Here is a 56008-nt window from a genome sequence, read left to right as displayed (position 1 = left end):
GCATTTTTCGCACGAGGAGTGGAAGCGCCTGCTGGCGATGCTGCGCGAGGTGGCGCCGGGCAGGGGCATTCCGATCTACGTCAACACCGGGCGCGCCACTTTCAAGAGATTGCAGGACGAGGGCGAACTTGCCGGCATGGATGCGTTCGGCCTCATTCCGGTTACGGATACCTGCACCTATGTCACCTCGGTGCTCGAGCGTCTCGACGGCGTGGTGATGACCAATTCCGGCAAATGGGCGCATTATGCGCCCGGCAATATCGGCGTGTCGGTGGTCTTCGGCGACCTGGCAGACTGCGTTCGCTCGGCCGCTGCCGGCCGCGTCGTGCGAGGCGCGCGATGAGCCAACAGGACAGTCGAGCGCAGAACAGAGTTGGCACGTTCCAGCTTGCCGGCGAGGCGCAGGGATCGGCGCTGGTGCTGTCGCATGCGCTCAGCTTCTGGGGCGGCGTCGATGCCGAAACGGGCGACATCATCGACCGTTCGCACCCGGGCGGCAACGTCGCCGGCAAGATCCTGGTGATGGCATCCGGGCGGGGATCGTCGTCCTCGTCTTCGGTCCTGGCCGAGGCGATCCGCCGGGGCACGGCGCCGGCCGGCATCATCCTGCAGCGGCCCGATCCGATCCTGGCCGTCGGCGCCATCGTCGCCGAGTTCCTCTACGAAATCAGCATGCCGCTGGTCGTCTGCGACATATCGGGCATTGTCTCCGGCGACCGGATCGCGATCGGCCTCGGCGAGGATGACCGGGCGATCGTCAATATTGGGCAATGATCTAAAGTGAGTGATTGGGAATTGTCGCGTCGGGTCGCGGCTAGCCCCTTCTCCCCGTTTTCCACGGGGAGAAGATGCCGGCAGGCAGATGAGGGGCAGCACCAACGTCGGAATTTCTACTCAACGTTCGCGCTGCCCCTCACCCTTACCCTCTCCCCGTTAAGAACTGGGAGAGGGGGATCGCCTGCGTTGCATTCGCCATCAAAACAGTCTTTTTCAGCCGGCCATCAGTCCTGCCGTGCCACGTCGCCAGTAGGCCGCCGCCAGCGTCTCGTCGCGGCCAAGCCCGAGCGTGCCGCGCCAGTGTTCGAACGATCCTGGCGGCAGCTGCTTCCGCCGCGAACCAGCCGAACGCCGAGCCGGTCGGCCATGCGGAGGCGATCCCGGTCGTCGTCGTCCCGAAGACAACAGTCCGCACGCATTGAGCTCAAGATTACCTTGATCGCCGCAGCGCCACAGCCTGCACCTGCTGGCGCTGCCTCTCTTTCCCGGGTAATCCCGGGACCCTTCCGTTCAGATCTCCGGGATGCTTTCCCTGAAGATCACCTGCAGCCTCGGCTGGTGCAACTCGTAGGGCAAGCCCCTGATCGCGTGGGTCAAGGTGTTGAGCGCTTCGCGGGCCTCGACGCGCGGGTTCTGGTCGATCACTGCATCGAGCGTGCCGTCGAGCAAAAGCTCCTTGGTGCCTTCGGTCACTTCATGGCCGAGAAACACGGTCGACAGCGCCCGCCCTCGCTCCTTGAGCGCGCGGGCGATGCCGGTGTTGCCGGCGCCGACATTGTAGATCGCGGCCAGGTCCGGATGCCGGTCCAGTAGGGCGGAGGCCTCCGCATAGGCCTTTTCCCGGTCGTCGAGCATCTCGCGCATCTCGACGATCTGCAGATTGGGCGATTCTTCCGTCAATATGTGGCGGAACCCCATCTCGCGTTCCTCATGGCCGCGATAGGAGAGCGAGCCGGCGAACAGCGCGACCTTGCCCGGACGACCGGCGCCCATGAAGCGGTTGAGCAGATAGCCGGCGAGCCGGCCGGCGGCGCGGTTGTCGATGCCGATATAGGCGACCCTCGGCACGTGCAGGATGTCGGACGCTATCGTGACGACCTTGACGCCGCTGGCCGACAGCGAACGGATCGCCTCGCGGACCGTCGGGTGATCGAGCGCGATGACGCCGACGCCCTGCGTCTGGCCGCGCAATTCCTGCAGCACGCGGGCAAGCCGGTCGGGATTGAAGCCTTCGATCGTGGCGACGCGAACATCGAGGTCTGGCCGCGATTGCGCCTGCGCCTCGATGTGCCGGTGCAGCATCTTGATGAAGGAATTGGTGCCGGCGGGCAGGGCGAAGTCGAGCCGTATCACATCACCGGACAGCACGTGGCGCGTGGTCGGGCTGTTCGAATTCTCAGCGATGTAGCCCAGCCGCTGCGCCGTTTCCAGCACGACCTCGCGGGTGCGCGCCCTGACCCCGGCGCGGTTGTTGAGCACACGATCGACCGTCGCGGCTGAAACGCCGGCTTCCCGGGCTATGTCTGTCAGGGTGGACCGCACAGTCGATCACCTCACTGCTTGCGCGCTACGCGCATCAAAATCGCGCGCTCAATGGTTCGAATGCCGGACGACGGCTTCATGCCATCCGCGATTGTGATGGGAAATGATGTATCCGGCCTGAGCCGATGCGCAAGCCGGCGCGCTACACCAAATCGTCGAGCCGGGCCGAAAAGGATCGGCGCGGCGCTCGGTCCCTCAAATTCAAGCACTAGGTGCCGTTGGCTGACCTCGCTGGACTGCATCCTCTCCCCTCAATTGCGATGTTATGATGTGTTTTGATTATTTATGATGTTGACAGCCTTCCCGTACTGCCGTCAATATCCATCATGAGGGCCGTGGAGGAACAAGGCCCTCGAGGGAGGACTTCCAATGTCTGATATGATCCGCATGTCGCGGCGCCGTCTGCTGGCGTCCGGTGGAAAGGCGGCCGTGCTTGTTGCCGCCGCAGGTATCGCACCGAAATTCATCCGCCCCAGCCGCGCCTACGCGGCCGATGCGCTGGCGCCGGGCATGATCGGCGGCCCGACCGGCTTCGACGGCTCGGAGCGCTATCAATATGGGCCCGACACGCCGGAAGGCCGCGCCATCGAGGCGGCCAAGGCGATGAAGGGGGCCGGCAAGGCCCCGGCCAAGATCGTGCTTGGCCTGTCCGACGGCTCGATCGGCCAACTGACGCAGCAATTTCCCGCCGGCGCGCCCTCGATCAAGGATCTGTGGGAGAAGGAAACCGGCATTCCGATCGAGATCGTCGGCGTGCCGAACGGCCAGGAATTCACCAAGACGATGCAGGACATCTCCACCAAGGGTGGGGCCTATGACATCTACGCGGTGGAATGGAACCGTCTCGGCGACCTCGCCGAAACCGGCGGCATCCTGAAGCTCGACGACTTCGTCGCCCAGTACAAGCCGGAATGGGACGACCCCGAGCGCGGCTATGTCGACGGCGCCAAGGGCGTCTCGCTGCTCAACCAGTATCGCGGCTCGACCTATGGCGTGTCGCTGGACGGCGATTTCCAGACTTGGGTCTATCGCACCGATTTGTTCGGCGACGCGGCCGAGAAGAAAGCCTTCTCCGACAAGCATGGCTATGAACTGGGGTCGCCGAAGACCTGGAAGCAGCATGACGAGATCGCCGCCTTCTTCCATCGCCCGGACAAGGGCCTGTTCGGTTCGACCGATCTGCGCAACCAGGGCTGGGGCTACACCAACTGGTATCAGCGTTATGTTTCAATGGCTTCGCCAAATCAGTTCCTGTTCGACGATACCGGCAAGCCGCTGATCAATTCGCAGCAAGGCATTGCCGCTGTTAACGAGTACATCGCCTCGCTGGCCCACCATTCGCCGGATGCGATCTCTTGGGGCTGGCCGGAGCAGTACGGAAATTTTGCCAAGGGCGGCGCCGCGATGACCTGCGCCTTCTCCAACCTGCCGAAATTTTTGGACAATGCCGGCAACAAGGATTCAGCCGTCACCGGCAAGATCGGCTCGATGCTGCCGCCCGGCCGCGAGATCGACGGCAAGCTGATCAGCCGCTCGGTGCTGTGGCTCAATCTGTCGGCCTCGGTCTCGTCGCAGGCCAAGAATCCGGAGGCCTGCTACCTGTTCCTGCAATGGCTCGGTTCGAGCCGCATCTATGCCTGGATGACCGCCAATCCGGGCGGCTATTTCGATCCGTTCCGGTTGTCGGATTTCTCCGACCCGCTGGTCCGCCAGACCTATCACGCCTACCACATGGATGTGGTGCGCGAGACGGTCGCCCGCACCGTGCCGACCATCAACTATCCCGGCGCCACCGCCTTCCACAATGCGCTGGACGAGAACCTCGTTGCCGCGCTGACCAAGGCCAAGACCGCCGAGCAGGCGATGGTCGACACCGAGGCCGAATGGAAGAAGATCGCCCGCCGCACCGGCGAGGAGAAGCTTCTCGAAGCCATCAAGACCAACAAGGAGGCCTGGCCCACCGTTCTCGATCCGATCAGCTGATCCTCCTCCCAGCATACGAATGGAGGGGAGGAGTTTGCTCTTCCCCTCCGCAAACGATGGTACCAGCAAAGCTGCAAAATGAAGCGTTCCGTTCCTTTCGAAATATTCCGCTATGCAGCGATCCTTGCTGCTATGGCGGTGACGCTGGTGCCGATCCTGTGGATGGTCTCGATGGCCTTCAAGCCGATCGCCGAATGGTCGGCGACCGGCGCCGACCTAACCTGGTGGCCGAAGAACCCGACGCTCAGCAATTTCCGCTTCGTCTTCGGTGAATCGACCAACAACCTGATCGTCGCGCTCGACCGTACCGCCCTAAAACCGATCCTGTCATCGCTGCTGTCGGCAGTGTTCGGAACGGCGATCGCCATGTCGGCGGGCACCGCGGCGGCCTACGGGCTGTCGCGCTTCGGCTCGGGCCAGAACCTGCCGCTGGCGCTGATCCAGCTCCGCCTGTTTCCGCCGATGGCGGTGATGACCCCGGTGATGATCATGTGGGCCTTTCTCAACTTTACCGACAGCTGGTGGGGGCTGTCGCTGATCTACGGCATCGTCACGCTGCCCTTTGCATTCTGGCTGATGAAGACGTTCTTCGACGACATGCCGCGCGAGATCGAGGAAGCGGCGCTGGTCGAGGGCTGCTCGCGATTGCGCGTCTTCACCCGCATCACGCTGCCGATGATGCGCGCGCCGCTCGCCAGTGCCGCGCTGTTCGTCTTCATCCTCAACTGGTCGGACTATCTGATCGCGTTGCTTTTGACGACACGCGAATGGGTGACGGTGCCGGTCTACATGGCCTCGCTGTCGTCTTCGATGACCGGCCAGCTCTACGGTGCCAAGGCGGCACTCGGCCTGATCGCGGCGGTGCCGCCTGTCATCATGGGCATCGCGATCCAGCGCCATCTGGTGCGCGGGCTGACCTTCGGGGCGCTCAAGCAATGAGCGCGGTCACTGCCACGATTCCGGAGGACGTGATGAAAACCGTCCAGGCAAAGCCGACCCTTCGGGACGAAGGGGTAAAGCTCGGTTTCCGGCTGACACTGCCGGCGCAGATCCTGGTGCTGTTCATCGCGGTGTTTCCGCTGTTGATGCAGCTCTATATCAGCCTGACCGACTGGTCGCCGCTGTCCGGCCTCGGCTGGTGGAGCGCCTGGTCGCTGTGGAACAACTTCGCCAACTACACCGACCTTGCCGCCGACGCGCGCTTCTGGAGCGCGCTCAAGAGAACGGCCATCGTCATGATCGTCTGCGTGCCGGCGGAATTCCTGCTCGGCTTGGCACTCGCCACGCTGTTTGCCGACGAGTTCCCGGGCAAGCGGATCTTCTATTCGATCCTGCTGATGCCGATGATGGTGGTGCCGGCGGTGGCCGGCTACATGTTCTTCATGCTGTTCCAGTCAGGCGGACCGGTCAACGACATCCTGTCGGCGCTATCAGGCTTTCCCGTCACCATCGCCTGGCTGTCGGACCCGACGCTGGCGCTCATCGCCGTCATGCTCGCCGACATCTGGCAATGGACGCCGCTGATGTTCCTCATCCTGCTTGCCGGCCTGGTCGGCGTGCCCGAGGACCAGATCAAAGCGGCGACGCTGCTTGGCGCCAATCCCTGGCAGCGCTTCGTCACCATCGTGCTGCCGAAGATGAAGACGATCATCATCATCGCACTGGCAATCAGGGTCATCGAGAACTTCAAGATCTTCGACACGCTCTACATCATGACGGGCGGCGGTCCCGGCGTCGCCACCGAGACCATTTCCGTCTACATCTACAAGCTCACCACCCAGGACCTGATCTGGGGCTATGTCGCGGCGATCGCGCTGGCCATCCTGATCGTGCTGTCCATCGCCGCGGTGTTTGCCATGAAGCGCATGGCCCGGGCGCGGGAGGTGCCGGCATGAGCGCGATCCATCTGCAGAACCTGGTCAAGAAGTTCGGCGACTTTACCGCCTTGAAGACGATGGATCTTGCCATCGCCGACGGCGAGTTCATGGCGCTGCTTGGGCCGTCGGGCTGCGGCAAGTCGACGACGATGAACATGATCGCCGGCATGGAAGAGCCGACCAGCGGCAAGATCGTGTTCGGCGAGCGCGACATGGCCGGCGTGCCGATGGGGCGGCGCGGCGTCGGCTTCGTCTTCCAGAACTATGCGATCTTCACCCATATGAGCGTGCGGCAGAACCTCGCCTACGGCCCAAAAATGCGCGGCGCGCCGAGGGCAGAGATCGACCGCCGCGTGGGCGCGATCGCCGAGATGCTGCAACTGACTCCGCTGCTCGACCGCAAGGCCGACAGGCTGTCGGTCAACATATTGCAGCGCGTGGCGATCGGCCGTTCGGCGATCATGGAGCCGGCGATTTTCCTGCTGGACGAGCCGCTGTCCAATGTCGACGCCGCCTTCCGGGCTGTCATGCGGACCGAATTGAAACAGCTGCAGCGTCAGTTCCGGCAGACCATGGTCTATGTCACCCACGACCAGCTCGAAGCGATGACCATGGCTGATCGCATCGCGGTGATGGACCATGGCGTGCTGCAGCAGGTCGGCACGCCGCTCGAGGTCTACAACGATCCGGCCAATGTCTTTGTCGCCCGCTTCATCGGTGCGCCGGGCATGAACCTGCTCGAGGGCAGGCCGGCGGAAAGCGACCGTGGCCTGGTCATCGATCTCGGGCCGATCGGTGTCACGCCGCCGCTGCCGGACAATCTCGCCCCGGCGGTGAGGGCCGCGCGCGAAGATGTGCTCTACGGCTTTCGGCCTGAGCAGGTGATTCTCTCAGACCGCGGCCTGTCGATGCCGGTAACGTTCGTCGAGCGCATCGGCGCGCGCACCATCGTCCATTTCGGCCAGGGCGAGAGCACGGTGAAGGCGGTGTTCGACAATGACGTCGGGCTGGCGATCGGGCAGACAGCGGTTGTCGCGCCGGCCCAGGCGTCCGTGCGTGTGTTCGACGCCGCCACCGGCCTTGCCATGAAGGCGGGCTGAGACCATGGCCGATATCGTCTTCCGCAATGTGACGAAACGCTATGGCGACACGCTCGCCGTCGACGACGCCTCGTTCACTGTCAACGACAATGAGTTCTTCTGCTTCTTCGGCCCGCCGCTATCGGGCAAGTCGACGGTGCTGCGTCTGGTGCTCGGGCTGGAGACGCCGGACGCCGGCGAAATCCTGATCGGCGGCAGGCTGGTCAACACGGTGTCGCCGGCCGAACGCAATGTCGCCATGGTGTTCCAGAACCTGGCGCTGTTTCCGCATATGAGCGCGCGCGACAATGTCCGCTTTCCCCTGGTCGAACGCCGGCTCGCCGAGGCCGAAATCGAAAAGCGTGTCGCAGACGTCGCGGCCAAGCTGCATATCGGCCACATCCTGCATAAGCCGCCGGCGCAGCTTTCGGGCGGCGAGCGGCAGCGCGTGGCGATCGCTCGGGCGCTGGTGCGCGACCCCAATGCCTATCTGATGGACGATCCGATCTCGGCGCTCGACGCCAGGCTTCGCGAGGAGACTCGCGTCGAGCTGAAGCGCATCCAGCGCGAGCTCGGCAAGACGCTGATTTATGTCACGCACGACCAGGAAGAGGCGATGTCTGTCGCCGACCGTATCGCCATTCTGGAAAACGGCAGGATCAGGCAGACCGGCGCGCCGGCCGAGATCTATGATCGGCCGGCCAGCACCTATGTCGCGCGGCTGCTCGGTTCGCCGATGATGAACATCTTGAAGTCGGTGCGCGGCGCGGAAGGCATGGAGGCGGCCGAAGGCACGATCCGCATCGCGGACAAGGCGGCGCCGGCCGATGCCGTCGAGATTGGGCTCAGGCCGGAAGACATCAAGGTCAGGCCCTGGCAGGATGGGGAAATATCGGATGATGGAATGTCGGTTGGGCGCGCGGGCCGCCCGGCGCGAGTGTTCGAGGTCGAGCCGCTCGGCGGCTACACCGTGGTGACACTCGCCGCCGGGCAGGCGCGTCTGCGGGCACTGCTGCGCGGCCAGCCCGACATCAGGCCGGACGCGATGGTGGCGATATCCTGCGAGCCGGGCAGGGTGCATTATTTTGGGCAAAGCGGGGCAGCGCTGGCACGATGACAGCGGTTCTAAGAAACGAGCTTCGGGAGGATCAGATGGCTGGCGAAGGAATAGCGGGCAAGGACTTCGAGCCGGACGTTAAAGTCCGCACCAGGGAATACAGGATCGGCTGCGTCGGCGCCGGCATGATCATGGCCGAATGTCACCTTGCGGCCTACCAGGAAGCTGGTTTTCCCGTGGTGTCGATCGCCTCCAGGACCAAGGCCAGCGCCGAGAAGGTCGCCAGGCGCTGGGAGATACCGACCGTCCACGACACGCCGGAACAATTGATCGAGGACAAAAATGTCGAGATCATCGACCTTGCGTTTCCGCCGGACCAGCAGCCGGCACTGATCCGCCATGCGCTGAAGCAGCAGCATATCAAGGCGATCCTGGCGCAAAAGCCGCTGGCGCTGTCGCTCGATGAAGCGGTCAAACTGCGTGACGAGGCGGCCAGGGCCGGCAAGATCCTCTCGGTCAACCAGAACATGCGCTACGACCAGTCGATGCGGGTGCTGAAGCAGATCATCGACAGCGGCGCGCTCGGCGACATCGTCTTCGCGCAGATCGACATGCATGCGATCCCGCACTGGCAGACATTTCTCGAGGACTATGACCGGCTGACGCTCGCCAACATGAGCGTCCATCATCTCGACGTGCTGCGTTTCCTGTTCGGCGATCCCGACGAGATCACCACGCTGACCCGCAAGGATCCGCGCACGCGTTTCGACCATTCCGACGGCATCACCGTCTCGACGATGCGATTTCCGTCCGGCGTGCTCGCCGTATCGCTGGAGGATGTCTGGTCCGGCCCGCGCCAGGACGGCTACAGGGACGACCAGCACATCAACTGGCGCGTTGACGGCACCAAGGGCGTCGCCAAGGGCACGATCGGCTGGCCGACGGGTTCGGCCTCAACGCTGACCTATGCCTCGACCGAGACCACCGGCGGCGAATGGGTGACACCCAGCTGGGAGACGATGTGGTTCCCGCATGCCTTCATCGGCGTGATGGAGCAACTCCAGCATGCGGTCAAGACGGGTGAGCCGCCGGCACTTTCCGTCGCCGACAACGCCAAGACCATGGCGCTGATCGAAGCCGGCTATCGCTCGATCGACGAGCGCCGCACGGTCAAGCTGTCCGAAATCTCGATAAACCCAATCAACTGAATCGCTTACAGGGAGGATTTCATATCATGATGCAGGCAGGTATCTTCACGGGCTATTTCCCGTACGGCCTCAAGGAAACCGCGCAGAAGATCCGCGCGCTCGATTTCAACACGGTGCAGCTCGACCTGCATTTCAGGGATATCGACCTGTCGGTCGGGCAGATCACCAAGGAAAAGGCCAGGACAGTTCGCGACACGTTTCGCGACCATAACCTGCCGGTGTGCTGCGTGTCGGGCTACACCAACATCATTCATCCGGACATGGGCGAGCGCGAGAGGCGCGTCGGCTATCTCAAGGAGATCATCCGCAATGCGCGCGAATTCGGCACGCCTTACGTGATCTCGGAAACCGGCACCTACAACACCGAATCCGACTGGGTGCACCATCCCAAGAACAAGACCGAGGAAGGTTTTGAGGAATGCCGCAAGGTCATCGCCGACCTTGCCCAGACCGCCTACGACCACGGCGCGGTGTTCCTGCTCGAAACCTATGTCAACAATGTCGTCGGCTCGGTCGAGGAGACGGTGAAGATGTTCGCGCAGGTCGACCATCCCGGCCTCGGCCTGTTGATGGATCCGACCAACTATTTCGAGACCCATAACATCGACAGGATGGACCAGATCCTGAACCAGGTATTCGACACCCTGACCGACAAGATCAAAATAGCCCACGCCAAGGACGTCAAGCGCTCGGGCGGCGACAAGTCGGAGAAGCACGCCGATATCGGCGACGAGGACGCGCTGGAAAGCCACACTTTTCGCGGTGTCGGCGAGATCGAGCTGCCGGCGCCCGGCCTCGGTTCGCTGAACTACGACCTCTATCTCAAGCGTTTGGCCGAAAAGCACCCGAACATCCCGGTCATCATCGAGCACCTTTCGGAGGACGACGTGCCGCGCGCCAAGAAATTCCTCGACGAGAAATTCCGCGCCAACGGACTGTGACGGCCACAAAAAAGGGAGGAAGAGAATGTTGAGATTCGTATCGAAAATCGCGGCTGCGGCGACCGTGTTCGCCGGTGTTGCACTGGCTGCACCGGCGCTGGCGCAGGATGCTCAGAAGACGTTCTACCTGCTGTCGCATGGCGGCCCGTCGGACGCCTTCTGGATCGACTGGAATGCAGGCGCGACCAAGGCCTGCGACCAGCTCAAGGTGACCTGCAAGATCTCGTTCAGCGGCGGCGACATGGCCGCGCAGAAGGAGGCCTTCAACTCCGCACTTGCCGCCAAGCCGGACGGCATCGCCACCACCTCGGCGCAGCCCGGCCTGTGGAACGAGGAGGTCAAGGCAGCCAAGGCGGCCGGCGTCCCGATCGTGTTCTTCAACACCGACGATCCAGCGACTGGCCGGCAGGCCTATGTCGGCGCCGACCTCAGGCAAGCCGGCGTCATCTGGGCGAAATATCTGGTCGACCACAAGATGGTGAAGCAAGGCGACAAGGTGTTCCTGCCGGTGGAAGTGCCGGGCGCCAGCTATCAGCAGCTCGAGACCGAAGGCATCGCCAGCGTCTTCGATCCGCTCGGCATCAAATACGACGTGGTCGATTGCGGCACCGATCCGGCCGGCATCATCGCCAAGATGACCGACTACATGGTCGCCAACAATCCGCCGGCGATCATCGCGCTCGGCGATTCCGTGGCGGCCAGCAGGGTGTTCGACGGCGCCGGCGTGCCTGCCGGCACGATCCCGGTCGTAGGTTGGGGCAATTCCCGGGAGACCGCCGAAGCCGTCAAGGCCGGCTTCGTCAACGCGGCTGCCTGGCAGTTTCCGTCGGCGCAGGGCTTCATGCCGGTGGCGCTGCTCGGGCTTGCCGCCGCGGGCGAACCGATCGGCTACGATATCCACACTTTCAGCCTCTACGACGCATCGAGCGTCGAACCGATCCTGAAACGCTACGACAAGTGATTGAAACTGACGCCCGCTGCGCAGGCGGCGGGCGCCGCCCTGAGATATGGTCCAAGCAGTCATGACTATCGCCGCAGAACAGGAAATGCCGCGCTCCAAACGCAGGTCGAGCCTGATCCGCTCGCCGCAATTCTCTTCGCTCGTCATCCTGATTGTCCTGCTGGCGGTGTTCGCGATCGCCGACGGGAACTTCCTGTCGCCGCTCAACATCTCCAACATGATGGCGTTCCTGCCCGAACTCGGCATCATCGCGCTCGGCATGACGCTGCTTCTGACGGCGGGCGAGTTCGACCTTTCGGTCGGCGCCGTGTTCGGCCTGGCGCCGGTCGTCGTCATGCTTTTGGTGCAGAACGGCGGGTTCGATATCGGCATCGCGCTGCTTGCCGGGCTATTGCTGTGCGTGGCGATCGGCGCCATCAACGGGCTGATCGTCACCAAGATCGGTATCTCCTCCTTCCTGGTGACGCTGTCGATGCTGCTCGTCGTGCGAGGGGCGGCGCTCTACATCACGCAAGGCTTTCCGCTGAAATCCTGGGACCAGCCTGGCTTTTTCGTGACACTGCTGGCCGGCAGCTTCAATATCGGAACGTTCCGTTTCTATACCTCGCTGTGGTGGTTCATCGGCCTGTCGCTGCTGGCGATCTACGTGCTGCACTACGCCAAGCTCGGCAACTGGATCAGCGCCATCGGTTCGAACCGCAACGCTGCGGTTGCGCGCGGCGTGCCGGCCGATGCGGTCAAGGTCTGGCTGTTCATCCTGACCTCAGTGCTGGCGGGTCTGGCCGGCATGATCAGTGCGTTCCGCATCTCGGCCGCCTCGCCGGTAGCCGGCACCGGATACGAGCTCGAAGTGATCGCCATGGTGGTGGTTGGCGGCACGGCGCTGACCGGCGGGCGCGGCACCATCCTGGGCACCATCGTCGGCGCGCTGATGCTGCGCAGCATCCGCAACGGCATCGTACTGGTTGGTGTGCCGGGGCTTGCCTACAATATCTTCGTCGGCGTCATCATCCTTGCCATGCTCATCCTGCACGCTTTGCTGCAGAAGAACGCCGCTAGGAACTGACCATGGAAGTGCTTCGGCTGCACAATCTGCAAAAATCCTTCGGCAGCGTTCGCGCGCTGAAGAGCGCCTCCTTCACCCTCAACGAGGGCGAAGTGGTGGCCTTGCTCGGCGACAATGGCGCCGGCAAATCGACGCTGATCAAGGCGATCTCCGGCGTCTTTCCCGTCGACCGCGGCGACATCTATGTGCGCGGCCAAAAAGTCTCGATCCGCTCGACGCGCGACGCCATGGATCTCGGCATCGAGACGATCCACCAGGATACCTCGCTGGCGCCGGACCTGAGCATCGCGCGCAACCTCTTTCTCGGTCGCGAGCCGGTCAATCTGAAATGGCTGGGCGTGTTCGCGCCGCTCGACCTCGCCAAATTGCGTGATGCCGCCGCGGCACTTTTGAAGCGCGTCGGCATCTCGAAAAAACTCGACGCCGATGCGCTGGTCAGCACATTGTCGGGCGGTGAGCGCCAGTCGATCGCCATTTCGCGGGCCATGCAGTTCGCCGCCAAAGTCATCATCCTTGACGAGCCGACCAACAATCTCGGCGTCGAGGAAACGCACGGTGTGCTGCGTTTCGTCAAGGAGATGCGCGCCGCCGGCCATTCGGTGCTTTTGATCACCCACAATATCCATCATGTCTTCCAGGTCGCCGACCGCATCATCGTCATGCGCCGTGGCGAGATCGTCGCCGAGCAGACGGTCGCCGATACCGATCTGCTGACGGTGGAGAGCATCATCACCGGCGCCGACATGTCGGCCCTGCTCAAGGAGACGAGAGCGAAGTGAAGGAACTGGCCGTCAGATGGTAGAGCTTTACGGCAAGACGCTTTCGCGCCGGCAGGTCTCGGAACGGTCCGGCATGCTGTCGCAGTTCGCTGGCGTGCGGCTGATGACGCTTGGCGACGGGGTGGAGCGCGGCATCCGCATGCTCGAATTCCGCACCGGCTCCGGCCTGCGCTTCACCGCGCTGGTCGACCGGGCGCTCGACATCGCCGATTGCGATTTTAGGGGCCAGGCGATCGGCTGGCATTCGCCGAGCGGCTTTCGCCATCCCGGCCTGCACGAATATGAAGGCGAGGAGGGGCTGGCCTGGGCGCGGTCGTTTTCCGGCCTGCTGCTGACCTGCGGCCTTGACCACGTATTGTTCATGAACGAGGTACCCGCCGACAGCTACAATTATCCGCCGAAGAAGACGGTGCGCCATTCGCTGCATGGCCGCGTCAGCACCATCCCGGCGCGATTGACCGGCTATGGCGAGACATGGGACGGCGACCGCTGCGTGCTGTGGGCCGAAGGCATCGTTCAGCAGTCGACGGTGTTCGGCGAGGATCTGCATCTGCTGCGGCGGATCGAGGCCGATGTCGGCGGCAACGAGATCCGGCTTTCGGACCGCGTCGTCAATCACGGTTTTAGCCGCACGCCGCATATGTACTTTTATCACATCAATGTCAGCCATCCGGTGCTCGACGAGGGCTCGCGCTACCTGGCGCCGATCCGCGACGTCGTCTGGGCGGGCCATGCCGGCGAGCGCTATGAAGCGCAGAAGGTCGGCTACCGCACGGCACCGGCACCGCAACTGGGCTTCACGGAACAGGTCTGGCAGCACGAACTCGGCGCCGACGCCAACGGCGGCGTGCCGGTGGCGGTAGTCAACGACCGTCTCGGCCTCGGTCTCGAAGTCGTCACCCGCAAGCACCAGATGCCTTGCGCCTATGAGTGGCAGAATTTCCAGGCTGGGCATTATGCGCTCGGCATCGAGCCGTCGACGCATCATGTGCTGGGCAATCTGGCAGCGCGCGAGCGCGGCGAGATGATCTGGCTGGAGCACGGCGAAAGCCGCTCCTACAATGCGGTGTTCCGGGTTCTCGACGGCGCCGGCGAGATCGCCGCCGCCGAGAGCCGGATCGCAGCGATTGCCAGGCAGCCGCGGGAGGATTATCCGCGGCCATCGGGTCATTTTCCTGTTCTCGGAGGCAGGTCGTGACAATGGCGAAGGCGATGCGAAACACCAGTTGGAAGGCTGGCCTCGGCCGGAGTGGAGAGGGCTCGCGGCCGTTCGGAAATTGGAGGTCACAATGGCTGGCAAGGTGAAGCGCGATTACAGCCTGGTCGGGGAAAGCACGCGGATTGCGATCGAGACCGGGCTAGCCTCGGCGGAGTGGTACCATACCGATGTGCCGCGCAAGACGATGAAGGAGCTGATGCAACGCTCCGACAGTCCGGCAATCCGCGACACGGCCATCTGGCTGGGCGCCATCCTGGTCTCCGCCGCCGGCGGCGTTTACTTCTGGGGCACCTGGTGGTGCGTGCCGTTCTTCTTCGTCTATGGCGTGCTCTATGCCTCGGCCAGTGATTCGCGCTGGCACGAATGCGGCCACGGCACGGCTTTCCGCACGCGCTGGATGAATGATGTCGTCTACCAGATTGCCAGCTTCATGCTGATGCGCAATCCGGTGACCTGGCGCTGGAGCCATGCCAGGCATCACACCGACACGATCATCGTCGGACGCGATGCCGAGATCGCCGTTATGCGCCCGCCGGACCTGCTGCGCACCGCACTCGCCTTCACCGGTATCCTCGACTTTCGCAATTCGCTTCCGGCACTGGCACGCCAGGCGTTCGGCAAGCTGACGCCGGACGAGAAAAGCTACGTGCCCGAGATGGAACAGCACAAGGCCGTCATCGCCGCGCGCTGGCATGTCGCCATCTACATCGCCACAATCGCGCTCGCGGTTTTCATGCAGTCGTGGATACCGCTGGTGCTGATCGGCGGGCCGCGCCTCTACGGCACCTGGCATATGGTGCTGACCGGCCTGCTGCAGCACATCGGCCTCGCCGACAATGTCGTCGATCACCGGCTCAACTCCAGGACCGTCTACATGAACCCGATCAGCCGGTTCATCTACTGGAACATGAACTACCACGTCGAGCATCACATGTTTCCGATGGTGCCCTATCACGCGCTGCCCAGGCTGCACGAATTGATCAGACACGATCTGCCGGAGCCGAACCCATCGATGTGGCATGCCTATCGCGAGGTTTGGCCGGTCCTGCTCAGGCAGCTCAAATACGAGGACTATTTCCTCAAGCGCGAACTGCCGCCGAGGGCACGGCCCTATCGTGGCGAGTTCCACGAAGTGAACATGTCGGCAGCAGCGGAATAGGCGCTACGCCGCACAGCAAGGCGAAATTTCGGGAGAAAACAGAGATGGCCGATTGGGTCGAGGCATGCGCTGTGGACGATGTCGACGAAGAGGATGTCATCCGCTTCGACCGTGGCGGGCGCAGCTTCGCAATCTACCGTTCGCCGGATGACGAATTCTTCGCCACCGACGGCTTTTGCACACATGAAAAGGCACATCTGGCCGATGGGCTTGTCATGGACGACATCATCGAATGCCCCAAGCACAATGGCCGCTTCAATTACAAGACCGGCCAGGCCAAGGGCGCGCCGGTCTGCGTCAATCTGCAGACCTATCCGGTGAAGGTCGAAGCTGGCAAGGTGATGATCAAGATCGCCTGACCGGCCTTCCATTCACGTAACATAGGGGACCAGAATCGATGAGCCGGAAAAGACCGACGGTGGCAGACCTGCGCGCCATGAAGGGCAAGCGGCAATTGACCATGCTGCGGGTGCTGACGATGGACGAGGCCGAGGCCGCCGAACGAGCCGGGGTCGACATTGTCTCGGTGCCGCCGGAACTGGTGCTCGATCCGCAATACCGCGATGCCGCACCCAGCCTGTTCACCATGCCGGGCGACAATTTCTACGAGATCGGCACAGCCGACGATTTCGTCCACTGGGCGTTCCGGCTCTACAAGGCGAGCGCCGACGCGGTTTATTGCAGCGCCGGTTTTGCCACCGTCAAACGGCTGGCCGATGACAATATCCCGGTGATCGGCCATGTCGGCCTGATCCCGTCGCGCGCCACCTGGACCGGCGGCTTCAAGGCTGTCGGCAAGACCGCCGACAGCGCCATGCAGATTTTCGAGGCCGTCAAGCAATACGAAGCGGCCGGCGCGATCGGCGCCGAGATCGAAGTCGTGCCGGTCGAGGTAGCCAAGGCGATTTCGGAACGCACCTCGCTGATCATGCTGTCGATGGGCGCCGGCACCGGCTGCGACGCGCAATATCTGTTCGCCGACGACATCCTTGGCCAGAACCGTGGCCACATGCCGCGCCATTCCAAGGTCTATCGCAATTTCGCCGCCGAATATGACCGCCTGCAGGCGCAACGCATCGCCGCTTTTTCCGAATATGTCGCCGACGTCAACAGCCTGGCCTATCCCGAAGACAAGCATGTGGTGCATATGGACCCGGACCAGCTCGGTCAGTTCATGGAGAAGATCGACGCCAGATGAGACGCGCCGGCCAGGACCTGCTGTGACCTTCTCCGCTTGTGGGAGAAGGTGGATCGGTGCGTAGCGCCGAGACGGATGAGGGGTGCTGGAAGAAACGCGGCGCGCAAAATGTCGAGGAATTTTAAATGCTTGCGTCTTCGAGGTAGCGATCCTTCCAGCACCCCTCATCCGACCGAGCTTCGCTCGGCCACCTTCTCCCACAAGCAAGGGGAGAAGGTAAGGGCGCGAGGTGTCAAAAGCTGGTTCGATGGCGAGCTTCAGTCATCGCATGACTGGTCGCGATACGACACGAAAGTTTGTTGGGCCAAGTCTGGACGTCGCCGCCCAAATGCTGTTCAAACCGGTGCGTCATCGATTTGCCGGACAATCGCCTGGTCCCAGTGGCGCGGGAAAACCTTTCGTACAGTTCTGCGCATGACCGCCATTCCCGAAAACAAAGCCTTGCCCGAAACCGCGACGGCGGCGCGGCAGGCGCGGCGCGTGGCGCTGATCGTCGCCGTCGCCTTCTTCATGCAACTTCTGGATTCGACGATCATCTCGACATCGCTGCCGCAGATGGGAGAATCCTTCGGCGTGCCGGCAGTGGCGATGAGCATCGGCATCACCGTCTACATGCTGACCATGGCGGTGTTCGTGCCGCTGTCCGGCTGGCTCGCCGACCGCTTCGGCGCGCGCAACATCTTCCTCGTGGCGATCGCCCTGTTCACGCTGGCCTCGATCGCCTGCGGCATCTCGCAGAACCTGACCCAGTTCGTCGCCGCGCGTGCCGTGCAGGGCCTGGGCAGTGCGCTGATGACACCGGTCGGCCGCATCCTGGTGCTGCGCAACGCCTCGAAGTCCGAGCTTCTCAACGCCACCGCGCTGATCACATGGCCGGCGCTCTTTGCGCCGGTGATCGGGCCGGTGCTTGGCGGCTTCATCACCACCTATCTGTCCTGGCACTGGAATTTCTTCATCAACATTCCGCTCGGCGCGGCCGGCCTGGCGCTGGTCGCCTGCTTCATTCCCGGCGACCGCGCTTCCGAAACCAGGCCGCTCGACTGGCCGGGCTTCCTTGTGACCTCGGTCGGGCTCGCCTCGATGCTCTACGGCCTCGAGCGCATCGCCCATCCGCAAGACGGCGCATTGCCGACCGTGGCGCTGCTTGGCGCGGGCGTCCTGATCGGCTGGCTGGCCGTGCGGCACCTGGCGCGCGCCAAAAATCCGCTGCTCGACCTTGCTGCATTCAAAGTGCAGACTTTCGCCATATCGACACTGTCGGCCGGCACCATTTTCCGGGTCTCCATCAACGCCACGCCGTTCCTGCTGCCGCTGCTGTTCCAGGTCGGATTCGGCCTGAGACCCGTCGATGCCGGCATGCTGATCCTGGCTTATTTCCTCGGCAATCTCGGCATGAAGACGGTGACGACGCCGACGCTGAAGCGCTTCGGTTTCCGTTCGGTGCTGGTCGTCAACGGCGTGATCGCATCGCTATCGATCATGGCCTGCGCGGCGATATCGCCGCAGACACCGCAAGCGCTGGTGGTGGCGCTGATGCTGATTGCCGGACTGACGCGGTCGATGCAGTTCACCGCGCTCAACACGCTGGCCTTCGCCGATATCGCTTCGGCGCAGCGCAGCTCGGCGGCGACGCTGTCCAGCATGCTGCAGCAGGTGGCGATGCTGTTCGGCGTGGCGGTCGCCGCGGCGCTGCTCAACCTGTCGCAGATCGCCAGGGCCGGGGCGGCGCCCGACCTCGTCGACTTCCGCCTCGCCTTCCTGGCGATCGGCGCCATCGGGCTCGTGGCCTCGTTCCGCTTCCTGGCGCTGCCGCGGGCCGCCGGCGCCGAGGTTTCGGGCCATCGGGCGTGACCTTCTCCCACAAGGGTGTTTTGAAGGGGGGCAGCGCGTCACACCGGCCGATATACCTTCTCCGCTGTGTTCCAAAAAATGTCCGCCTCTGCCGCCGCACCATGCTTGGCCACCGCCTCCCGGTGCTTCTTGATCAGTTCGGCATGGCTGGTCCACAGCTTTTCGATCGGGAAGTTGGAGCCGAACATCAGACGGTCGCTGCCGAGGATGTCGATTGCGTTGTCGACGATGTAGGTGATCAGCGCCGGGTCGTTGCGGTGGACGAAGGTCCCGAGGCCGGACAGTTTGGCGTAGAGGTTTGGCGCTGCTGAAAGCGAGCGCAGGCCGGCCTTCCAGGCTTGCGTGGTTTCCTCCGACATGTCGGTCAGCATGCCGGCATGGGTGAGGATGAAGTTGGTCTCGGGATTTTCGCCGACAAGCGTCAGCCCGTCCTTCATCTGGGCCGGGAAAAGCTGCAGGTCGAAGGACAGGCCATAGTCCTTCAGCCGCGCCACATTGGCCCGCACCTTCGGGTCGACGACCTGATCGGCGGACGCGGCAAAGCGGAAGGCCGGCGTTTCGTGCCAGTGCAATTGCATGCGCACGCCGCGCAGCAGGGGGTACTTGATCAGTCGGTCGATCTGATGGCGTACATCGTCCACCGTCATGTCGGCATAGCCGACGATGGCGTGCGGCCAACCGGTGTCGTTAGCCGTCGTCTGCAGGAAGGCGACTTCTTTCTCGAAATCCTCCTTGGCCCAGTTGGTCTGGACATAGACCGCCTTCTCGACATCAGAGCCTTGCTGGTCGGCGAGGAATTCCTCGATCGGGTAGTCGCGTCGGATCGGCTCGTAGCGACCGAAGATGCGCGGCACCATCGGCCCCCGCAGCCAGGGCTGATCCTCCTGGCGCCAGATATGGAAATGCGCGTCGATCGCCTTTTTCATCATGAAACCCTTTTCCAGATTGCTGCCGCCGCCGGAGCGGGGCGGGCGAGCGACAGGATGAAATCGGTGAGACCGGCGATCGAAGAGCCGTCGACCAGATCGTCGAGTACCGGCAAGATGGCGCGAAGTGCTGCCGTCGCCGGCCGGAAACGCGGATCGCCGGCCAGCGGCGTCGCCAGCGACAGGCGGAAGGCGCGGGCGCTCAGCCGGCGCATCGCCATTTCCAGCTCGGCATGATCGCCGCGCTCCAGCGCGTCGGACAGGATGATGACCGCCGCCCCGCGCGCGAATGCGGAAAAGCGCGGCACCGACAGGAAGGCGAGCAGCGTCGGTCCCATTCGGGTGCCGCCGTCCCAGTCGTCGACCAGTGCTGCCACCCGCGCCAGCGCCTGGTCGCGGTCGCGAATGCGCAGCGCCGCGGTGATGCGGGTCAGCCGCGTGCCGAAGGTGAAAATTTCGGCCCGGTCCGCGCCTTGCACCGTTGCATGCGCCAGCTTGAGATAGTCCGATGTGTAGAGCTTCATCGAGCCGGACACGTCGATCAGCAGCAAAAGCTTGCGCGACACGGTCTGCCGGCTGCGCAGCAGCGGTGACGGAATATCGCCGTCGGCACTGACGATTTCGCGCAGCGAGCGGCGCAGATCGAGCTTGCCGCGCGCGTGCGTGCGCACGGTGCGGAAGGAGCGGCGGGCGGGCAAGGCGGTAGCGAGCTTGCGGCGGAAAGCGGCAAGCCCGTCGCCGTCGCGCTTGAAGACGCGGGCGCTCAACTGTTCGGCGCCGGAGTATAGCGCACCACCTTCCTCCCGGCGCGCCACCTCGTTCTCTTCGTCGCTGGCGCCGCCGTCGTCCTTGATGCGGGTTTCCTCGTCGGCCTCGCCTTCGACCACGGCCGCGGTGTTGCCGTAGAAATAGCTTTGGAAATGCGCCTCGAATTCGTCGCGGCGGTCGGGCGGCGGCGCCAGCGTGGCAAGGGCGGCCTCGTGGATATCGGCCATCGAGCGGGGCCCGAGCAGCGTCACCGCCTGCATGAAGCCTGACACCTGCTCGGGCGCCACCGGAAAGCCGTAGCGGCGCAGCAGCCGGCCAAAACCGAGGAGAGGTGCTGCGGCGCGGGGCAAGCTTTCTTTCCGCATCATTCCTTCGCGGGCGCTGTCCCGCCAGCGGTGAGGTCGATCCGTATTCGGCCGCCCCGCCGTGAACGGGGAGAAGGGATCGTTGACGTCGCGTGTCACGCCAATGCCTCCTCGACGATCCGGCCAAGCTCGGGGGCGATGTAGGACAGGTCCTCCTCGTCCTTGATCAGCACGCCGATGGCGCGGCGGAACGCTTCCGGCCACGGGCTGCCGCCCTTTTCGAGGATCGTCGCGGCGTTCGCCCATTCGACCGCTTCGGCGATGCCCGGCGGCTTGGCCAGCGGGCGGGCGCGGATTTCGCGCACGGCGGTAGCCACGGCGCGCGCCGTGGCGTTGGCGACGTCGCCGGCGCGCAGCATGATGATTTCGGCCTCGCGCTCGGCGTCGGGATAGGTGATCCAGTGGTAGACGCAGCGCCGCCGCAGCGCCTCCGCCAGTTCGCGGGTGCGGTTCGAGGTCAGGACGACGATCGGCTGCGCTTTGGCGCGGATGGTGCCGCGCTCGGGAATGCTGATCTGGAAGTCGGAAAGGAATTCCAGCAGCAGCGCTTCGAACTCATGGTCGGAACGGTCGATCTCGTCGACCAGCAGCACGCGCTTTTCCGGCGCCTTCAGCACCTGCAGCAGCGGCCGCGCGATCAAAAAGCGGTCATCATAGATGTCGACCTCATGCTCGCCGGCATGGCGGATGGCGAGCAACTGGCGCTGGTAGTTCCATTCGTAGAGCGCGTGTGCGGCGTCGATGCCTTCGTAGCATTGCAGCCGCACCAGGTCGCGCCCGAGCAGTTCGGCTATCGCCTTTGCCGCTTCGGTCTTGCCGACGCCCGGCGCGCCTTCGAGCAGCAGCGGCTTGCCCAGCCGGATCGCCAGGAAAATGGCGGTGGCCAGGCTTTCATCGGCCAGATAGCGCGAGGCGGCGAGGCGCGATGCCACCGCCTCCGGCGAGATCACGACAGTGTCGGCGCTTCCAGTCCGGGCACTTCTTTTGGGCATTTCCAGCACTCAGTTCGAGGCTTGCGCCTTCAGCGCCCGCAGGATGCGTTCCGGCGTGATCGGCAGCGTGTCGATGCGCACGCCGACGGCGTCGAAGACCGCGTTGGCGACCGCCGGGATTTGCGGGTTGGCGCACATTTCGCCCGGCCCCTTGGCGCCAAAGGGTCCGTCGGCCGAGGGCCTCTCCAGCACGATGATCTCGGTTTGCGCAAGATCGCCTGGTCCCGGCATCAGATACTGGTTGAAGTCGGTGCCGCCATGATCGCGGTCGGGGTAATAGGGTTCCGTCGTCTCGTAGAGCGCGTGGCTGATGCCCATCCACGAGCCGCCGACGAGCTGCTGCTCGACCATTTTCGGGTTCAGCGCGCGGCCGATCTCAAAGACGTTCTTCACCGTCAGCACGGTGACCTCGCCGGTTTCGTCGTCGACCTCGACCTCGACCACCGTGCAGGCATGCGCGTAGCAGGTCGACGGTTTCATCGCGCCGGTTTCTTTTTCCGGATAGGAGCGCGGGATCAAAAACATGCCGCGGCCGGAAATCGAGCGGCCGCGCTTGAAATGCGCCGACAGCGCGACATCGAAGATCGAGATCGATCTTTGCGGCGCACCCTTGACCAGGATGTTGCCCTGGCCGTCGGTCTCGAGGTCCGAGGCGTTCACTTCCAGTTCTTCGGCCGCCACTTCCAGCATGACCTGGCGGGCTTCCCTGGCCGCCTGGATGACGGCGTTGCCGGCGCGATGTGTGCCGCGCGAGGCGAAGGTGCCCATGCAGTGCGGGCCGGTGTCGGTGTCGGCGGTGTCGACAACAACGCGGTCGGTCGGCACGCCGATCGTCTCGGCACAGATCTGCGCCATGATCTGCTTCATGCCCTGGCCGAGATCGACGCTCGACAGCGTCACCATGAAATTGCCGGTCGGCGTCGAATGGACCAGCGCCTGGGTTGGATCGCCGCCGAGGTTCATGCCGGTCGGATAGTTGATCGCGGCGACGCCGCGCCCGCGCCTGATCGCCATTTCAAGCTCCCTTCGCGTAGGACGACATCGCCATGAATTTTTCCGCCACCGGCCAGTTGGCGGCGCGCGAGGCTTCCTGCATACACTCGATCAGCGCCGCGCCCTCGGTCGGCTGGCGGTGCGCCTTCATGTCGCCGTCGCGGTAGGCGTTGATGAAACGGAATTCAAGCGGGTCCATGCCGATCAGCCGGGCGAGCTTGTCCATCTGCACCTCAAGCGCGAAATCGCCGATGGTGACGCCGAAGCCGCGCATGGCGGAGGAGGGGGTGCGGTTGGTGTAGACGCAGTAGGTGTCGATCCAGACATTCGGGATGGTGTAAGGGCCGGGATAGTGGCCGGCGCCCTTCTGCGCGCCATAGGGCGAATGGCGCGAATAGGCGCCGGCGTCGGTGTAGCCGGTGACTTTTCTGGCGACGATGCGGCCATCCTTCATGACGCCGTCCTTGATGACGACCTTTTCGGCGGCGCGCGGCGAGGAAATCTGCATCTCCTCCTCGCGGCTGTAGATGAAGGAGACCGGCCGCCCGGTCAGCTTGGCGCCGAGGATGGCGATCGGCTCGACGATGACGTCGACCTTGCCGCCAAAGCCGCCGCCGACGGTGCCGCCGACGAAATGCAGTCTGTTGCCGGGCATCTGCAGGATGATCGAGGCGTTGTCGAGGGTGAAGAACATCGCCTGCGTATTGGTGTAGCAGGTGAAGCGGTCGTCGCCCTCCGGCGCGACGATGCAGCCGGTCGTCTCGGTAGGCGCGTGTTCGATCGGCGAGGATTGGTAGGTCTGCTCGAGCACGTGGTCGGCGCCGGCGAAACCGGCCTCGACATCGCCGAAGCGCACCTTGCGGCATTCGCCGCTGTCGTAGAGATAGTGATTCCGGCCGTGATATTCGTTGACAACAGGCGCGCCGGGCTTCAGCGCTTCCTCCATGTCGAAGACGGCCGGCAGCCCCTCGTAGTCGACCTTGACCTTGGCCGCCGCTTCCTGGGCGGCACGCTCAGTCTCGGCCAGCACCGCCACCACGGCTTCGCCTTTCCAGCGCACCTTGCCGTCGGCCAGCACCGTCTCGTCCTCCGGGCCGATCTGGATCAGGATCAGGATGGTGTAGACATTGTGCGGCACGTCCTTGGCGGTCAGGATTTTCACCACGCCCGGATGCTTTTCCGCCTCTGAAGTGTCGATGCTGCGGATGCGGGCGTGATGATGCGGGCTGCGCACCATCTTCAGATGCAGCATGCCTGGAAAATTGCGGTCGGCGAAATAGGCGGTCTTGCCGGTGACGTGACCGGGCGAATCGGAGCGCGGCCGTGGCTGGCCGATCTCGTGCAGATCGTCCGTGCGCTGGTCGGCGAAATAGCTCTTGCGGAGTTCCATTTTTTCGACTCCCCTCAAGCTGCGTTCTGCGAATTGGACCGCGCGGCGGTCAGCACCGCCTGGATGATCGGCTCGTAGCCGGTGCAGCGGCAGATATTGCCCGACAGCGCCTCGACCACCTCGTCGCGGCTGGGGTCCGGCGTGTGATCGAGCAGCACCTTGGCGGCCATGAGCATGCCCGGCGTGCAGAAGCCGCATTGCGTGGCGAAGGCGTCGAGGAAGGCGCGCTGCAAAGGATGCAGCACGCCGCCTTGCGAAAGCCCCGATGTCGTGGTGATCGCCGCACCGTTGCAGGTTTCGGCCAGCGTCAGGCAGGACAGCCGAAGCTCGCCGTCGATGATGACCGAGCAGGCGCCGCATGTGCCCTGATGGCAGCCGCCTTTCGGCGAGATGTCGCCGACCTTGTCGCGCAGCGCATTGAGCAGCGTCGTGCCGCTGTCGATGAATTCGGCCTTCTCCGCGCCGTTGAGCGTGAACTGAACCGGGATCTTTGCCATCTTTTACTCCTTGCGCCGCAGCCAGGCGGACATCCGCGCCATCGGCCTTCAGGCGAGCAGAAGCCGGCCGAGATGGACCGGCAGGACTTCGTTGCGATACCAGGCACTGGCGACCGCATCGGTAATCGGCGAGGTGCCGTCGCTCGCGACGGCCAGCGCCGGCGCGATGCCATCGCTGGTGAGTTTCCTGCCGAGCAGCGCCTTCTCCGCCGCCTTGGCGCGCATCGGCCGGTCGGCCAGGCAGCCAAGCGCGATGTGCGCCGATGACACGGTTCCGTCCGGCGCTTGTTCCAGCACGGCGGCGATGCTTAGCACCGAGACGCCCTTCGGCTTGACCCTCGATATTTTCAGGAAGCGAAAGCCGCCTTCCAGTGGCAAGCTGAAGCCGACCGAAGTGACGATGGCGTGATTGTCTTCGCGTTTTGCCAGGAAGGTTTCGATCGGCACCTCGCCGTCATCGGTGCCGACGGTTGCGCCCAATGCCAGCAGCGCGACGGTGAAATCGCCATAGGGCGCCGGAGCGAAGAGATTGCCGCCGACGGTCGCCATGTTGCGGATCGCCGGGCCGCCGACGGCGCGCGCGGCGCGGGCAAGGGAAGACAGATCCGGGTGACGGGCGATCGCCGCCATGGTCACCGAAGCGCCGATGCGGACCTCCCTGCCGGAAACGGTGATGGCCGACAGCGCCGGCTCAGTCGACCTGATGAGGCCGGAGACCGAAACGTCGCCTTCATTGGCGGCGCGCACGACCAGCGTGCCGCCGCCGAGATAGCGGGTGCCGGCGGCTTTCAGCGCCGCATTGGCGTCCTTGACCGTCGAGAAAGTCTGCAGTGCAAGCGCCATGGAACGCTCCTTTTTGTGAGCCCCATTCAGCTCAACCCTGGCCGGTGAAATGGGTCTTCAGGGCGTTAAAGCCGCCCTGGAAGACATTGGCGCCCATGCCCTCGGCCAGCTTGTCGGTTTCCTCTGGAGCCGCGTCGAAGCTGGCGGTCCATTCGGCATAGGTGCGGTCGCCATCGGTCACCCGGCGCAGCTGCAGCGTCGCCTGGTGGTTGGTCAGCGGCTGCGGCGTCTCCAGGATGGAGTAGCTGACGAGGAAATTATCGTCGGAGAAGTCGAGCAGCTTCTCGCGGATGCGGGCGCCGCTGGCGAGCTGAAAGTTGCGCACGCAGCCGATCGTGCCGGCGTCCTTGCCGTCCTCGATATGGCTTTCGACCATGCGCGGGTGCCAGCTCGGCAGCCCGTTGAAATCGCGTATGCGCGCCCAGACCTTTTCGACCGGTGCGTCGATGACGCTGGAGACGGTGACTTTCGCCATATGATGCTTCCCTTGCAGATATCTGTGTCGCGAGGGTAGGGCGGTGAGCCCGGCAGCACTTATCAATGCGTCTTGAACGCCTATCAATAAGTCTGAAAAAAACCGGCAATCTGAAAAAAACGGGCAGTGTGAAAATGGCTCAGGAAATGGCCCGCGCCGCCTCGCGATAGAGTGTCGGCGGAACGCCGACATGGTCGCGGAAGAAGCGCGAGAAATTGCCCTGCGTGGTGAAGCCGAGATTGCAGGCGACCGAGATCAGCGGTTCCTGCGACCACTGCAACTGCCGCACCGCTTCCTCCATGCGCAGCGTGTTCCAGTAGACATTGGGCGTCAGATTGGTCTGCTCCTTGAACAGCGCGAAGAAATGCGGCCGCGACAGGCCGACGCTGCGCGCCACCTCGTCGAAGCAGATGCGTTCGCAGACATTGGCCTTCATCAGCTGGATCGCCTTGCGGACACGGAAATCCTGCACGCAGTGGACGCGGGCGCGCGCCACTTGTGGCGCCGAGGCGTCGGCGGCGTCGAGCACGCTGTCGATGAAGCGCTCGATCTCGTAATTGGCGATGTCGTCGATGCTCTCATTGTCGCTGAGATGGTCGAGAAGATTGGCTGCCGCCTTGTGCAGCCACGGCTCCAGCGTGATCGCCGGTGCCGAAAACAGCGGCGCGGTCGACCGCAGGTCGCGGCGCCGGCGCGCCCAGTCCGGATCGATGTAGAAGGCGAGGAACAGGCCGGGCCGGCCGTCGCGGGACAAAGCGTGGCTGTGCGGCTGGAAGGAATTGATGCCGGCGGCGGTGCCGGGCCCAAGCCGCACCGTCTCGCGGCCGATGGTCATCTCGCCGGCCGTGCCTTCCAGCCAGATGATGATATGCGCCTCGACATGGGCATGGGTGACGAAGTCGCTGGCGACGTTCAGGACAGAAACATGTCCGAACCGGCCCCAGTAGAGCCTGATCGCTTCCGTCATGGGTATATCCTCCCGCAGGCGACTGGCCTCCCTTCGCCTGCAATCGGGATAGTGCGGCTCAGTCCGGGCCTGCGTCAAGGCGCATGTGCGCGCCTGGCGCCGGCCACGCGGCGTGCCGTCCGATTTTCAGACTGAGCGATAGCAACGACAACGAATTGCGCGCGTGACCTGCGGCCCTACTCGTTGCGCCGGAAATTGCGGAGCCGGTCGAACAGGACCGCCATCAGAATGGCGCCGCCGATGAACACCCCCTGCCAGAAGGCGTTGATGCCGAGCAGGCCAAGGCTGTTGCGGATCACTTCGATCAGCGCCGCGCCGACGACGGCGCCAAAGGCCGTGCCCATGCCGCCGGCCAGGTTGGCGCCGCCGATGACGGTGGCGGCGATGACCTGAAGCTCCATGCCGTTGCCGAGATTGGTGGTGACGGCGCCCAGCCAGCCGGTCTGGATGATGCCGGCAAGGCCTGCCGCCAGCGCCGAGATCATGTAGACCGCGACCTTGATCTGGCGCACCGGAACGCCGGTCAGCGTCGCCGCATGCTCGTTGCCGCCGATGGCGAAGATGTGCCGGCCGAATTTCGTCCAGCGCAGGACGAAGCCGGTGATCAGCGCCAGCACGATCATGTAGAGCACCGGATTGGCGATGCCGAACACAAAGGCGCCGCCGCCCAGCGCCAGAAGCTTGTCGTGGTCGGGCCCGAACTGGAAGACGACGGTGTTGTTGGAGGCGACCATGGCCAGGCTGCGCGCGATCGACAGCATGCCAAGCGTCACCACGAACGGCGGAAACCCGAGATAGGCGATCAGGATGCCGTTGAAGGCGCCGATGATCAGCGCCGTCGCGATCGCAGCGGCAATGCCGACCTCGATGCCGTAGCCGGCATGCATGGTCACGGCGAGCACCATCGAACACAGGCAAAGCACCGAGCCGACCGACAGGTCGATGCCGCCGGTGATGATGACGAAGGTCATGCCGAGCGCGACGATGGCGACGAAGGTGATGTTGCGGGTGATGTTGTAGAGGTTCTTCGTCGTGGCGAAGGAATCGGTGGCGACGGACAGAAACAGGCAGGCGAGGATGACCGCGATCACCACCCAGAAGGTCTGGCTGGCAAACACCCTGGTCAGCAAAGTGTGCTGTTTCTGTGCGATCGTCTGGTCAAGAGTTACTGCCATCGTCGACCTTTATCTGCTTGCGTGGTGAAACCGGCTGGCATCAAACCTGTTCGATGGCGCCGGTGATGAGCCCGGTGACTTCCTCGGGCGAACTCGACGCGATCGTCTTGTCGGCGACCTTGCGGCCGCGCCGCATGACGATGACGCGGTCGGCAACGTCAAAGACGTCGGGCATGCGGTGGCTGATCAGCACGACGGCAATGCCCTGGTCGCGCAGATGGCGTATCAGGTTCAGCACCTCGGCGACCTGCCGGACCGAGATCGCCGCCGTCGGCTCGTCCATCAGCACGATCTTGGCCTGCGAAAGCATGGTGCGGGCGATTGCCACCGCCTGGCGCTGGCCGCCCGACATCTGCTTGACCAGATCGCGCGGGCGGGTTTCGGATTTCAGCACGGCAAAGATCTGGCCGGCGCGCTTGTACATGGCGGCGTAGTCGAGGATGCGAAACGGCCCGACGCCGCGGCGCAGCTCGCGGCCGAGATAGACATTGGCGGCGGCCGTCAGATTGTTGCACAGCGCCAGATCCTGGTGGACGATCTCGATGCCGTGCTGGCGCGCCTCCACCGGCTTGTGCAGGATCAGCTCCTTGCCGTCCATCTGCATCGTGCCATGGCTCGGGCGGAAATTGCCGGCGATCATCTTGACCAGCGTCGACTTGCCGGCGCCGTTGTCGCCCATCAGCCCGACCACCTGTCCGGCCTCGATCGACAGCGAAACGTCGTTGACGGCCTGGATGGCGCCGAAATGTTTTGAGATGTTGGCGAGTTCGAGAACCGGCACCAGTCTGCTTCCTCCGTGCTTTCGGCCTGCGGTCCTGCCGCGGCCTCGCTCTTCCCAGCTCCTCCCGGGAACCGCGCTTTGGCCCATTTACGCATATGCCCCCTTGCCGTCAACAGCGGCTTCTTTCGAAAAATCCGTTTTGTAGGACAAATAGCAATTGACGTCCGTCGCAAGCCGATATTAGCTAAGCGTCGGAGGAGATTATGCCGATCTCCTGCCCCGGCTCGCCGGGGCTGAGCAGGCGGAGGTTTATCGGTCGAGGATCTGGCAGCGTCCATCGCGCTGGTCTGCAACCATCTGGAAATTCTTATCGGCCCGGCTTGACGACACGAGCGCTCGCGAAACGAACCTCTGTCATCGCGCATCCGGGCTGGTCTGTGTGGCGGGCACGCCGTGTCCGTCTGTTTCAAGGGAGGACTGAAATGAGGAAATCACTATTGCTCGCTGCCGTCGCCATGCTGGCGTTGGGCGCCGGGCCGGCCATGGCCAAGAAACAGCTCGTCATCGTGGTCAAGGGGCTCGACAATCCGTTCTTCGAGGCCATCAACCAGGGTTGCCAGAAATGGAACAAGGAAAACGCCGACTCGGAGTATGAGTGCTTCTACACCGGTCCGGCATCGACCTCGGACGAAGCCGGCGAAGCCCAGATCGTCCAGGACATGCTGAGCAAGCCGGACACGGTGGCGATGGCGATTTCGCCGTCCAACGCACCGCTGATCGCCCAGACGATCAAGAGCGCCAATCCGTCGATCCCGATCATGACGCTCGACGCCGACCTCAGCAAGGAAGATGCGGGGCTGCGCAAGACCTATCTCGGCACCGACAACTACCTGATGGGCTACAAGATCGGCGAGTACATCAAGAAGGGCAAGCCGGATGGCGGCAAGATCTGCACCATTGAAGGCAATCCGGCGGCTGACAACATCCTGCGCCGCGCCCAGGGCATGCGCGACGCGCTTTCAGGCCAGAAGGATCTCCCGGCGCTCAAGGGCGAGGGCGGCTGGACCGAGGTCGCCGGCTGCCCGGTGTTCACCAATGACGACGGCGCCAAGGGCGTGCAGGCGATGACCGATATCCTCGCCGCCAATCCCGACCTCGATGCCTTCGGCATCATGGGCGGCTGGCCGCTGTTCGGCGCGCCGCAGCCCTATCGCGACCTGTTCAAGCCGATGGCCGACAAGATCGCCAAGAACGAGTTCGTCATCGGCGCTGCCGATACGATCGGCGACGAAGTGGCCATTGCCAAGGAGGGTCTGGTGACCGCGCTGGTCGGCCAGCGGCCGTTCGAGATGGGCTACAAGGCGCCCTCGGTGATGATCGACCTGGTCGAAGGCAAGCCCGTCGCCGATCCGGTCTTCACCGGTCTCGACGAGTGCACCAAGGATACGGTCGATACCTGCATCCAGAAGTAGGTTCGCAGTTTCGGGGCGTCCGCTCGACGGGCGCCCCGTCACACCGGTTCACGAAAACCTGCGAGGCGACAGTGCTGGGGCGAACCGCTCCTGCTTTGCTGCGCCTTGAGTTCAGCCTGTGCCGGGGAACATGGATGTCGGACGCCAGATCGAAAAAGCGACTTACCACTGTCAAGGCACGGGCTACGGTCAAGGCACGGGCCAAGGTCAAGGCACGGGCCAAGGTCAAGCCGCCGGTCGCCCGCCCGGCCGGCGCCCGCCGGACCGATGCGGCGCTGATCCCCGGATCGAGCGTGCATGCGTCGCTGGCCAACGAGATCGGCCTCAGGATCGTGCGCGGCGACTATCCGCCGGGAACCATCCTTCCCAACGAGGCCAAATGGTCCGAGACTTTCGACGTCAGCCGCTCGGCGGTGCGCGAAGCGATAAAAATGCTGATGGCCAAGAGCCTGCTGGCCTCACGCCCCAAGATCGGCAGCTGGGTCGAGCCGAAAGAGCGCTGGAACCTGCTCGATCGCGACGTGCTCGCCTGGTATGCGACAGCGCCCGATCGCGAAATGTTCCTGCGCACTGTCCAGGAATTCCGTCACATCATCGAGCCGGAAGCCAGCGCCTTTGCGGCGATCCGGCGCAGCGACGAGCAGATGGCCGAGATCAGCCAGGCCTGCCGGGAGATGGGCGAGGCGGCGACGCTGCCGGAGCGCACCCGCGCCGATACGCGTTTTCACCTGGCCATCCTGCGCGCCTCGGGCAACGACCTGCTGGTGCCGCTCGGCGTGCTGATCGAATCGGCGCTCGATCATCTCTTCGTTTTCGTCACGCGCGAAACCAGCGACCAGCCTCGGGCGCAGGCGCTGCATGAGGCGATCGAGAAGAACATCCGCCTCCGGCGGCCGGCGGCAGCCCGCACCGCGGTGCACCGACTGCTCGCCAACACCGACGAGGTTATCGGGCGGTCGCGGCGGTAAGGTCAAACGCAATCGCTCTGAACGGCCAGGGAGCGGCGACTTGGAAGACTCACGTCGGGCCTGAAACCCCATATGCTTCGTTGACCTCCTCAGAGCGAGGAACGAACCCATTTGCCAGCACTCTTGCTGAGGAGTATCCTTTTGCGCAAAGCTGGCGGTGAGTGTCGGTTGAAAGGGGGAGCATGGCCAGACTTGTCGCACTCTACAAGACTCCGAAAGACGTGGCCGCCTTCGACCGTTACTATGTTTCGACCCACATTCCTCTGGCCAAAGCCATTCCCGGCTTGAGGAAATACGAAATCAGCGATGGCGGCGTCCATTCGCCGGGTGGGGCCTCAGGCTATCATCTTGTTGCTACGCTCTACTTCGATTCCGTTGCGGATATTCAAGCGGCCTTAGCGTCCCCCGAGGGTCGGGCCACGGCGGCTGATCTTGGCAATTTTGCAGATGGCGGAGTGGAGCTAATGCTCTTTGAGACTAGGGAAGTCTGAACCTCGCACAATCCGACCCCAGCAAGGTTTTAACCGAATTTCGGTTGTCGTTCCGCTGTTCGTCATGGGCTCGGTTGCGCCATGACCGTTCATTCTCGCCGCCCTGGACGAACGGCAACTCATGGCGTCGGCGCGTGAGCCATCGTAGAGGGCTTCTGAAGCATTGATGGCGTTTTCCGAGCGCCCACTTGGTGCATTAGATGTCGAATGTCATCTGCAGTATGACCGTAGATTGCCATGACCGTCAGGATGATCGGCTCGCTCAGGAGATCGTCAAGCGTAGGTTCACGCTCTTGCGTCATTGGTCGCCTCAAAATTCTTGTTTATTCCCGCAGCTTCTCCTCGAACGATGACAGTGAGACGGCGTTCGGGAAACTCCTCAAAAAGAGGTAGTCTGCATCGTCATTGTCGACTGATATGGGTGCAGGTTGCCGCCATCAACTTAGTGAGCGACTGTCTTGCTTTCCTGCCGCGCCCCGTAAAGCGAATACAGAAGCTGATTTGTTGCGCTGTGCCTCTCCTGGTGGGCGGCGGCTCAAGCCACTCTTGCCATGTTCGGCACCCGCGCTTTTTATCTGCTTGCTAGCTGGAGGAACTGAGGAGAACCGAACCTCTGACCTCGTCATTGCGAATGTCGAGTACGCGATTGCTTGCGGACATTACCCGGTGCTGCCGCAACTTCGCTTCTGGCGCAACCGCGAACTCCAAAATGTATGCCGGCAATGTCGGCTTACGAGAAATGGCAAAGCTGGCCTCTATGGCCGACATCGCGGCGCAGAGCGGAATATGGGCATCGCGCCGCGACTGTTGACATTTAATCGCGGCTCAGCGCTCGCCGGAGAGCACTGAAACGAATGCGATATTGCTGGGGCGTCAGTCCGATCTTGCGCCGGAACAGGCGCCCGAAAAAACTCGCATCCTCATAGCCCACTTCATTGGCCACCGCCTCGACCTGAAGGTCGCCCGTCTCGAGTAGTTCCTTGGCCGCCTCGAGCCTGAGCGCGTGGATGTAGTCGATTGCCTTCATGTCCGTGGCCCTTGCGAAGCGGCGCACGAAGGAGCGCCCGGAAAGGCCTGACAGCTTGGTCATGGCGGCGACGGGCGAGGGCGTCCGGTAGTTGAGCTCCGCCCATTTCTGGCAGCGGTTGATCACCGCGTCGTCGGTCTGGCGGAAACGCATCAGCGCGGCGAAGGGCTGCTGGCCCATGTCGTGCCACTGCAGCATGTAGACCTTGGCGACCTCCATCGCCTCCTTGAGGCCGACGAAGCGCGCGATGAGATAGAGGGCGAGATCCTGCCAGCTCGAGCCGCCCCCGGCCATGACGATGCGCTGGGCCTCGCCGCTCAGCACCAGCGACTGGCCCGGCTTCACCTGCACGCCGGGATAGTTGTTCGTGAGCGTCTCGACATAGCCCCAATGGATTGTGGCCTCGCGATTTTCCAGCAACCCCGCTTCGCCTAGCAGGACCGCGCCGGAACAGGCGCTGGCCAACATGGCGCCGTCCGCATGCGCCTGCCGCAGCCAGCCGGCCTCGGCATCATACTGCCCGGCGACGCTTTCGCCCGGATTGACGAAGAAATCGGGGATGCAGACGATGTCGGGTCGCGGGCAGTCGGAAAGCGCGTGGTCCGGGCGTACCCAGACGCCGTTTGCGGCGCGAAACGCGCTGCCGTCCCCAGCAACCACATAGGGCCGCATGCGCGGCGTGCCCGCGGCACCGCTGGTGATGAACAGGAAATCCCTGCCGGGCGAGGAAAACAGGTCGAACATGCCGTAGATCGTGGAGGCGGTAGCCTCCGGAACGGCAAGGATCGCCACATTCAATGGGCCGGTCTGTTCAACCATGGCAGAAATGACCACCTTCCAGCACTTTTGACTTTAGCGGTCGTGCCGGTGCTGCGCTAGCGTGCTTGAAACGAGGAGACCGCGACATGGCCACCGCCGCCACCCTTGCATCATCGAGCATCGAAAGCTTCCGTTCAGCGATGCGTGGCGAGGTGCTGGAGCCGTCTAGCCCGTCCTACGATGCGACGCGGGTCGTCTGGAACGGCATGATCGACCGCCGTCCCGCCGTCATCGCGCGCTGCCGGAATGCTGCCGATGTCGCGGCATCGGTGAATTTCGCGCGCGAAGAGCGGCTGGCGATCGCGATCCGCTCGGGCGGCCATAATGTCGCAGGCTATGCCGTCTGCGACGGCGGCCTGATGATCGACATGTCGCTGATGAATGGCGTGCGGGTCGCCGGCCTCGATCGTGCTTTCGTAGAGGGCGGCGCTACGTGGGCCGATGTCGATGCGGCCACCACCCCGCTTGGCCGCGCCACGCCGGGCGGCCTGATCTCGGCGACTGGCGTTGCCGGCCTGACACTCTCAGGAGGCATCGGCTGGCTGCGCGGCAGCCACGGCCTCAGCGTCGACAATCTGCTGGCCGCCGATCTGGTGACCGCCGATGGACGCCTCATCCAAGTCGATGCGACGCAGAACCCGGATCTCTTCTGGGCGTTGCGCGGCGGCGGCGGCAATTTCGGCGTGGTGACGAGCTTCGAGTTCAAGCTGCACCCGATCGAACCCGAGCTGATGTTCTGTGGTCCTGCCTATCCGGAAGAGCGCGCCAACGAGATCATTCCGCTTTGGCGCGACTTCATGCAAACCGCCCCCGACCGCCTGAGCGGGCTGGCCGAGTTCTCCACCATTCCGGAGGATCCCTCCGTTCCCGAACACGCCTGGGGCCGCCGCGTCCTGGCGCTTGCGCATGTCTATGACGGACCGGCGGACGAGGGCGAGCGCGTCGCGGCTCCGCTGCGCAGCTTTGGCGAATCGCTCGTCGATTTCAGCGGTCGCATGCCGTATCGCACCATCCAGTCGCTCTATGACGGCCTGTTCCCGAAAGGCCGCGACCGCTGCTACTGGAAGTCCACCTACCTCTCGCGCCTCGATGACGAGGTCATCGGGGAGATCACCGCGCGGATGGCGAAGCGGCCCTCCGAAATGACCTTTGCCTCGATCTGGAAGTTCGGCGGTTTCGTCCAGCGCGTCGCAGCCGATGCGACTGCCTTCGGCGACCGCTCCATGCCCTTCATGCTCAGCCTTGACGCCATCTGGCCAGGCACTGACGATGACGATGCGAACATCGGCTGGGTTCGCAGCTTCTGGCAGGACATGCAGCGCTACTCGACCGGCCGCCTCTACCTGAACTTCCCAGGCCATGGCGAAGGTGCGGATCTCGTGCGCGACGCCTTCGGAGCCGAGGTCTACGCGCGGCTCGCCAAGATCAAGCACAGATACGATCCGGACAATCTGTTCCGCCTCAACCAGAACATCCTGCCAATGCACTGACGCACAATCCAAATCGCGCGTACGGTTGCGACTCTCGTCTCGATCGTGATGGCTTTGATCGCGCTGAGTCGCGAGCGACGCCCAGTGTGGTCGCCGCGATGTGTGCTTTCAATCAGTGGCAAATCTGTCCGCAACGGCCGAGATCGGCCAGGCCTGCCGGGAGATGGGCGAGGCGGCGACGCTGCCGGAGCGCACCCGCGCCGACACGCGTTTTCACCTGGCGATCCTGCGCGCCTCGGGCAACGACCTGCTGGTGCCGCTCGGCGTGCTGATCGAATCGGCGCTCGATCATCTCTTCGTTTTCGTCACGCGCGAAACCAGCGACCAGCCGCGGGCGCAGGCGCTGCATGAGGCGATCGAGAAGAACATCCGCCTCCAGCGGCCGGAGGCGGCAAGGAGTGCCGTGCACAGGCTGCTCGCCAACACCGACGAGGTTATCGGGCGGTCGCGGCGGTGATTTCATGCACCTTTCCTTCTCCCACAAGGGGAGAAGGGACGGCGGCAGCCTCAAATCGTCTGCTTCTTCCCATCCTTCGTCGGCGTCAAATCGACGCCGTTGACCTTGCCGATATGCGTCGCCAGCATCGGCACATATTGATCGGCGGGCCCGGCGGCGAATGCGCCGGCGAAGGCGTTCTTGGTGGCGTTGCCGAGCGGGTTGGCGATGCCGGCGGCACCGGCCATCGATTCGAGGTAGGTGAGGTCCTTGAAGGCGTTGGCGATGGTGAATTTGTGCGCATCGCGGTCGCCTTCCAGCGTCCAGCGCATGAAAGTCTGGTAGAAGCCGCAATCCATGCGGCCGTTGCGGATGACGCTGTCGAAGCGCGGCGGCGAGATGCCGACCTTTTCGGCCAGCGCCAGCGCCTCGGAATAGATCGCCGCATAGCCCAGCGAGATGAAATTGTTGAGCAGCTTCATGCGGTGGCCGTCGCCGGTGTCACCGATATGGACGATACGTCCGGCCCAGGTGTCGACCACTGGCTTCAGCCGGGCAAAGACCGCGTCGGATGCACCGACCATGGCGTCCAGCGTGCCTTCCCAGGCCTCCTTCGGGGTGCGGCTGAGCGGGGCATCGACATAGTCGACGCCGAGCCCCTTGAGTTCGGCGGCAAGCGCCACCGTCGAAGTGGGATCCGAAGTCGAGCAATCGACGACCACCGAACCCTGCTTCAGGCCCTCCTTGAGGCCGCCCGGCCCGCGGATGATGGCCTCGACCTCGCGCGAGCCGGTGACGCAGATGAAGACGATATCGGATGCCGCTGCCACCTCGCGCGAGGTCGCGGCTTCCTTCGCGCCCCGGCCGAGCATGTCTTGCGCCGGCGCCCGGTTCTTGCGGCCGAGAAACGTCAGGGAATAGCCCTTGTCGACGATGTTCTTCGCGATCCCGTGTCCCATCAGGCCCAGTCCGATGAAGCCGATCTTTTCGCTCGCGGCGGTGGTGTTCATGGCGTGTAATCCTGTGTTGCGGTCTCGATGACGGCGCTGCACTTCGGCAGGCGAATTGTTGAAGCGGGTTTTCGCCGCAGGCCGTTGGCAGGCGATTGCGGAATGCCATATTGTCTGACAATACACATGTATTCCAGGGAATGTGGAGAGCAAAATGACGAAGCGGATCATGTTCACCGGCGGCAGCGGCAAGGCGGGGCGCCATGTCGTGCAGTATCTGGTCGAGCAGGGCTGCCAGGTGCTCAACATCGACACCAAGCCGCTCGACAATCCCAAGGTGCGCACCCTGATCACCGATATCACCGACAGCGGGCAGGTGTTCAATGCGCTGTCGAGCTATATGGGCCTGCATGAATTCGACCCGTCGCTGCGCGCGCAGCCGGTCGATGCCGTGGTGCACTTCGCGGCGATCCCGCGCATCATGATCACGCCCGACAACGAGGTGTTCCGCATCAACGCGCTCGGCACCTACAATGTCATCGAGGCGGCGGTGAAACTCGGCATCCGCAAGGTGGTGATCGCCTCCAGCGAGACGACCTATGGGCTGGTTTTTGCCAACGAGCCGCGCGACCCGACACATTTCCCGCTCGACGAGGACTATGACGTCGATCCAATGGACAGCTATGCGCTGTCGAAGATCGTCAACGAGAAGACGGCGCGCGCCTTCGCGCTGCGCAGCGGCATCGACATCTACGCCTTGCGCATCGGTAACGTCATCGAGCCGCATGAATATTCGCTGTTCCCGAAATGGTTCGCCGATCCAGGTTTCCGCAAGCGGATCGCCTGGAGCTATATCGACGCGCGCGACCTCGGCCAGATCACCCTGCGCGCCATCGAGAAGGACGGGCTCGGCTATCAGGTGTTCAACGCCGCCAATGACGACACCTCGTCCGACCTGCCGACGGCCGAACTCTTGAAGCGGTTCTATCCCGGCGTGCCGGTCAAGGGCGAGCTCGGCGAATACGAGACGCTGCTTTCGAACCGCAAGGCGCGGGATATGCTCGGCTTCCGCCCGGAACACAGCTGGCGGAAATACGTCAAGACGGCATGACGAGGCCGATGCATCCCGGCTGATCTGTGCACAGAAGCAGGCTTTGCCGCCCGAGGCTTGTCCGGTGCTTGACAGCTTTCGCAATCCGGACTTTGTGAACGCATGCGGGACGGCAAGCCGAATAAGCGAAAAACACCGGCCAGGGCGGCGTCGGCCGAGCGCCCGGCTGCCGTTCGCCGTGCCGATACGGCGCGCATGCCTGGGGCGAGCGTGCATGCGTCGCTGGCCAACGAAATCGGTCTCAGGATCGTGCGCGGCGACTATCCGCCGGGAACCATCCTGCCCAACGAGGCCAAATGGTCCGAGACTTTCGACGTCAGCCGCTCGGCGGTGCGCGAAGCGATAAAAATGCTGATGGCCAAGAGCCTTTTGGCGTCGCGTCCAAAGATCGGCAGCTGGGTCGAGCCGAAAGAGCGCTGGAACCTGCTCGATCGCGACGTGCTCGCCTGGTACGCGACCTCGCCCGACCGCGAGGTGTTCCTGAAAACGGTGCAGGAGTTCCGCCACATCATCGAGCCGGAAGCGACCGCCTTTGCCGCGATGCGGCGCACAGACGAGCAGATGGCCGAGATCAGCCGGGCCTGCCGGGAGATGGGCGCGGCGGCGACGCTGCAGGAGCGCACCCGCGCCGACACGCGGTTTCACCTGGCGATCCTGCGCGCCTCCGGTAACGACCTCCTGGTGCCGCTCGGCGTGCTGATCGAATCGGCGTTCGATCATCTGTTCGCCTATACGACGCGGGAACTGGACGATCTGCAGCACGCGCAGAAGCTGCACGAGGCGATCGAAAGGAACATCCGCCTGCAGCGGCCGGATGCGGCACGCAACGCGGTGCGCAAGCTGTTGGCCAATACCGACAGCGTCATCAAGTCGCGCTGAAAAAGCGCGGCGGACCACTGCAGCGCTTCATCTTCTTTCTCCACCGCCCGCAATTTCGCCGTTCGCAATCTCCCCGTTCGCGATCGCCGCCGGGCCACAGCCGCCAATCTCCAAGATTTGAGATTAGCCGCAGGGTCCCATGCCTTCGTCATCCTGGGGCGAAGCAAGGAGCGAAGCGACGCCGCGCAGACCCCAGGATCCATGCCGTTACCTTGGAGCACTGCTGCGGTGCAGGACCTTTGATCGCGGGAGGGACAGCGCCCCCCTCTGTCCTGCCGGACATCTCCCCCACAAGGAGGGAGATTGGCTTCATCACTGATTTCGCCAATCACCAACCTTGCGGACGCTGTCCGCGAAGCTGCCGATCTCCCCAAGTGGGGGAGATGTCGAGTCTTGGCAAAGAGGGCAGGACAGAGGGGGGCGCGAAGGATCGCTACAGAGCGCTTTTATTCTGAGCCGTTGCATTCTTCGGCGGCTGTCACGGAATGGCTCCCAGGGTCTGCGCCGCGTCGCTTCGCTCCTTGCTCAGTGTTCTCTCGGGCGCCCAAACGCGGCGCGCAGTTCGTCCTTGGCGTCCTCCAGCACTTTCTTCTGCTTGGCCGGCAGGTTCGTGCCGGCGCGGTTGATGTAAAAATTCAGCATCGACATGGCGGACTGGAACGGCTCGGCCTTGCGCCGGTCGCTGTGCTCGGCCGATCGCTTCAACGAGGCTGCGATCTTCTTGGGGTCGTGGGATTCGAAGATATGGTCCTCGAGGTCCAGCGCATCGCTGTGCTCGGTGACCTCGGCCGACCATTTCCTTTTCGCGGTCATGACAAGCTCCTTCCATTGCTAAGTTTGATGAAAAACTCCGGGACGGCGGCCACCGTTCCACTGCAGCTCAAATCCCTGGAGCCACGGAATTGCGCGATGTGGCGCTGCACGGCGCCGCCAATGTCCCGATAGTGGTGCCGAACCGTCGACTTGCGCACAACCGCGGACAGGAAACGCCTTGACCACAACCGCCTCCAGCCGGCCGAGCAGCCCCGGCATAGACAGCGCCTATGCCTGGCTGCGGCTCGGCATCTCGATGCTGCTGGCGACGATCGGCGGTGTCGGCATGTGGGCGGTGGTCGTGGTGCTGCCCGCCATGCAGGCCGAATTCGGCGTCGATCGCGCCGCCGCTTCGATGCCCTATACCGCGACCATGGCCGGTTTCGCCGTCGGCAATGTGCTGGTCGGCCGCGCCATCGACCGCATCGGCTACTGGATACCGGCGCTCATTGCCTCGGTGACGCTCGGTACCGGGTTCCTGCTGGCGTCGCTGACCACTTCGATCCTGCAGTTCACCCTTGTCCAGGGACTTTTGATCGGCGTCGGCACGTCGGCGATTTTCGGGCCGCTGATCGCCGACATCTCGCACTGGTTCAACCGCCGCCGCGGCGTCGCGGTGACGGCTGCCGCCGCCGGCAGCTATCTCGCCGGGGTGATCTGGCCGTTGGCAATGCCCTACGTCATACAGAGCGAGGGCTGGCGCTTCACCTATGCCGCGATCGGCGTCGTCTGCCTCGCCACCATGCTGCCGCTGATCACGCTGCTCAGGCGCGGCGCACCACATGCCGCCGCTCCCGGTTCACCTGGCAGCCGGCCGGTCCAGCCGATCACGCTGTCACCGGTAGCGCTGCAGGTGTTGCTCGTCGTCGCCGGCCTTGGCTGCTGCGTGGCGATGTCGATGCCGCAGGTCCATATCGTCGCCTATTGCATGGATCTCGGCTACGGCGTGGCGCGAGGCGCCGACATGCTGTCGATCATGATGGCGGCGGGCGTCGTCAGCCGGCTGGCGTCCGGCTTCCTTGCCGATCGTATCGGCGGCGTGAAAACCCTGCTGATCGGCTCGGTGCTGCAAGCCCTGTCGCTGTTGTTCTACATCCCCTTCGACGGGCTCGCGTCGCTTTACGTCGTCTCGCTGGTCTTCGGCCTGTCGCAGGGCGGCATCGTGCCTTGCTATGCCATCATCGTGCGCGAATACATGCCCGCCAAAGAGGCCGGCCAGCGCGTCGGTATCGTAATCATGGCAACGATCTTCGGCATGGCAATCGGCGGCTGGATGTCGGGCTGGATCTACGATCTGACCGGCTCCTACGCCGCCGCGTTCCTCAACGGCATTGCCTGGAACCTGCTGAACATAGCAGCGATGGTGCTGCTGTTGTGGAAGGCGCGGCGCAGCGCCGCGGCGATGGCCTGAGCACTGACCCGCTGGCCAGAGCGATGGCAGCGACATGGGGTAGGCCCCGTGACGCGGAGCCCGGTCCAGGTTCCTGCTTGACGTACACATATCTCGGCGGTTATTGGTTTCCAATAGCCAGAGAGTTATCGATCGCCATGTCACAGCCCCACGAGATCCTCTTCAAAACGCTTGCCGATCGGACGCGACGGGCCATCTTCGAGCGGCTGTGTCGCGACGGAGACCAAACCGTCGCGGCCCTGACCGCTCGGGCCGGGGTCTCGCAACCGGCCGTGTCAAAGCATCTTGGGGTGCTGAAGCAGGCCGGGTTGGTGCGCGATCGCCACGAAGGCCGCAACACGCACTATAGCGCGGAACTCGGCGCCCTGGCGCCGCTGATCGACTGGACAAACCAAATGGCTGGGTTCTGGCAAAGCCGGTTCGACAACCTCGAAGATCTGCTCAAAAGGATGGACCAATGACCAATACCGAGACCGAAACGCGCGCCGTCATTGTTGAACGGGAGGTTGCTTTTCCGCCGGAAAAGATCTGGCGCGCGCTCACCCAATCAGATTTGATCGAGGAGTGGCTGATGAAGAACGATTTCAAGCCAGACGAGGGGCACCGTTTCAATCTGAGCGCGGACTGGGGGACGGTCGACTGTCAGGTCCAGGCAGTCGAGCCCAGCAAGACGCTGTCTTACACGTGGGATACCAAGGATCTCAGAAGTGTCGTCACGTGGACGCTCACCCCTACGAGCACGGGGACCCATCTGCGCATGGAGCAGTTGGGCTTCCGGCCGGATCAGCAGCAGTACTATCAGGGCGCCCAACACGGATGGCAGCGGTTCTTTGCGAAGCTGGAGCAGGTCCTGGCGCGAATAGAATAGGCGTGCCGGCGCCATAGGCATCTGCGGGCGAAACGCAATGCCCAACAAGACGTCTGTCAACGAAACAAGGTAGCAAAAAAGCCGCCAAGCGGGTCGTGCGGCTCGTCTTCAGAGGAGGTCCCAAATGAACTGGAACACGTGGATCCGGCAATTCCACCGCTGGCTGTCGATCATTTTTACGGCGGTCGTCGCTGCCATCTTCATCACCTTGGGCGTAGGTGTCGAGCCGGCCTATTGGGTATATCTCATGCCGCTGATCCCGCTCGGCTTGCTCATCCTCAGCGGTCTCTATCTGTTCGCGTTGCCCTATGCCACGAACTGGCGCAGCGGACGACGCACGGCGTAGAAGACTGAGCACGGTGGACGACAAGACGCCCGCTCACCACCCACAGCCGAAATTCAAACAGTGGCGCTACCCGAGTTCGGGTAGCGTCCTGCCCGGTTCGCTTGACAATGGGGAAAGGCTGCGCGACGCCAGACGGGTGTGGCAAGTCGGGTGCGGCAAAGTCGGATTGGCATGGCGACAGTGGCAAAGACGCTGAACAGCATTTCGCGGTCGCGCTTCGGCGAGGGCGCCGCGTTCGGGACCAGGCTATGACCAAACCGCGCTCGCGCCGTGGCGGCGGCCGTCCGACGATCGCCGATGTCGCGCGCAAGGCCGGCGTCGGCGCCATTACCGTCTCCCGTGCCTTGCGCGAGCCGGAGCGCGTTTCGGAGGATCTGCGCCGCCAGATCCAGGCTGCTGTCGATGAGCTCGGCTATCTGCCCGATCCGAATGCGCGAGCATTGGCTTCGGCGCGCGCCGAGGTCTTTGGCGTGCTGGTGCCGTCGCTCACCAACAGCGTCTTTGCCGAAGTGCTGCGCGGCATCTATGACAGCCTGTCCGACAGCTCCTACCGCATCCAGTTCGGCAACACCCATTATTCCGGCCTCGAGGAGGAACGGCTGCTGCAGGTGTTCGGCCCGCAGCGCCCGGCGGCGCTGATCGTGGCGGGCATCGACCAGACGCCAGTTTCGCGAAGACTGCTCGAGACGGCCGGCTGCCCGGTGGTGCAGGTCATGGAGACCGGCCCCGATCCGGTCGACATGATGGTCGGCTTCTCGCATTTCGATGGCGGCAGGGCGGCGACTGAGCACATGATCGAAATGGGCTATCGCTGCATCGGCTTCATCGGCGCGCGCATGGACCCGCGCTCGCAGCGGCGTCTGGCCGGCTATCGCGCGGCGATGGAGGCGGCCGGCCTGTTCAACTCGCGGCTTGTCACCACCACGCCGGTGCCGTCCAGCGTGACGCTCGGGCGCGAATTGTTTCGCGACGCGCTGGCCAAGATGCCGACGCTGGACGGGATTTTCTGCAACAATGACGACATCGCGCTTGGCGCCCTGTTCGAGTGCCACCGCGCCTCGATCGCCGTGCCGAAGACGATCGGCATCACAGGCTTCAACGATCTCGACATGATGGAAGTGGCTTTCCCCTCGGTCACCAGCGTCCGGACGCCTCGCTACGAGATCGGCCGGCTGTCGGTCGCCATGGCGCTCGCGGCGATTGCAGGCAAGCGGCCGCAACAACCGGTCGTAGACCTTGGCTTCGAACTCAAGCGCCGTGAGAGCACTGCCCGCTGAAAGCGCTTGCAGGCATCGCCAAATGCCGCTTTACTCCACGTCATGGTAGCGCTACCAGTTATATCCAGGCGAAAGCTCGCGAAACAGCGAAAGTCTGTTTATTATATATAAGCGACAGCTGATGCTTGTTTATTATGTATAATATGATAGTTTTTATTCCGGTTTACTGAGCCACGAGGGAGGAGATCGGGTTGGCATTCGGCCACCCTGAAAGCGCGACGGCAAGGCAGGAGGTGCCGAGCCAGGCACGCGAGACGCGTAAGAACAATCAGAAACTGCAACTGGGAGGAATATCGATGATCAAGTCACTCGTAGGTGGCGTCGTCGCCGCCACTGCATTCGTCATGCTGAGTTCGTCGGCGCTCGCCGAACCGGAAATCGTCGCAGGCCCATCCGCCGAGCCGGAATGCTTCGCGCCATGGGCCGCCGACACGCAGTTCTTCAAGTTCCCCAAGAAGGAAGGCCCGTACCGCATCGCGCTCGCCAATGGCTACATCGCCAACACCTGGCGCATCCAGATGGTGCAGACGGCAAAAGCCTATGCGGCGCAGCCGGAAGTCGCGGCCAAGCTCAAAGAATTCAAGGTCGTCTCGACCGGCGAAGACGTGCCGGCGCAGATTTCGGCGATCAATAATTTCATCGATTCCGGCTATGACGCGATCGTTGTCAACGCGCAGAATCCGACGGCGTTCGGTCCGGTCATCAAGCGCGCCAAGCAAGCCGGCGTGGTGCTGGTCGCCTTCGACAACATCCTCGACACCAAGGACGCCATCAACGTCAACGTCGACCAGAAAGGCCTTGGCGAATTGTGGGCCAACTGGCTAATCAAGCATATCCCCAATGGCGGCAAGCTCCTCGAGGTGCGCGGCGTTGCCGGCACGTCGGTCGACACCGACCGCCACAACGGCATCCATGAGGCCCTCGACGCTTCAGGCAAGAAGTGGGAGGTCACCGAAGTCGTCGGCAAATGGGACGATGGCGTGGCGCAAAAGGCTACGGCCGACGCGATCGCCACTAACGGTCCCTTCGACGGCGTCACCGGGCAGGGCGGCGACACCGGCATCGTCCAGGCGATGATCGACGCCAAGCATCCGTTCGTGCCGTTCGGCGGCGAAACGGAGAATGGCTTTCGCAAATTCTGCGCCAAGTTTGCCTCAGAAGGGCTGAAATGCTCGTCGGCCGGAACCGGACCCGCCCAGGTGGCGGTCGCCATCAAGACGGCGATCGCCGCGCTCGAAGGCCAGGTCGTCCCGCAGGCGGTGAAGCTGCCGCTGGCGATCGTCGAGGATCCGAACTTCAAGGAGGGCGAGGACTATTTCCCCGACCAGTCCGACAATTTCTTCGTCGGCAATTCCTTCCCGACCTGCGGCATCAATTTCACCGCGCAGGAAATCATGGGCCAGAGCAAGGAGAACCAGTAGGCTGGTCGCTCGGCGCCGCGGGTATTACGCGGCGCCGGTCCCGAAGAACAAGCGCCTTGGAGGGGCCGATGGACGGTGCGGTTCCGCTCTTCCGCATGGAGGGCATATCCAAGCGCTATGGCGGTGTGCGGGCGCTGGAAAAGGCCGAGCTTTCGGTCACGCCAGGCAGCATCCACGCCATCCTCGGCGAAAACGGCGCCGGCAAATCGACGCTGATCAAGGTCATGGCCGGCGTCGTCGCGCCTGACGAAGGCCGCATGATGCTGGACGGAAGCGAGGTGAGCTTCGCCTCGCCGGCCGCGGCCAACCAGGCCGGCATCGTCTGCATCTTCCAGGAATTGTCGCTCGTCCCCGAACTCAGCGTCGCCGACAACATCGTCATTTCCGATCCGCCGAAACGGTTCGGCATGATCGACCGCAAGGCGCAGCGGCGCATCGCGGAAGAAGCCCTGGCTCGTGCAGGCGCCGCCGACATCCACCCGCTGGCGCTGGTCAAGGACCTTCCGCTTTCAAGACGGCAGATGGTCGAGATCGCCAAAGCACTTGCCAGGAAGCCGCGCATCTTGATCCTCGACGAGGCGACCTCGGCGCTGACCGCGGCCGACGTCGCCAAGATTTTTGGCGTCTTGAAGCGGCTGCGCTCGGAAGGGTTGGCGCTGCTCTACATCTCGCATCGGATGAACGAGATCGCCGAACTGGCCGACCAGTGCACGGTGTACCGCAACGGCCGCAACGTCGCCAGCTATGCTGCGGGCTCGAAGAGCGACAATGAAGTCGTCGAGCTGATGATCGGCCGCGAATACAGCCATATTTTTCCACCGAAGCCGGTGCGCGCCCCGGGTATAACCGCTCCGGTGCTTGAGGCGCGAAAACTGTCGTGGACCGACCGGCTGGACAATATCTCGCTCACGGTCGGGGCAGGAGAGGTCGTCGGCCTCGGCGGTCTCGACGGCCAGGGCCAGCGCGAATTGCTGCTCGCCTTCTTCGGCGTGCTGCGCGGCCTCAGCGGCCAGATACTAATCGACGGCAAACCGGTGGCGATCGCCAGCCCGGCCAAGGCCCGCGGTGACCGGATCGGCATGGCGCTGATCCCGGAGGACCGCAAGACCGAAGGCCTGATGCTGCCGATGACGGTGCGCGAAAACCTCTCCTTTGCCGCACTCGACCGGTTATCCAGGGCCGGCATCATCGACCGTGCCGCCGAGCAGCGGCTGATCGACGAAATGGTCGCCCTGCTGGCGATCAAGACGGCCGGCCTCGACATCCCGGTTGGCGCGCTGTCCGGCGGCAACCAGCAGAAGGTCGTCATCGCCAAATGGCTGATGCGGCAGCCGCGCATCATCCTGCTCAACGACCCGACGCGCGGCATCGACGTCGGCACCAAGCAGGAACTGTATCAGCTGATGCGCAAGCTTGCCGACCAGGGCGCGGCGATCCTGTTTTACTCGACCGACTATGACGAGCTGATCGGCTGCTGCGACCGGGTGCTGGTGCTCTATGACGGAGCGGTCAAGCGCGAGCTGGTCGGCGCCGAAATCACCGAGCGGGCGCTGATCGCCAGCGCGCTCAACATCCATGGCGAAGAGATGCCCGTCAGAGGCATGGCGAAGACGCCAGCCCGAGGAGCAGACGCGTGAAGGATTGGCGCTACTGGCTTGCCGAACAACGCGGAACGCTGCTGGCGTTCGGTATCTTCATCGTGATGTTCACGATCTACACCTCGAACCATCCGGCCGGCTTTACCGCCAATGTCGTGCAGACGGCTTCCAACAAAGGCGTGCTGCTTGCCTTCGTCGCCATGGCGCAGACGCTGGTGGTGATCACCGCCGGCATCGACCTTTCCGTCGGCATGATCTTTCTGCTGACCAATTGCCTGGCCTCATGGCTGGTCATCGGCACCGGCATCGAGACCGCCTTCGGCGTCGTCGCGGTGCTCGGCACCGGACTGCTGTGCGGGGCGATCAACGGCGCCATCGTCATCTACGGACGGCTGCAGCCGATCGTCACCACCATTGCCACCGGCGCGGTCTATTTCGGCATCGCGCTGCTGCTGCGACCGTTCCCGGGCGGTTCGGTCAACGAGGATCTTGCCGACGCGCTGACCGGGCGGCTGTTCGGCGTGGTGCCGGCGAGCCTGGTGGCGCTACTGGCCATCGTGCTCGTCGTCTGGGTGCCGTTCAGCCGGTCGGTGCTCGGCCGCGCCGCTTACGCGGCCGGATCGTCGGAGATGGCAGCCTACATGTCCGGCGTGCCGATCCGCCGGGGAAAATTCGCCGCCTATGCGCTGGCCGGCCTGCTCGCCGCGATCGGTGGGCTGTTCCTGACCTTCTTCACCTATACAGGCGAGGCGGCCTATGCCAGCGGCAATGCCTATACGCTGTTCTCGATCGCCGCCGTGGTGCTCGGCGGCGTCTCATTGTTCGGCGGCAAGGGCAGCGCCATCGGCGCGATTTTCGGCGCGCTCGCCTTCCGCACCATCGGCGACCTGCTCTTCGTCTTCGATTTCGATCCGCTCTGGCAGCCGCTGTTCCAGGGCGTCATCCTGCTGATCGCCGTCAGCCTCGGCGCCTTCGCCCTGTTCAGGGTCCGCAACCGGCTGGAGTGGTTCCTGTGAGCGAAACGACCATCGCCGGCATCGCCGGCCGCATGCCGAAATTCATCCGCCGCGCCGACCCTGCGGTGCTGGCCGCCTTTGCCTGCATCGTGCTGCTGCTGTTTGTCGGCAGCCTTTATTCGCGCAGCTTCCTGTCGCCGGAATATCTGCTGCAGCAGCTCAAGGTGGCGTCGTTTCTCGGCGTTATCGCCACCGGAATGATGCTGGTCATCCTGCTTGGCCAGATCGACCTGTCGGTGCCGTGGTCGGTGGCGACGGGCGCGATGATGGCCTGTGCGGCCGCCGCCTACGGCCCGCTCGGCGTGGCGCTGGCGATCCCGTTCGGCATTTTCTGCGGCGTCGCGATCGGCATCGTCAACGGCATCGGCGTCGCTTATCTGCGCATTCCCTCGATGATCATCACGCTCGCCACCAATGCCGTCGCGCAAGGGCTGATGGTGGTCTATACCGGCGGCTTCTCGCCACAGGATTCGGCGACCCGGGCGATGCGCTATCTGGCGACCGGCTTTGCCATTCCGGGCGTGCCCAACGCCGTCGTCATCTGGGCGCTGATCGGTGCTGCGATGGTTTTCGTGCTGACCCGCACCGGCTTCGGCCGCACGGTCTACGGCATCGGCAACCGCGAGCGCGCCGCCTACCTTTCCGGCATCGACACGCGGCGCGTGGTGCTGATCGCCTTCGCCGTATCCGGCGGGCTCTCCGCCTTCGGCGGCGTCCTTCTGGCCGGCTATGCCTCCAAGGCGGCGCAGTCGATGGGCGACGCCTATCTCCTGCCGTCGATCGCTGCCGTGGTGCTTGGCGGCACCTCGATCCTCGGCGGCCGCGGCTCCTATCTCGGCACGGTCGCGGGCGTCATCCTGATCACGCTTTTGCAATCCATTCTTTCCGTCATGCAGATGCCGGAGGCGGGGCGGCAGATCATCTATGGCGTCGTCATCGTCGCCATGCTCCTGCTTTACGGCCGCGCGCCGGCCAGCCGCTGACCCGCATCGTGGACGAAAAGACAGCACAAATGCAGAGCGATCGCATTCGGCCCGCACCGGCCGTCGTGGTGATGGGCGTCGCCGGCTGTGGCAAGTCGGCCGTCGGCCAAGCGCTGGCGGCGGCGCTGGGCACTGTCTTCGTCGAGGGCGACTGGCTGCATCCACCGGAAAACGTCGCGCGCATGGCAAGCGGCGAGCCGCTGACCGACGCATTGCGCGAAGGCTGGCTCGACGCGATCGGCCGGCGCATTGCCGGACCGGTCGGCGATGGGCAGAGCGTCGTCGCCGCCTGCTCGGCGCTCAAGCGCAGTTATCGCGAGCGTCTGCGCGGTTTTTGCCAGGACATTTTGTTCCTCTACCTGGAAATCGACCCCGCGACCGCAAAGCAGCGTGTCGGCTCCCGCCAGGGCCATTTCATGCCGGCAAGCCTGGTCGACAGCCAGTTCGCGACGCTCGAACCGCCGGCAGCCGACGAGAAGGTATTGACGCTCGATGCGACGCGCCCGATCGCCGATATTGTGGCTGACGTCACAAGCCTGTTCGAGGCGAATTCATGAGGGTTCGCTGGCGCCGATTCCACTTCAAGACGCCAGATCAGATCTGTGACGTCAGTTCGACTGGAAAATCGTCATTGTCGGCGTCGCGCATGGCGGCGAGGCTGCGATTGTCCAGCACCTCGGCGATCGCATGGCGCACCTCCAGCATCATGTTCCGGACCTGGCATGTCGCCTCGTCGCAATCATCGCAGCGCTGATATTGGGTGCGGCTGGCGCAAGGGATCGGCGCCAGCGGCCCGTCGAGGACACGCACGACATGGCCGATCTTGATCTCGGAGGCCGGCCGGGCGAGGCGATAGCCGCCTTCCTTGCCCTTGCGGCTCTGGACGAACCCGGCATTGCGCAATTCGCCCAGAATGGCATCGAGGAATTTCTTCGGGATGTTGTTGGCGACGGCAATGTCGTTGACGAACGCCAGCTGGCCGACCGGCAAGCCTGACAGATGCACGAGGGCCTTGAGGCCGTATTTGCCTTTTTTGGTAAGCATGCCCGATTCAGTTCATGAAAACCCCAACCGCCCGCATCTGGCGGTTGTTTGTGTGCAAATCATGACGTTTTGTCGCGCGATGCAGTTTCGCGAAACAAGCCGTCCGCGGGCACAGTACGCACAAACACGTTGATTCTTCGTGACGTTTTGGACGGCGCGCTAGGAACGTGCGGGAAATCACCTGTCCGGAGCGCGAAAAACGAAGAAGGCCGGCAAAAGCCGGTTTTCTATCGATTTCGAAGATCGCTTGCTTCAGCGGCTGCCATAGGTCTGGTCGAGCAGTCCGCCGGCGGCGAAATGCTCGGCCTGGATCTTGGCCCAGCCGCCGAAGACATCTTCGACCGTCAGCAGCCGGACGTCGGGAAACTCGGCCTTGTATTTGGTGGCGACCGCCGCGTCGCGAGCCCGCAGGCCGTTGCGGGCGGCGATGTCCTGGCCCTGCGGCGTGTAGAGGAAATCGAGATAGGTCTTGGCGAGGTCACGCGTGCCATGCTCGTCGGCGACCGTGTCGACGATCGCCACCGGAAACTCCGCCAGCAGGCTGACCGAGGGCGTCACCTGCTCGAACTTGTCATCGCCATACTCCCTGCGGACGCCGCGCGTTTCCGACTCGAAGGTGATCAGCACGTCGCCGATCTCACGCTGCACGAAGGTGGTGGTGGCGGCGCGCCCGCCAGAGTCGAAGATCGGCACGTTGTTGAACAGCTTGGTGACGAATTCCTTGACCTTGGCGTCGTCGCCCTTCAAGGCCTCCTTGGCGTAGGCGGTGGCCGCGAGATAGGTGTAGCGCGCATTGCCCGACGTTTTCGGGTTGGGGAAGATCACCTGGACGTCGTCGCGCACGAGATCGTTCCAATCCTTGATGTTCTTCGGGTTGCCGGCGCGCACCAAAAAGGACGGCAGCGAATAGAAAGGCGAGGCGTTGTCGGGGAAGTCCTTCTGCCAGTCGGCGGAGATAAGCCCCTTCGAGACCAGGAAATCGATGTCGAGGACCTGGTTGAAGGTGACGACATCGGCGCCGAGGCCTTCGGCGATGGCACGCGCCTGCGCCGACGTCCCGGCATGCGACTGGTCGACGGTCACACCGGGGTGCTCTGCGACGAAGGCCTTGTTGATCTGCGCAAACAGTTCGCGGCCGACATCATAGGACGCGTTCAGCAATTTGTCGGCCGACCAGGCTTGGGAGGATGCGAGGAACAGGCCGGCCAATGTGGCGACGCCAAGCAAAAATCGCTTCATGAAAACAGGACTCCGATGCAGTGCGCTTATTGCCGAACCATAGCGGCAAGGCATGGTGGGCGACGAGACACGCAGAGCGGCTTCACCACGCGATCGCGAGAAAAATGTTCCCATTCCAGGCCGTTGCTAGGATTTTCTTTCACCCGGAGTCTTGCGAGGCACCTGGGCAGCGGTCCCCATGCGTTGGCAAAACGATTGCATCGCGACACTGCCTGGCATTTTACAAATAGTATAAACAAAGGAGCCATCGCTATGCCCCAGCGACCGCCATTCCAAGACTCCGCCGAAAGAGGCGAAGCTGTTTCGCAACAATCGCAGCCAGGCGGTGCGCATTCCTGTCGAGTTCGAGCTCCCCGGCGAAAAGGTCTTGATCAGCCGTGAAGGCGACCGCCTGGTCATCGAGCCGGTCCGCAAACCTGGCCTCTCGGCGCGGCTCGCGCAATGGGCGCAAGAGCCACCACTCGGTCCCGAGGACGACTTCCCCGGAACCGACGATATGCCTGTCAAATCCGAAAGAATTTTTTAATGCGGCTCATGCTGGACACCAACTTGTCAGCGACATGATCCGAAACCCGGCGGGCAGAGCCACTATTGGCCAAAACGACCTTTTTATTGCTGCCCACGCCTACGCGCTGGACACCACCCTGGTAACCGCCAACATGGGAGAGTTCAACCGGATCAAGGGCCTGAAGGTCGAGAACTGGCTGAGTAGCGCCGGAAGGGATCAAGCGGCCGGAAAAAGCTTCCAGCGCCGCGGCCTGAACGCTACCCGGCTCTTCTGCGCCGCCGGATGGTCGACCGGCAGCTCGATCTCGACCCGCTGGCGCTCGCCGCCGATTTCGAGCTCCACCCGTCTGGTGCCGGCGACGCGGCGGCTGGCGGCGACGGTGCCGGCGATGCAGCCATTGCATTCGTCCACCAGGTCGACATCGTGCGGGCGGAAGAACAGCGTTGCTTCGCCCCGCGGCGCCTGCGGCGCCGACAGCCCAATCGGGCGATCGGCGATCCAGACCTGGCCGTCCTCGACCTTGACCGGAAGCGCGCTCGATTCACCGATGAAGCCGTAGACAAAGGGCGAATTCGGCGTGTCGTAGATTTCGTCGGCGGTGCCGACCTGCTCTATGCTGCCCTGGCTCATCACCACGACGCGGTCGGCAAGCTCGAGCGCTTCTTCCTGGTCATGGGTGACAAAGACCGTGGTGTGGCCGGTGGCGTCGTGGATGTCGCGCAGCCAGCGGCGCAATTCGCGACGGACCTGGGCGTCGAGCGCGCCGAACGGCTCGTCCAGCAAAAGCACGGCCGGTTCGATCGCCATCGCGCGGGCCAGCGCCACGCGCTGGCGCTGGCCGCCCGAAAGCTGCGCCGGATAGCGCTTTTCCAGGCCGGAAAGCTGGACGAGGTCGAGAAGCTCTGAGGCACGGCGGCGGATTTCCTGCGCCGACGGCCGTGACGCGCCATGCCGAACTTTTAAGCCAAAGCCGATATTGTCGGCGACCGTCATATGGCGAAACAGCGCATAATGCTGGAAAACGAAGCCGACATTGCGCTGCTGGATCGACTTTTGCGACGCATCCTCCTCGCCAAAGAAGATCTTTCCTTTCGTCGGCCGCTCCAGCCCGGCGATCAGCCTGAGCAGCGTCGTCTTGCCGGAGCCGGACGGCCCGAGCAGCGCGATCAGTTCGCCGGACTTGATGTCGAGCGAAACGTCGTGGAGGGCCGGAAACCGCTCAAACTCCTTACGCACGTTGGCAACGCGAACTTCCATCAACCGTCCCTTTTTTCAGTGTCCGCGCGTCGCGGCGAGCTCGGCGCCGTAGCGCATCTCGAGAAGTGTTTTCAAGACCAGCGTGACCAGCGCCAGGCCGGCAAGCAGTGAAGCGACGGCGAAGGCGGCTGCGGCATTGTATTCGTTATAGAGGATTTCGACATGCAGCGGCATGGTGTTGGTCAGTCCGCGTATGTGGCCCGACACGACGGAGACCGCGCCGAACTCGCCCATGGCGCGGGCATTGCACAACAAGACCCCGTAGAGCAGCCCCCATTTGACGTTGGGCAGCGTCACGTACCAGAACGCCTGCCAGCCATTGGCGCCGAGCGACAGCGCCGCCTCCTCGTCGCCATTGCCCTGTTCCTGCATCAAGGGGATCAGTTCGCGAGCGACGAACGGGAAGGTGACAAAGATGGTGGCCAGCACGATGCCCGGCACGGCAAACAGGATGACGATGCCATGCGCCTTCAGCCAGGCGCCGAACAGGCCTTGCGCGCCGAATAACAGCACATAGACCAGGCCGGAAATGACCGGCGATACCGAAAACGGCAGGTCGATCAGCGTGGTCAGGAAGGCCTTGCCCTTGAACTCGAACTTGGCGATCGCCCAGGCGGCGGAGACGCCGAAGACGATGTTGAGCGGCACCGAGATCGCCGCCACCAGCAGCGTCAGGTGGATCGCCGAACGCGTGTCGGGATTGGTCAGCGCCTCGGTATAGGCACCGATGCCCTTTGCGAAAGCCTCGTTGAAGACGACGATCAGCGGCAACAGCAGGAAAATGCCGAGGAAGGCAAAGGTCACGATCATCAGCACGGCTTTCGCCGGGCGGCTCTCGGTCACTGCCGCCGACTGGCTTTCGTGGTGCGGTGCGTAGGATTTGATCTCCGGATCAGCCATAGCGCTTGCGGCTCCACGTCTGCACCAGATTGATGACCAGCAGCATCACGAACGACAAAGCGAGCATGATCGCCGCGGTCGCGGTCGCCGCCGCATAATTGTATTCCTCCAGCCGGATGACGATCAGAAGCGGCGCGATCTCGGATTTGTAGGGCAGGTTGCCGGCGATGAAGATGACGGAGCCGTACTCGCCGACACCGCGCGCGAAAGCCAGCGCGAAACCGGTGACGATGGCCGGCGCCAGGCCCGGAAGCAGAACCCGGGCGATTGTCTGGAAGCGATTGGCGCCGAGCGTGGCAGCCACTTCCTCGACCTCCTTGTCGATCTCCTCCATGATCGGCTGGACGGTGCGCACGACAAAAGGCAGGCCGATGAAGATCAGCGCGATGACGATGCCGAGCGGCGTATAGGCGACCTTGACGCCGAGCGGCGCCAGCAGGCTGCCGAGCCAGCCGTTCGGCGCGTAGAGCGTGGTCAGCGCGATGCCGGCGACCGCCGTCGGCAAGGCGAAGGGCAGGTCGACCATGGCATCGACGATGCGGCGGCCAGGAAAGCTGTAGCGCACCAGCACCCAGGCAACGATCGTGCCGAAGACGACATTGACCATGGCGGCAATGAAGGCGGTGCCAAAGCTGATTTCAAGCGCGTTGATGGTGCGGCGGTCGGTGGCGATCGCCCAGAAATCGGCCCAGCCAAGCGCGGCCGATCGCCAGATCAGCCCTGACAGGGGAATGAGGATGATGAGCGTGAGGTAGGCAAGCGAGAAGCCGAGCGTCAATCCGAAACCCGGAATGACGCTCGGCTGTCTGAACCGCCACCCCGCCTTGGCGGGTGCTGTGGTCATGTCGTCCTGATCTAGAGTCTAGCTAACTGGGTCTACTGGGCCGGCTTGTAGATCTGGTCGAATATACCACCGTCGCCGAAATGGTAAGGCTGTGCTTTCTTCCAACCGCCAAAAAGCGGATCGTCGATGGTGATCAGCTTGATCTCAGGCAGTTTGGCGAGGTCCTCGGGCGGTACCAAATCCGGCTTCGACGGGCGATAGTGGTTCTTGGCGATCAGCGTCTGGCCTTCCTTGGAGTAGAGGTAGCTCAGATAGGCTTCGGCGACTTTTCGCGTGCCCTTGGCATCGACATTGGCGTCGACCACGGCGACCGGCGGCTCGGCCAGGATCGAGGTCGGCGGGTAGACGATATCGAAATTGTCGGCGCCGAATTCGTCGAGCGCCAGATAGGCCTCGTTTTCCCAGGCCAGCAGCACGTCGCCGAGGCCTTTTTGCGCGAAGGTCACGGTTGCGCCGCGCGCACCGGTGTCGAGCACCGGAACATGAGAGTACAGATTGCCGACGAATTCCTTTGTCTTGGCCTCGTCGCCGCCATCCTTGGCGTTGGCATAGGCCCAGGCGGCGAGATAGTTCCAGCGTGCGCCGCCCGAAGTCTTGGGGTTGGGCGTGATCACCTGGACGTCGTCCTTGACCAGATCGCCCCAGTCCTGGATGCCTTTCGGATTGCCCTTGCGGACGAGGAAGATGATGGTCGAGGTGTAGGGCGCCGAATTGTTCTCGAATTTGGTCCGCCAGTTGGGATTGATCTTCTTCGATTTCTCGACGATGGCGTTGATGTCGCCTTCTAGCGCCAGCGTCACCACGTCGGCGTCGAGGCCGTCGATCACGGCACGGGCCTGTGCGCCCGACCCGCCATGCGATTGCTGGACGGTTACCGTCTCGTCGGTCTCGGCCTGCCAGTGGGCGGCGAACGCTTCGTCGAATCGCTTGTAAAGCTCACGCGTCGGGTCATACGACACATTGAGGATGGTGGTATCGGCGAACGCGAAACCGAGCGTGCCGAACTGGACAGATGTGGCGACCAGTGCGCCGAGCAGTTTCGTGAAATGAGGATTGGTCATTTCCGCCTCCGTTGAGATCACCTCAATCTACTGAATTGGTAGAAATTAGATGCAATCAATGTTGTTTTTTTTGGCCTTATGAAGCAATTTTTCGCCGGCTTTCGGCATCACGAAGAAATTCTTTCCTCGCAACGCTGCAGTGCCGAATCCGGGCACATGAAGCAATCTATCTAGAGACAGGTCGCGCCTCGGCAGTGGCCTGAGGAGTCGAGCGTGTCTTGCTTACTCGCCGACCTAATGGAAAGCCAATTCCCTGAATCGCTTGGCGCATTCTATTCAACGAACACTTTCACGCTGGCCGCGCGCCCGGCCGCGTCGATCACGGTCAGGGTCGAATAGCCGGCGCCGTCCGGCTGCCAGGTCGCGGTGCGCCGCCGGTCGATGCCGACCAGCGGCTTGCCATTGGCCAGCCAGCGGAAGGGGGCGCGGCCGCCTTGCAGCTTCAGCACCAGTGGCGTGGCGTCGGCGGTGGTAGCGGCGAGATCGACGTGGGCGCCGTCGGGCGGAAAGATGATCGTCGGCGCGGGCTCGGTCGGCGTCGCCTGGACCAGGCCGTCGGCGCCAGAACCGAAGCGCGCCAATGTCACCGGCAGATCGTCGCGCCTGGGTCTGGTGACGCCGGCCAGCTGGCCTGGCAGCGGCACGGCAGCCAGGCCGGAGCGGACAAAGCCCTCGAACAGGATCGGTGCGGCCGAGACATAGCCGGACAGGCCGGGCACCGCGCCGGCGTCGGGGCGGCCAACCCAGACGCCCAGCACATAGCGCCCGTCGAAGCCGACCGACCAGGCATCGCGGTAGCCGTAGGAGGTGCCGGTCTTGTAGGCGATGCCGCGCTGGGCGGCGCCCTCAGGCGGCTTGACGCCCGACAATATGTCGGTGATCTGCCAGTTCGCCTGATCGTCGAGGATGGTAGCGGTCGAGCGCTCGGCATTCGCCGGCTCGGTGCCGTCATGCAGCGTGTGTGCCTTGC

At 63.6% G+C, this 56008-nt stretch carries 56 protein-coding genes and 2 pseudogenes (2 of these 58 cut by a window edge); 36 read left to right on the top strand and 22 right to left on the bottom strand.

What is annotated here, in order from left to right; all coding sequences use genetic code 11:
• Together AC0L28_RS21200 and AC0L28_RS21195 are read left to right on the top strand one after the other, a co-directional pair.
• Window positions 1–343, top strand: partial view of an aconitase X gene (locus tag AC0L28_RS21200; protein WP_473480016.1) — the 3' end only. The gene continues 905 nt to the left of window position 1, outside the view; only the last 343 of its 1248 coding nucleotides appear in the window; its start codon lies off the left edge, out of view; it ends in the stop codon at window positions 341–343.
• Window positions 340–774, top strand: coding sequence for an aconitase X swivel domain-containing protein (locus tag AC0L28_RS21195; RefSeq protein WP_023798619.1), 435 nt, complete (start codon window positions 340–342; stop codon window positions 772–774). Before AC0L28_RS21200 ends, AC0L28_RS21195 begins: the two co-directional genes overlap by 4 nt.
• A 513-nt stretch (window positions 775–1287) precedes the next feature.
• On the opposite strand, the gene AC0L28_RS21190 is transcribed toward AC0L28_RS21195, so the two are convergent.
• Entirely contained in the window at window positions 1288–2319 is a 1032-nt protein-coding gene (locus AC0L28_RS21190) for a LacI family DNA-binding transcriptional regulator (RefSeq protein WP_287259959.1), read from the bottom strand.
• 369 nt (window positions 2320–2688) lie between these two features.
• Between AC0L28_RS21190 and AC0L28_RS21185 the strand changes: the two genes are divergently transcribed.
• The 15 genes from AC0L28_RS21185 (at window position 2689) to AC0L28_RS21115 (ending at window position 18697) form a co-directional block, all read left to right on the top strand.
• Window positions 2689–4302, top strand: a complete 1614-nt coding sequence (locus AC0L28_RS21185; protein ID WP_473480014.1) for an extracellular solute-binding protein — start codon at window positions 2689–2691, stop codon at window positions 4300–4302.
• 78 nt (window positions 4303–4380) lie between these two features.
• Window positions 4381–5241, top strand: a complete 861-nt coding sequence (locus AC0L28_RS21180; RefSeq protein WP_123152066.1) for a carbohydrate ABC transporter permease — start codon at window positions 4381–4383, stop codon at window positions 5239–5241.
• Window positions 5238–6197, top strand: coding sequence for a carbohydrate ABC transporter permease (locus AC0L28_RS21175; RefSeq protein ID WP_123152065.1), 960 nt, complete (start codon window positions 5238–5240; stop codon window positions 6195–6197). The genes AC0L28_RS21180 and AC0L28_RS21175 overlap by 4 nt, the downstream gene beginning before the upstream one ends.
• Window positions 6194–7279, top strand: coding sequence for an ABC transporter ATP-binding protein (locus AC0L28_RS21170; protein ID WP_287259963.1), 1086 nt, complete (start codon window positions 6194–6196; stop codon window positions 7277–7279). Before AC0L28_RS21175 ends, AC0L28_RS21170 begins: the two co-directional genes overlap by 4 nt.
• A 4-nt stretch (window positions 7280–7283) precedes the next feature.
• The gene (locus tag AC0L28_RS21165) at window positions 7284–8375 is read left to right on the top strand and encodes an ABC transporter ATP-binding protein (protein WP_128170198.1); all 1092 of its coding nucleotides are present in this window, start codon (window positions 7284–7286) and stop codon (window positions 8373–8375) included.
• A gap of 35 nt (window positions 8376–8410) precedes the next feature.
• A complete protein-coding gene (locus AC0L28_RS21160; protein ID WP_036269638.1) occupies window positions 8411–9523 on the top strand; it encodes a Gfo/Idh/MocA family protein in 1113 nt (370 codons plus the stop codon).
• Between the two features lie 26 nt (window positions 9524–9549).
• Window positions 9550–10464, top strand: a complete 915-nt coding sequence (locus tag AC0L28_RS21155) for a sugar phosphate isomerase/epimerase family protein (protein ID WP_023798628.1) — start codon at window positions 9550–9552, stop codon at window positions 10462–10464.
• Between the two features lie 25 nt (window positions 10465–10489).
• Entirely contained in the window at window positions 10490–11425 is a 936-nt protein-coding gene (locus tag AC0L28_RS21150) for a sugar ABC transporter substrate-binding protein (protein ID WP_473480011.1), read from the top strand.
• Between the two features lie 61 nt (window positions 11426–11486).
• Complete coding sequence (locus AC0L28_RS21145) at window positions 11487–12491, top strand: ABC transporter permease (RefSeq protein WP_473480009.1); 1005 nt, start codon at window positions 11487–11489, stop codon at window positions 12489–12491.
• A complete protein-coding gene (locus AC0L28_RS21140; protein ID WP_473480040.1) occupies window positions 12488–13270 on the top strand; it encodes an ATP-binding cassette domain-containing protein in 783 nt (260 codons plus the stop codon). Before AC0L28_RS21145 ends, AC0L28_RS21140 begins: the two co-directional genes overlap by 4 nt.
• Before the next feature lie 16 nt (window positions 13271–13286).
• Complete coding sequence (locus AC0L28_RS21135; RefSeq protein ID WP_473480007.1) at window positions 13287–14468, top strand: aldose 1-epimerase family protein; 1182 nt, start codon at window positions 13287–13289, stop codon at window positions 14466–14468.
• A 91-nt stretch (window positions 14469–14559) separates the two neighbouring features.
• On the top strand, window positions 14560–15648 hold the full coding sequence (locus AC0L28_RS21130; protein WP_473480005.1) for a fatty acid desaturase family protein: 1089 nt from the start codon (window positions 14560–14562) through the stop codon (window positions 15646–15648).
• Window positions 15649–15692: 44 nt separating this feature from the next.
• On the top strand, window positions 15693–16007 hold the full coding sequence (locus tag AC0L28_RS21125; RefSeq protein WP_419693839.1) for a MocE family 2Fe-2S type ferredoxin: 315 nt from the start codon (window positions 15693–15695) through the stop codon (window positions 16005–16007).
• A gap of 38 nt (window positions 16008–16045) precedes the next feature.
• Window positions 16046–16846 carry a 3-methyl-2-oxobutanoate hydroxymethyltransferase gene (locus AC0L28_RS21120; RefSeq protein ID WP_473480003.1) on the top strand — a complete coding sequence of 267 codons (801 nt, stop codon included), beginning with the start codon at window positions 16046–16048 and terminating at the stop codon, window positions 16844–16846.
• 414 nt (window positions 16847–17260) lie between these two features.
• Window positions 17261–18697, top strand: a complete 1437-nt coding sequence (locus AC0L28_RS21115) for a DHA2 family efflux MFS transporter permease subunit (RefSeq protein WP_473480001.1) — start codon at window positions 17261–17263, stop codon at window positions 18695–18697.
• A 38-nt stretch (window positions 18698–18735) separates the two neighbouring features.
• Here the strand turns inward: AC0L28_RS21115 and AC0L28_RS21110 are convergent, their stop codons facing one another.
• From AC0L28_RS21110 to AC0L28_RS21060, 11 genes are all read right to left on the bottom strand, one after another.
• Entirely contained in the window at window positions 18736–19623 is an 888-nt protein-coding gene (locus tag AC0L28_RS21110; protein ID WP_473480038.1) for an amidohydrolase family protein, read from the bottom strand.
• A complete protein-coding gene (locus tag AC0L28_RS21105) occupies window positions 19623–20759 on the bottom strand; it encodes a vWA domain-containing protein (RefSeq protein WP_473480037.1) in 1137 nt (378 codons plus the stop codon). Before AC0L28_RS21105 ends, AC0L28_RS21110 begins: the two co-directional genes overlap by 1 nt.
• Before the next feature lie 92 nt (window positions 20760–20851).
• Entirely contained in the window at window positions 20852–21748 is an 897-nt protein-coding gene (locus AC0L28_RS21100; protein WP_473479999.1) for an AAA family ATPase, read from the bottom strand.
• A gap of 9 nt (window positions 21749–21757) precedes the next feature.
• Window positions 21758–22762: a xanthine dehydrogenase family protein molybdopterin-binding subunit gene (locus AC0L28_RS21095; RefSeq protein WP_027154342.1), complete on the bottom strand. Its 1005-nt coding sequence runs from the start codon at window positions 22760–22762 to the stop codon at window positions 21758–21760.
• 1 nt (window position 22763) lies between these two features.
• Window positions 22764–24131: a xanthine dehydrogenase family protein molybdopterin-binding subunit gene (locus tag AC0L28_RS21090; protein WP_128175090.1), complete on the bottom strand. Its 1368-nt coding sequence runs from the start codon at window positions 24129–24131 to the stop codon at window positions 22764–22766.
• A gap of 14 nt (window positions 24132–24145) precedes the next feature.
• Window positions 24146–24628 (bottom strand): (2Fe-2S)-binding protein, encoded by a 483-nt coding sequence (locus AC0L28_RS21085; RefSeq protein WP_128175093.1) that lies wholly within the window; start codon window positions 24626–24628, stop codon window positions 24146–24148.
• 48 nt (window positions 24629–24676) lie between these two features.
• On the bottom strand, window positions 24677–25471 hold the full coding sequence (locus tag AC0L28_RS21080) for an FAD binding domain-containing protein (protein ID WP_287249962.1): 795 nt from the start codon (window positions 25469–25471) through the stop codon (window positions 24677–24679).
• A 31-nt stretch (window positions 25472–25502) separates the two neighbouring features.
• Entirely contained in the window at window positions 25503–25946 is a 444-nt protein-coding gene (locus tag AC0L28_RS21075; protein ID WP_473479996.1) for an SRPBCC family protein, read from the bottom strand.
• A gap of 139 nt (window positions 25947–26085) precedes the next feature.
• Window positions 26086–26913, bottom strand: a complete 828-nt coding sequence (locus tag AC0L28_RS21070; RefSeq protein ID WP_027154337.1) for an AraC family transcriptional regulator — start codon at window positions 26911–26913, stop codon at window positions 26086–26088.
• Between the two features lie 176 nt (window positions 26914–27089).
• The gene (locus AC0L28_RS21065) at window positions 27090–28088 is read right to left on the bottom strand and encodes an ABC transporter permease (RefSeq protein WP_128175099.1); all 999 of its coding nucleotides are present in this window, start codon (window positions 28086–28088) and stop codon (window positions 27090–27092) included.
• Between the two features lie 40 nt (window positions 28089–28128).
• Entirely contained in the window at window positions 28129–28869 is a 741-nt protein-coding gene (locus tag AC0L28_RS21060; protein ID WP_027154335.1) for an ATP-binding cassette domain-containing protein, read from the bottom strand.
• A 422-nt stretch (window positions 28870–29291) separates the two neighbouring features.
• Here AC0L28_RS21060 and AC0L28_RS21055 point away from each other — a divergent pair, with 422 nt between their 5' ends.
• The 3 genes from AC0L28_RS21055 (at window position 29292) to AC0L28_RS21045 (ending at window position 31740) form a co-directional block, all read left to right on the top strand.
• Window positions 29292–30281: a sugar-binding protein gene (locus AC0L28_RS21055; RefSeq protein WP_023798646.1), complete on the top strand. Its 990-nt coding sequence runs from the start codon at window positions 29292–29294 to the stop codon at window positions 30279–30281.
• Window positions 30282–30415: 134 nt separating this feature from the next.
• Window positions 30416–31249 (top strand): FadR/GntR family transcriptional regulator, encoded by an 834-nt coding sequence (locus AC0L28_RS21050; protein ID WP_091599173.1) that lies wholly within the window; start codon window positions 30416–30418, stop codon window positions 31247–31249.
• Window positions 31250–31431: 182 nt separating this feature from the next.
• Window positions 31432–31740 carry an EthD family reductase gene (locus tag AC0L28_RS21045; protein WP_023798648.1) on the top strand — a complete coding sequence of 103 codons (309 nt, stop codon included), beginning with the start codon at window positions 31432–31434 and terminating at the stop codon, window positions 31738–31740.
• Between the two features lie 814 nt (window positions 31741–32554).
• On the opposite strand, the gene AC0L28_RS21040 is transcribed toward AC0L28_RS21045, so the two are convergent.
• Window positions 32555–33586 (bottom strand): GlxA family transcriptional regulator, encoded by a 1032-nt coding sequence (locus AC0L28_RS21040; RefSeq protein WP_473479992.1) that lies wholly within the window; start codon window positions 33584–33586, stop codon window positions 32555–32557.
• Between the two features lie 86 nt (window positions 33587–33672).
• Here AC0L28_RS21040 and AC0L28_RS21035 point away from each other — a divergent pair, with 86 nt between their 5' ends.
• Together AC0L28_RS21035 and AC0L28_RS21030 are read left to right on the top strand one after the other, a co-directional pair.
• Window positions 33673–35076, top strand: a complete 1404-nt coding sequence (locus AC0L28_RS21035; protein WP_473479990.1) for an FAD-binding oxidoreductase — start codon at window positions 33673–33675, stop codon at window positions 35074–35076.
• Window positions 35077–35212: 136 nt separating this feature from the next.
• Window positions 35213–35533 (top strand): annotated as a pseudogene (locus AC0L28_RS21030) (FadR/GntR family transcriptional regulator); the annotation flags it as partial.
• A gap of 50 nt (window positions 35534–35583) precedes the next feature.
• Here AC0L28_RS21030 and AC0L28_RS21025 read toward each other — a convergent pair.
• The gene (locus AC0L28_RS21025) at window positions 35584–36522 is read right to left on the bottom strand and encodes an NAD(P)-dependent oxidoreductase (RefSeq protein ID WP_473479988.1); all 939 of its coding nucleotides are present in this window, start codon (window positions 36520–36522) and stop codon (window positions 35584–35586) included.
• 154 nt (window positions 36523–36676) lie between these two features.
• Between AC0L28_RS21025 and AC0L28_RS21020 the strand changes: the two genes are divergently transcribed.
• Together AC0L28_RS21020 and AC0L28_RS21015 are read left to right on the top strand one after the other, a co-directional pair.
• Window positions 36677–37573 (top strand): NAD-dependent epimerase/dehydratase family protein, encoded by an 897-nt coding sequence (locus AC0L28_RS21020; protein ID WP_287067853.1) that lies wholly within the window; start codon window positions 36677–36679, stop codon window positions 37571–37573.
• A 102-nt stretch (window positions 37574–37675) separates the two neighbouring features.
• Entirely contained in the window at window positions 37676–38452 is a 777-nt protein-coding gene (locus AC0L28_RS21015; protein ID WP_287052673.1) for a FadR/GntR family transcriptional regulator, read from the top strand.
• Window positions 38453–38977: 525 nt separating this feature from the next.
• On the opposite strand, the gene AC0L28_RS21010 is transcribed toward AC0L28_RS21015, so the two are convergent.
• Window positions 38978–39265, bottom strand: a complete 288-nt coding sequence (locus AC0L28_RS21010) for a DUF3175 domain-containing protein (RefSeq protein WP_023798654.1) — start codon at window positions 39263–39265, stop codon at window positions 38978–38980.
• A gap of 178 nt (window positions 39266–39443) precedes the next feature.
• Here AC0L28_RS21010 and AC0L28_RS21005 point away from each other — a divergent pair, with 178 nt between their 5' ends.
• From AC0L28_RS21005 to AC0L28_RS20960, 10 genes are all read left to right on the top strand, one after another.
• Entirely contained in the window at window positions 39444–40676 is a 1233-nt protein-coding gene (locus tag AC0L28_RS21005) for an MFS transporter (RefSeq protein ID WP_473479985.1), read from the top strand.
• 137 nt (window positions 40677–40813) lie between these two features.
• On the top strand, window positions 40814–41137 hold the full coding sequence (locus AC0L28_RS21000; protein WP_128247742.1) for an ArsR/SmtB family transcription factor: 324 nt from the start codon (window positions 40814–40816) through the stop codon (window positions 41135–41137).
• Complete coding sequence (locus tag AC0L28_RS20995) at window positions 41134–41544, top strand: SRPBCC family protein (RefSeq protein ID WP_287174559.1); 411 nt, start codon at window positions 41134–41136, stop codon at window positions 41542–41544. The genes AC0L28_RS21000 and AC0L28_RS20995 overlap by 4 nt, the downstream gene beginning before the upstream one ends.
• Before the next feature lie 124 nt (window positions 41545–41668).
• Window positions 41669–41890, top strand: coding sequence for a hypothetical protein (locus AC0L28_RS20990; protein WP_287229374.1), 222 nt, complete (start codon window positions 41669–41671; stop codon window positions 41888–41890).
• A 248-nt stretch (window positions 41891–42138) separates the two neighbouring features.
• Window positions 42139–43167 (top strand): HTH-type transcriptional regulator GntR, encoded by a 1029-nt coding sequence (gene gntR / locus AC0L28_RS20985; protein ID WP_023798659.1) that lies wholly within the window; start codon window positions 42139–42141, stop codon window positions 43165–43167.
• 296 nt (window positions 43168–43463) lie between these two features.
• On the top strand, window positions 43464–44588 hold the full coding sequence (locus tag AC0L28_RS20980) for a sugar ABC transporter substrate-binding protein (protein ID WP_027154324.1): 1125 nt from the start codon (window positions 43464–43466) through the stop codon (window positions 44586–44588).
• 68 nt (window positions 44589–44656) lie between these two features.
• Window positions 44657–46225 (top strand): sugar ABC transporter ATP-binding protein, encoded by a 1569-nt coding sequence (locus tag AC0L28_RS20975; RefSeq protein WP_473479982.1) that lies wholly within the window; start codon window positions 44657–44659, stop codon window positions 46223–46225.
• Complete coding sequence (locus AC0L28_RS20970) at window positions 46222–47202, top strand: ABC transporter permease (RefSeq protein WP_023798662.1); 981 nt, start codon at window positions 46222–46224, stop codon at window positions 47200–47202. The genes AC0L28_RS20975 and AC0L28_RS20970 overlap by 4 nt, the downstream gene beginning before the upstream one ends.
• Window positions 47199–48185 carry an ABC transporter permease gene (locus AC0L28_RS20965; protein ID WP_473479980.1) on the top strand — a complete coding sequence of 329 codons (987 nt, stop codon included), beginning with the start codon at window positions 47199–47201 and terminating at the stop codon, window positions 48183–48185. The genes AC0L28_RS20970 and AC0L28_RS20965 overlap by 4 nt, the downstream gene beginning before the upstream one ends.
• Window positions 48186–48214: 29 nt before the next feature.
• On the top strand, window positions 48215–48742 hold the full coding sequence (locus tag AC0L28_RS20960) for a gluconokinase (RefSeq protein ID WP_473479978.1): 528 nt from the start codon (window positions 48215–48217) through the stop codon (window positions 48740–48742).
• 37 nt (window positions 48743–48779) lie between these two features.
• Here the strand turns inward: AC0L28_RS20960 and AC0L28_RS20955 are convergent, their stop codons facing one another.
• Together AC0L28_RS20955 and AC0L28_RS20950 are read right to left on the bottom strand one after the other, a co-directional pair.
• A complete protein-coding gene (locus tag AC0L28_RS20955) occupies window positions 48780–49229 on the bottom strand; it encodes an RrF2 family transcriptional regulator (protein WP_027154320.1) in 450 nt (149 codons plus the stop codon).
• A 252-nt stretch (window positions 49230–49481) separates the two neighbouring features.
• Window positions 49482–50468, bottom strand: coding sequence for a sulfate ABC transporter substrate-binding protein (locus AC0L28_RS20950; RefSeq protein ID WP_473479976.1), 987 nt, complete (start codon window positions 50466–50468; stop codon window positions 49482–49484).
• A gap of 298 nt (window positions 50469–50766) precedes the next feature.
• Between AC0L28_RS20950 and AC0L28_RS20945 the strand changes: the two genes are divergently transcribed.
• Both AC0L28_RS20945 and AC0L28_RS20940 read left to right on the top strand, forming a co-directional pair.
• The gene (locus tag AC0L28_RS20945; RefSeq protein WP_051407783.1) at window positions 50767–50994 is read left to right on the top strand and encodes an AbrB/MazE/SpoVT family DNA-binding domain-containing protein; all 228 of its coding nucleotides are present in this window, start codon (window positions 50767–50769) and stop codon (window positions 50992–50994) included.
• A 61-nt stretch (window positions 50995–51055) separates the two neighbouring features.
• Window positions 51056–51175, top strand: a pseudogene (locus tag AC0L28_RS20940) (type II toxin-antitoxin system VapC family toxin); the annotation flags it as partial.
• Window positions 51176–51192: 17 nt separating this feature from the next.
• Here the strand turns inward: AC0L28_RS20940 and AC0L28_RS20935 are convergent.
• The 5 genes from AC0L28_RS20935 to pbpC all read right to left on the bottom strand — a co-directional run.
• The gene (locus AC0L28_RS20935; RefSeq protein WP_023798667.1) at window positions 51193–52233 is read right to left on the bottom strand and encodes a sulfate/molybdate ABC transporter ATP-binding protein; all 1041 of its coding nucleotides are present in this window, start codon (window positions 52231–52233) and stop codon (window positions 51193–51195) included.
• Between the two features lie 15 nt (window positions 52234–52248).
• A complete protein-coding gene (gene cysW, locus AC0L28_RS20930; protein ID WP_023798668.1) occupies window positions 52249–53133 on the bottom strand; it encodes a sulfate ABC transporter permease subunit CysW in 885 nt (294 codons plus the stop codon).
• On the bottom strand, window positions 53126–53977 hold the full coding sequence (gene cysT / locus AC0L28_RS20925) for a sulfate ABC transporter permease subunit CysT (protein ID WP_023798669.1): 852 nt from the start codon (window positions 53975–53977) through the stop codon (window positions 53126–53128). Before cysT ends, cysW begins: the two co-directional genes overlap by 8 nt.
• A 32-nt stretch (window positions 53978–54009) precedes the next feature.
• On the bottom strand, window positions 54010–55038 hold the full coding sequence (locus AC0L28_RS20920; RefSeq protein ID WP_473479974.1) for a sulfate ABC transporter substrate-binding protein: 1029 nt from the start codon (window positions 55036–55038) through the stop codon (window positions 54010–54012).
• 272 nt (window positions 55039–55310) lie between these two features.
• On the bottom strand, window positions 55311–56008 hold the final stretch of the coding sequence (pbpC, locus tag AC0L28_RS20915) for a penicillin-binding protein 1C (protein ID WP_473479973.1). It continues 1408 nt past the right edge of the window; only the last 698 of its 2106 coding nucleotides appear in the window; its start codon lies off the right edge, out of view; its stop codon occupies window positions 55311–55313.

The organism is Mesorhizobium sp. WSM4847, from assembly GCF_055811335.1.
The sequence above is the reverse complement of the archived record's forward strand: the minus strand, read 5'-3'. Positions and strand labels throughout refer to the sequence as shown.

Coding starts and splice junctions, on each gene's coding strand:
- AC0L28_RS21195 (WP_023798619.1), top strand. CDS start 340: ATGAGCCAACAGGACAGTCGAGCGCAGAACAGAGTTGGCACGTTCCAG.
- AC0L28_RS21185 (WP_473480014.1), top strand. CDS start 2,689: ATGTCTGATATGATCCGCATGTCGCGGCGCCGTCTGCTGGCGTCCGGT.
- AC0L28_RS21180 (WP_123152066.1), top strand. CDS start 4,381: ATGAAGCGTTCCGTTCCTTTCGAAATATTCCGCTATGCAGCGATCCTT.
- AC0L28_RS21175 (WP_123152065.1), top strand. CDS start 5,238: ATGAGCGCGGTCACTGCCACGATTCCGGAGGACGTGATGAAAACCGTC.
- AC0L28_RS21170 (WP_287259963.1), top strand. CDS start 6,194: ATGAGCGCGATCCATCTGCAGAACCTGGTCAAGAAGTTCGGCGACTTT.
- AC0L28_RS21165 (WP_128170198.1), top strand. CDS start 7,284: ATGGCCGATATCGTCTTCCGCAATGTGACGAAACGCTATGGCGACACG.
- AC0L28_RS21160 (WP_036269638.1), top strand. CDS start 8,411: ATGGCTGGCGAAGGAATAGCGGGCAAGGACTTCGAGCCGGACGTTAAA.
- AC0L28_RS21155 (WP_023798628.1), top strand. CDS start 9,550: ATGATGCAGGCAGGTATCTTCACGGGCTATTTCCCGTACGGCCTCAAG.
- AC0L28_RS21150 (WP_473480011.1), top strand. CDS start 10,490: ATGTTGAGATTCGTATCGAAAATCGCGGCTGCGGCGACCGTGTTCGCC.
- AC0L28_RS21145 (WP_473480009.1), top strand. CDS start 11,487: ATGACTATCGCCGCAGAACAGGAAATGCCGCGCTCCAAACGCAGGTCG.
- AC0L28_RS21135 (WP_473480007.1), top strand. CDS start 13,287: ATGGTAGAGCTTTACGGCAAGACGCTTTCGCGCCGGCAGGTCTCGGAA.
- AC0L28_RS21130 (WP_473480005.1), top strand. CDS start 14,560: ATGGCTGGCAAGGTGAAGCGCGATTACAGCCTGGTCGGGGAAAGCACG.
- AC0L28_RS21125 (WP_419693839.1), top strand. CDS start 15,693: ATGGCCGATTGGGTCGAGGCATGCGCTGTGGACGATGTCGACGAAGAG.
- AC0L28_RS21120 (WP_473480003.1), top strand. CDS start 16,046: ATGAGCCGGAAAAGACCGACGGTGGCAGACCTGCGCGCCATGAAGGGC.
- AC0L28_RS21115 (WP_473480001.1), top strand. CDS start 17,261: ATGACCGCCATTCCCGAAAACAAAGCCTTGCCCGAAACCGCGACGGCG.
- AC0L28_RS21110 (WP_473480038.1), bottom strand. CDS start 19,623: ATGAAAAAGGCGATCGACGCGCATTTCCATATCTGGCGCCAGGAGGAT.
- AC0L28_RS21105 (WP_473480037.1), bottom strand. CDS start 20,759: ATGATGCGGAAAGAAAGCTTGCCCCGCGCCGCAGCACCTCTCCTCGGT.
- AC0L28_RS21100 (WP_473479999.1), bottom strand. CDS start 21,748: ATGCCCAAAAGAAGTGCCCGGACTGGAAGCGCCGACACTGTCGTGATC.
- AC0L28_RS21095 (WP_027154342.1), bottom strand. CDS start 22,762: ATGGCGATCAGGCGCGGGCGCGGCGTCGCCGCGATCAACTATCCGACC.
- AC0L28_RS21090 (WP_128175090.1), bottom strand. CDS start 24,131: ATGGAACTCCGCAAGAGCTATTTCGCCGACCAGCGCACGGACGATCTG.
- AC0L28_RS21085 (WP_128175093.1), bottom strand. CDS start 24,628: ATGGCAAAGATCCCGGTTCAGTTCACGCTCAACGGCGCGGAGAAGGCC.
- AC0L28_RS21080 (WP_287249962.1), bottom strand. CDS start 25,471: ATGGCGCTTGCACTGCAGACTTTCTCGACGGTCAAGGACGCCAATGCG.
- AC0L28_RS21075 (WP_473479996.1), bottom strand. CDS start 25,946: ATGGCGAAAGTCACCGTCTCCAGCGTCATCGACGCACCGGTCGAAAAG.
- AC0L28_RS21070 (WP_027154337.1), bottom strand. CDS start 26,913: ATGACGGAAGCGATCAGGCTCTACTGGGGCCGGTTCGGACATGTTTCT.
- AC0L28_RS21065 (WP_128175099.1), bottom strand. CDS start 28,088: ATGGCAGTAACTCTTGACCAGACGATCGCACAGAAACAGCACACTTTG.
- AC0L28_RS21055 (WP_023798646.1), top strand. CDS start 29,292: ATGAGGAAATCACTATTGCTCGCTGCCGTCGCCATGCTGGCGTTGGGC.
- AC0L28_RS21050 (WP_091599173.1), top strand. CDS start 30,416: ATGTCGGACGCCAGATCGAAAAAGCGACTTACCACTGTCAAGGCACGG.
- AC0L28_RS21045 (WP_023798648.1), top strand. CDS start 31,432: ATGGCCAGACTTGTCGCACTCTACAAGACTCCGAAAGACGTGGCCGCC.
- AC0L28_RS21040 (WP_473479992.1), bottom strand. CDS start 33,586: ATGGTTGAACAGACCGGCCCATTGAATGTGGCGATCCTTGCCGTTCCG.
- AC0L28_RS21035 (WP_473479990.1), top strand. CDS start 33,673: ATGGCCACCGCCGCCACCCTTGCATCATCGAGCATCGAAAGCTTCCGT.
- AC0L28_RS21025 (WP_473479988.1), bottom strand. CDS start 36,522: ATGAACACCACCGCCGCGAGCGAAAAGATCGGCTTCATCGGACTGGGC.
- AC0L28_RS21020 (WP_287067853.1), top strand. CDS start 36,677: ATGACGAAGCGGATCATGTTCACCGGCGGCAGCGGCAAGGCGGGGCGC.
- AC0L28_RS21015 (WP_287052673.1), top strand. CDS start 37,676: ATGCGGGACGGCAAGCCGAATAAGCGAAAAACACCGGCCAGGGCGGCG.
- AC0L28_RS21010 (WP_023798654.1), bottom strand. CDS start 39,265: ATGACCGCGAAAAGGAAATGGTCGGCCGAGGTCACCGAGCACAGCGAT.
- AC0L28_RS21000 (WP_128247742.1), top strand. CDS start 40,814: ATGTCACAGCCCCACGAGATCCTCTTCAAAACGCTTGCCGATCGGACG.
- AC0L28_RS20995 (WP_287174559.1), top strand. CDS start 41,134: ATGACCAATACCGAGACCGAAACGCGCGCCGTCATTGTTGAACGGGAG.
- AC0L28_RS20990 (WP_287229374.1), top strand. CDS start 41,669: ATGAACTGGAACACGTGGATCCGGCAATTCCACCGCTGGCTGTCGATC.
- gntR (WP_023798659.1), top strand. CDS start 42,139: ATGACCAAACCGCGCTCGCGCCGTGGCGGCGGCCGTCCGACGATCGCC.
- AC0L28_RS20980 (WP_027154324.1), top strand. CDS start 43,464: ATGATCAAGTCACTCGTAGGTGGCGTCGTCGCCGCCACTGCATTCGTC.
- AC0L28_RS20975 (WP_473479982.1), top strand. CDS start 44,657: ATGGACGGTGCGGTTCCGCTCTTCCGCATGGAGGGCATATCCAAGCGC.
- AC0L28_RS20960 (WP_473479978.1), top strand. CDS start 48,215: ATGCAGAGCGATCGCATTCGGCCCGCACCGGCCGTCGTGGTGATGGGC.
- AC0L28_RS20955 (WP_027154320.1), bottom strand. CDS start 49,229: ATGCTTACCAAAAAAGGCAAATACGGCCTCAAGGCCCTCGTGCATCTG.
- AC0L28_RS20950 (WP_473479976.1), bottom strand. CDS start 50,468: ATGAAGCGATTTTTGCTTGGCGTCGCCACATTGGCCGGCCTGTTCCTC.
- AC0L28_RS20935 (WP_023798667.1), bottom strand. CDS start 52,233: ATGGAAGTTCGCGTTGCCAACGTGCGTAAGGAGTTTGAGCGGTTTCCG.
- cysW (WP_023798668.1), bottom strand. CDS start 53,133: ATGGCTGATCCGGAGATCAAATCCTACGCACCGCACCACGAAAGCCAG.
- cysT (WP_023798669.1), bottom strand. CDS start 53,977: ATGACCACAGCACCCGCCAAGGCGGGGTGGCGGTTCAGACAGCCGAGC.
- AC0L28_RS20920 (WP_473479974.1), bottom strand. CDS start 55,038: ATGACCAATCCTCATTTCACGAAACTGCTCGGCGCACTGGTCGCCACA.